General features: G+C 51.3%; 58 protein-coding genes, 1 tRNA gene and 6 pseudogenes (2 of these 65 cut by a window edge). 45 read left to right on the forward strand and 20 right to left on the reverse strand.

Annotated features, from left to right (window positions below):
• From dagR to nlpA, 8 genes are all read left to right on the forward strand, one after another.
• On the forward strand, window positions 1–1,888 hold the 3' portion of the coding sequence (gene dagR, locus KI228_RS00275; RefSeq protein ID WP_042323426.1) for a transcriptional regulator DagR. Its footprint begins 911 nt before the window's first position; 1,888 of the gene's 2,799 nt are visible here — the last part of the coding sequence; its start codon lies off the left edge, out of view; its stop codon occupies window positions 1,886–1,888.
• Between the two features lie 218 nt (window positions 1,889–2,106).
• On the forward strand, window positions 2,107–2,532 hold the full coding sequence (locus KI228_RS00280) for a PTS sugar transporter subunit IIA (protein ID WP_042323424.1): 426 nt from the start codon (window positions 2,107–2,109) through the stop codon (window positions 2,530–2,532).
• An 11-nt stretch (window positions 2,533–2,543) separates the two neighbouring features.
• Window positions 2,544–3,029 carry a PTS sugar transporter subunit IIB gene (locus KI228_RS00285; RefSeq protein ID WP_042323421.1) on the forward strand — a complete coding sequence of 162 codons (486 nt, stop codon included), beginning with the start codon at window positions 2,544–2,546 and terminating at the stop codon, window positions 3,027–3,029.
• A gap of 23 nt (window positions 3,030–3,052) precedes the next feature.
• Window positions 3,053–3,802 (forward strand): PTS mannose/fructose/sorbose/N-acetylgalactosamine transporter subunit IIC, encoded by a 750-nt coding sequence (locus KI228_RS00290; protein WP_042323417.1) that lies wholly within the window; start codon window positions 3,053–3,055, stop codon window positions 3,800–3,802.
• Complete coding sequence (locus KI228_RS00295; protein WP_212807529.1) at window positions 3,799–4,659, forward strand: PTS system mannose/fructose/sorbose family transporter subunit IID; 861 nt, start codon at window positions 3,799–3,801, stop codon at window positions 4,657–4,659. The genes KI228_RS00290 and KI228_RS00295 overlap by 4 nt, the downstream gene beginning before the upstream one ends.
• Window positions 4,660–4,662: 3 nt before the next feature.
• Window positions 4,663–5,772, forward strand: a complete 1,110-nt coding sequence (gene dgaE / locus KI228_RS00300; protein WP_042323413.1) for a D-glucosaminate-6-phosphate ammonia lyase — start codon at window positions 4,663–4,665, stop codon at window positions 5,770–5,772.
• Window positions 5,759–6,502 carry a 2-dehydro-3-deoxy-phosphogluconate aldolase gene (dagF, locus tag KI228_RS00305; RefSeq protein WP_042323411.1) on the forward strand — a complete coding sequence of 248 codons (744 nt, stop codon included), beginning with the start codon at window positions 5,759–5,761 and terminating at the stop codon, window positions 6,500–6,502. The genes dgaE and dagF overlap by 14 nt, the downstream gene beginning before the upstream one ends.
• Window positions 6,503–6,670: 168 nt before the next feature.
• Window positions 6,671–7,489, forward strand: coding sequence for a lipoprotein NlpA (nlpA, locus tag KI228_RS00310; RefSeq protein WP_042323409.1), 819 nt, complete (start codon window positions 6,671–6,673; stop codon window positions 7,487–7,489).
• 27 nt (window positions 7,490–7,516) lie between these two features.
• Here the strand turns inward: nlpA and KI228_RS00315 are convergent, their stop codons facing one another.
• On the reverse strand, window positions 7,517–8,419 hold the full coding sequence (locus KI228_RS00315; RefSeq protein ID WP_042323407.1) for a carboxylate/amino acid/amine transporter: 903 nt from the start codon (window positions 8,417–8,419) through the stop codon (window positions 7,517–7,519).
• Between the two features lie 192 nt (window positions 8,420–8,611).
• On the opposite strand from KI228_RS00315, the gene KI228_RS00320 reads away from it, so the two are divergent.
• Complete coding sequence (locus tag KI228_RS00320; RefSeq protein WP_042323404.1) at window positions 8,612–9,127, forward strand: anti-virulence regulator CigR family protein; 516 nt, start codon at window positions 8,612–8,614, stop codon at window positions 9,125–9,127.
• 95 nt (window positions 9,128–9,222) lie between these two features.
• Here KI228_RS00320 and KI228_RS00325 read toward each other — a convergent pair whose 3' ends face one another.
• Complete coding sequence (locus KI228_RS00325; RefSeq protein WP_042323402.1) at window positions 9,223–10,110, reverse strand: LysR substrate-binding domain-containing protein; 888 nt, start codon at window positions 10,108–10,110, stop codon at window positions 9,223–9,225.
• Window positions 10,111–10,242: 132 nt separating this feature from the next.
• Between KI228_RS00325 and KI228_RS00330 the strand changes: the two genes are divergently transcribed.
• The 10 genes from KI228_RS00330 (at window position 10,243) to KI228_RS00375 (ending at window position 19,185) form a co-directional block, all read left to right on the forward strand.
• Window positions 10,243–11,253: an aldo/keto reductase gene (locus tag KI228_RS00330; protein ID WP_042323400.1), complete on the forward strand. Its 1,011-nt coding sequence runs from the start codon at window positions 10,243–10,245 to the stop codon at window positions 11,251–11,253.
• A 19-nt stretch (window positions 11,254–11,272) separates the two neighbouring features.
• Window positions 11,273–12,070: an SDR family NAD(P)-dependent oxidoreductase gene (locus tag KI228_RS00335; RefSeq protein ID WP_042323398.1), complete on the forward strand. Its 798-nt coding sequence runs from the start codon at window positions 11,273–11,275 to the stop codon at window positions 12,068–12,070.
• A gap of 26 nt (window positions 12,071–12,096) precedes the next feature.
• Entirely contained in the window at window positions 12,097–12,513 is a 417-nt protein-coding gene (locus KI228_RS00340) for an SRPBCC family protein (RefSeq protein ID WP_042323396.1), read from the forward strand.
• A 157-nt stretch (window positions 12,514–12,670) separates the two neighbouring features.
• A complete protein-coding gene (locus KI228_RS00345; protein ID WP_042323394.1) occupies window positions 12,671–12,883 on the forward strand; it encodes a YdgH/BhsA/McbA family protein in 213 nt (70 codons plus the stop codon).
• A gap of 18 nt (window positions 12,884–12,901) precedes the next feature.
• Window positions 12,902–13,999: an alkene reductase gene (locus KI228_RS00350; RefSeq protein WP_212807531.1), complete on the forward strand. Its 1,098-nt coding sequence runs from the start codon at window positions 12,902–12,904 to the stop codon at window positions 13,997–13,999.
• Between the two features lie 183 nt (window positions 14,000–14,182).
• Window positions 14,183–14,674: a GNAT family N-acetyltransferase gene (locus tag KI228_RS00355; RefSeq protein ID WP_042323390.1), complete on the forward strand. Its 492-nt coding sequence runs from the start codon at window positions 14,183–14,185 to the stop codon at window positions 14,672–14,674.
• 331 nt (window positions 14,675–15,005) lie between these two features.
• Window positions 15,006–15,722, forward strand: coding sequence for a GntR family transcriptional regulator (locus KI228_RS00360; protein WP_042323388.1), 717 nt, complete (start codon window positions 15,006–15,008; stop codon window positions 15,720–15,722).
• A gap of 198 nt (window positions 15,723–15,920) precedes the next feature.
• A complete protein-coding gene (gene fraB, locus KI228_RS00365) occupies window positions 15,921–16,895 on the forward strand; it encodes a 6-phosphofructose-aspartate deglycase (protein WP_042323387.1) in 975 nt (324 codons plus the stop codon).
• A gap of 63 nt (window positions 16,896–16,958) precedes the next feature.
• Complete coding sequence (locus tag KI228_RS00370) at window positions 16,959–17,804, forward strand: fructoselysine 6-kinase (protein WP_042323385.1); 846 nt, start codon at window positions 16,959–16,961, stop codon at window positions 17,802–17,804.
• A 61-nt stretch (window positions 17,805–17,865) separates the two neighbouring features.
• The gene (locus KI228_RS00375; RefSeq protein ID WP_042323383.1) at window positions 17,866–19,185 is read left to right on the forward strand and encodes an anaerobic C4-dicarboxylate transporter family protein; all 1,320 of its coding nucleotides are present in this window, start codon (window positions 17,866–17,868) and stop codon (window positions 19,183–19,185) included.
• A gap of 413 nt (window positions 19,186–19,598) precedes the next feature.
• Here KI228_RS00375 and KI228_RS00380 read toward each other — a convergent pair whose 3' ends face one another.
• The 15 genes and pseudogenes from KI228_RS00380 to KI228_RS00445 all read right to left on the reverse strand — a co-directional run bounded on the left by KI228_RS00380 (window position 19,599) and on the right by KI228_RS00445 (window position 28,284).
• The gene (locus tag KI228_RS00380; RefSeq protein ID WP_090050165.1) at window positions 19,599–20,450 is read right to left on the reverse strand and encodes a DUF4942 domain-containing protein; all 852 of its coding nucleotides are present in this window, start codon (window positions 20,448–20,450) and stop codon (window positions 19,599–19,601) included.
• Between the two features lie 82 nt (window positions 20,451–20,532).
• A complete protein-coding gene (locus tag KI228_RS24255; RefSeq protein ID WP_370552262.1) occupies window positions 20,533–20,685 on the reverse strand; it encodes a hypothetical protein in 153 nt (50 codons plus the stop codon).
• 73 nt (window positions 20,686–20,758) lie between these two features.
• Entirely contained in the window at window positions 20,759–21,250 is a 492-nt protein-coding gene (locus tag KI228_RS00385) for a DUF5983 family protein (protein WP_046401693.1), read from the reverse strand.
• On the reverse strand, window positions 21,247–21,627 hold the full coding sequence (locus tag KI228_RS00390) for a TA system toxin CbtA family protein (RefSeq protein ID WP_046401692.1): 381 nt from the start codon (window positions 21,625–21,627) through the stop codon (window positions 21,247–21,249). Before KI228_RS00390 ends, KI228_RS00385 begins: the two co-directional genes overlap by 4 nt.
• A gap of 57 nt (window positions 21,628–21,684) precedes the next feature.
• Window positions 21,685–22,050, reverse strand: coding sequence for a type IV toxin-antitoxin system YeeU family antitoxin (locus KI228_RS00395; protein ID WP_046401691.1), 366 nt, complete (start codon window positions 22,048–22,050; stop codon window positions 21,685–21,687).
• A 22-nt stretch (window positions 22,051–22,072) separates the two neighbouring features.
• On the reverse strand, window positions 22,073–22,294 hold the full coding sequence (locus KI228_RS00400; protein WP_038633763.1) for a DUF987 domain-containing protein: 222 nt from the start codon (window positions 22,292–22,294) through the stop codon (window positions 22,073–22,075).
• 11 nt (window positions 22,295–22,305) lie between these two features.
• Window positions 22,306–22,791, reverse strand: coding sequence for a RadC family protein (gene radC / locus KI228_RS00405; protein WP_038642868.1), 486 nt, complete (start codon window positions 22,789–22,791; stop codon window positions 22,306–22,308).
• A 52-nt stretch (window positions 22,792–22,843) separates the two neighbouring features.
• A complete protein-coding gene (locus tag KI228_RS00410) occupies window positions 22,844–23,239 on the reverse strand; it encodes an antirestriction protein (RefSeq protein ID WP_046401710.1) in 396 nt (131 codons plus the stop codon).
• Window positions 23,240–23,316: 77 nt separating this feature from the next.
• Window positions 23,317–23,580, reverse strand: a complete 264-nt coding sequence (locus tag KI228_RS00415; RefSeq protein ID WP_001149870.1) for a hypothetical protein — start codon at window positions 23,578–23,580, stop codon at window positions 23,317–23,319.
• Complete coding sequence (locus KI228_RS00420) at window positions 23,580–24,398, reverse strand: DUF932 domain-containing protein (protein ID WP_001234374.1); 819 nt, start codon at window positions 24,396–24,398, stop codon at window positions 23,580–23,582. The genes KI228_RS00415 and KI228_RS00420 overlap by 1 nt, the downstream gene beginning before the upstream one ends.
• A 115-nt stretch (window positions 24,399–24,513) precedes the next feature.
• A pseudogene (locus KI228_RS00425) lies at window positions 24,514–24,764 on the reverse strand (DUF905 family protein).
• A 190-nt stretch (window positions 24,765–24,954) separates the two neighbouring features.
• Window positions 24,955–25,422 carry a hypothetical protein gene (locus KI228_RS00430; RefSeq protein ID WP_000727137.1) on the reverse strand — a complete coding sequence of 156 codons (468 nt, stop codon included), beginning with the start codon at window positions 25,420–25,422 and terminating at the stop codon, window positions 24,955–24,957.
• Window positions 25,423–25,518: 96 nt separating this feature from the next.
• Window positions 25,519–25,920 (reverse strand): hypothetical protein, encoded by a 402-nt coding sequence (locus tag KI228_RS00435; RefSeq protein WP_000819262.1) that lies wholly within the window; start codon window positions 25,918–25,920, stop codon window positions 25,519–25,521.
• 205 nt (window positions 25,921–26,125) lie between these two features.
• Window positions 26,126–27,013, reverse strand: a complete 888-nt coding sequence (locus KI228_RS00440; protein WP_040229917.1) for a GTPase family protein — start codon at window positions 27,011–27,013, stop codon at window positions 26,126–26,128.
• Window positions 27,014–27,180: 167 nt separating this feature from the next.
• Window positions 27,181–28,284 (reverse strand): hypothetical protein, encoded by a 1,104-nt coding sequence (locus tag KI228_RS00445; RefSeq protein WP_040229915.1) that lies wholly within the window; start codon window positions 28,282–28,284, stop codon window positions 27,181–27,183.
• A 1,194-nt stretch (window positions 28,285–29,478) separates the two neighbouring features.
• On the opposite strand from KI228_RS00445, the gene KI228_RS00450 reads away from it, so the two are divergent.
• From KI228_RS00450 to KI228_RS00495, 11 genes and pseudogenes are all read left to right on the forward strand, one after another.
• Window positions 29,479–30,054 carry an inovirus-type Gp2 protein gene (locus tag KI228_RS00450; RefSeq protein ID WP_040229913.1) on the forward strand — a complete coding sequence of 192 codons (576 nt, stop codon included), beginning with the start codon at window positions 29,479–29,481 and terminating at the stop codon, window positions 30,052–30,054.
• A 102-nt stretch (window positions 30,055–30,156) separates the two neighbouring features.
• Window positions 30,157–30,363, forward strand: a complete 207-nt coding sequence (locus tag KI228_RS00455; RefSeq protein ID WP_046401690.1) for a helix-turn-helix transcriptional regulator — start codon at window positions 30,157–30,159, stop codon at window positions 30,361–30,363.
• A 289-nt stretch (window positions 30,364–30,652) separates the two neighbouring features.
• A pseudogene (locus KI228_RS00460) lies at window positions 30,653–30,976 on the forward strand (DUF7828 domain-containing protein); the annotation flags it as partial.
• Complete coding sequence (locus KI228_RS24665; protein WP_436967370.1) at window positions 30,976–31,083, forward strand: DUF7828 domain-containing protein; 108 nt, start codon at window positions 30,976–30,978, stop codon at window positions 31,081–31,083. The pseudogene KI228_RS00460 and the gene KI228_RS24665, both read left to right, overlap by 1 nt.
• Before the next feature lie 108 nt (window positions 31,084–31,191).
• Window positions 31,192–31,344 (forward strand): putative zinc ribbon protein, encoded by a 153-nt coding sequence (locus KI228_RS24560; protein ID WP_436967371.1) that lies wholly within the window; start codon window positions 31,192–31,194, stop codon window positions 31,342–31,344.
• A gap of 375 nt (window positions 31,345–31,719) precedes the next feature.
• A pseudogene (locus KI228_RS00470) lies at window positions 31,720–31,917 on the forward strand (ShlB/FhaC/HecB family hemolysin secretion/activation protein); the annotation flags it as partial.
• A 26-nt stretch (window positions 31,918–31,943) separates the two neighbouring features.
• Window positions 31,944–32,525 (forward strand): hypothetical protein, encoded by a 582-nt coding sequence (locus KI228_RS00475; protein WP_141227365.1) that lies wholly within the window; start codon window positions 31,944–31,946, stop codon window positions 32,523–32,525.
• Window positions 32,522–33,016, forward strand: a complete 495-nt coding sequence (locus KI228_RS00480) for a hypothetical protein (protein ID WP_046401688.1) — start codon at window positions 32,522–32,524, stop codon at window positions 33,014–33,016. The genes KI228_RS00475 and KI228_RS00480 overlap by 4 nt, the downstream gene beginning before the upstream one ends.
• A gap of 287 nt (window positions 33,017–33,303) precedes the next feature.
• On the forward strand, window positions 33,304–34,020 hold the full coding sequence (locus KI228_RS24455; protein ID WP_077899760.1) for an EndoU domain-containing protein: 717 nt from the start codon (window positions 33,304–33,306) through the stop codon (window positions 34,018–34,020).
• Entirely contained in the window at window positions 34,021–34,275 is a 255-nt protein-coding gene (locus KI228_RS00490) for a MafI family immunity protein (RefSeq protein ID WP_046401687.1), read from the forward strand. It begins immediately after the preceding gene.
• A 666-nt stretch (window positions 34,276–34,941) separates the two neighbouring features.
• Window positions 34,942–35,297 (forward strand): annotated as a pseudogene (locus tag KI228_RS00495) (IS110 family transposase); the annotation flags it as partial.
• A 350-nt stretch (window positions 35,298–35,647) separates the two neighbouring features.
• Here the strand turns inward: KI228_RS00495 and KI228_RS00500 are convergent.
• Window positions 35,648–35,737 (reverse strand): annotated as a pseudogene (locus tag KI228_RS00500) (transposase domain-containing protein); the annotation flags it as partial.
• A gap of 403 nt (window positions 35,738–36,140) precedes the next feature.
• Here KI228_RS00500 and KI228_RS00505 point away from each other — a divergent pair.
• The 13 genes and pseudogenes from KI228_RS00505 to KI228_RS00565 all read left to right on the forward strand — a co-directional run.
• Complete coding sequence (locus KI228_RS00505; protein ID WP_044254439.1) at window positions 36,141–36,878, forward strand: hypothetical protein; 738 nt, start codon at window positions 36,141–36,143, stop codon at window positions 36,876–36,878.
• 89 nt (window positions 36,879–36,967) lie between these two features.
• Entirely contained in the window at window positions 36,968–37,450 is a 483-nt protein-coding gene (locus KI228_RS00510) for a hypothetical protein (RefSeq protein WP_044254435.1), read from the forward strand.
• A 127-nt stretch (window positions 37,451–37,577) separates the two neighbouring features.
• Window positions 37,578–38,711 carry a tellurite resistance domain protein gene (locus KI228_RS00515; protein ID WP_072158011.1) on the forward strand — a complete coding sequence of 378 codons (1,134 nt, stop codon included), beginning with the start codon at window positions 37,578–37,580 and terminating at the stop codon, window positions 38,709–38,711.
• A gap of 50 nt (window positions 38,712–38,761) precedes the next feature.
• Window positions 38,762–40,231 (forward strand): SrfA family protein, encoded by a 1,470-nt coding sequence (locus KI228_RS00520; protein ID WP_052729097.1) that lies wholly within the window; start codon window positions 38,762–38,764, stop codon window positions 40,229–40,231.
• A 17-nt stretch (window positions 40,232–40,248) separates the two neighbouring features.
• Window positions 40,249–43,317: a virulence factor SrfB gene (locus KI228_RS00525; protein WP_046401685.1), complete on the forward strand. Its 3,069-nt coding sequence runs from the start codon at window positions 40,249–40,251 to the stop codon at window positions 43,315–43,317.
• Entirely contained in the window at window positions 43,317–46,031 is a 2,715-nt protein-coding gene (locus KI228_RS00530; protein WP_044254427.1) for a virulence factor SrfC family protein, read from the forward strand. Before KI228_RS00525 ends, KI228_RS00530 begins: the two co-directional genes overlap by 1 nt.
• Complete coding sequence (locus KI228_RS00535; RefSeq protein WP_177205275.1) at window positions 46,025–47,038, forward strand: flagellar basal body-associated FliL family protein; 1,014 nt, start codon at window positions 46,025–46,027, stop codon at window positions 47,036–47,038. Before KI228_RS00530 ends, KI228_RS00535 begins: the two co-directional genes overlap by 7 nt.
• Window positions 47,035–48,996 (forward strand): vWA domain-containing protein, encoded by a 1,962-nt coding sequence (locus tag KI228_RS00540; protein WP_046401683.1) that lies wholly within the window; start codon window positions 47,035–47,037, stop codon window positions 48,994–48,996. Before KI228_RS00535 ends, KI228_RS00540 begins: the two co-directional genes overlap by 4 nt.
• A complete protein-coding gene (locus KI228_RS00545; protein WP_044254422.1) occupies window positions 48,996–49,721 on the forward strand; it encodes an ABC transporter ATP-binding protein in 726 nt (241 codons plus the stop codon). Before KI228_RS00540 ends, KI228_RS00545 begins: the two co-directional genes overlap by 1 nt.
• On the forward strand, window positions 49,711–50,925 hold the full coding sequence (locus KI228_RS00550; protein WP_077899761.1) for an ABC transporter permease: 1,215 nt from the start codon (window positions 49,711–49,713) through the stop codon (window positions 50,923–50,925). Before KI228_RS00545 ends, KI228_RS00550 begins: the two co-directional genes overlap by 11 nt.
• Window positions 50,926–50,973: 48 nt before the next feature.
• The gene (locus tag KI228_RS00555) at window positions 50,974–52,542 is read left to right on the forward strand and encodes a formylglycine-generating enzyme family protein (protein WP_044254413.1); all 1,569 of its coding nucleotides are present in this window, start codon (window positions 50,974–50,976) and stop codon (window positions 52,540–52,542) included.
• Between the two features lie 46 nt (window positions 52,543–52,588).
• Window positions 52,589–53,089, forward strand: coding sequence for a hypothetical protein (locus KI228_RS00560; protein ID WP_044254410.1), 501 nt, complete (start codon window positions 52,589–52,591; stop codon window positions 53,087–53,089).
• Window positions 53,090–53,304: 215 nt separating this feature from the next.
• Window positions 53,305–53,583, forward strand: a pseudogene (locus KI228_RS00565) (transposase); the annotation flags it as partial.
• 139 nt (window positions 53,584–53,722) lie between these two features.
• Here the strand turns inward: KI228_RS00565 and KI228_RS00570 are convergent.
• Both KI228_RS00570 and KI228_RS00575 read right to left on the reverse strand, forming a co-directional pair.
• Complete coding sequence (locus KI228_RS00570) at window positions 53,723–54,937, reverse strand: tyrosine-type recombinase/integrase (RefSeq protein ID WP_046401682.1); 1,215 nt, start codon at window positions 54,935–54,937, stop codon at window positions 53,723–53,725.
• Window positions 54,938–55,236: 299 nt separating this feature from the next.
• A tRNA-Sec gene (locus tag KI228_RS00575) sits at window positions 55,237–55,331 on the reverse strand.
• Between the two features lie 289 nt (window positions 55,332–55,620).
• Here KI228_RS00575 and KI228_RS00580 point away from each other — a divergent pair.
• On the forward strand, window positions 55,621–57,003 hold the full coding sequence (locus KI228_RS00580) for a glycoside-pentoside-hexuronide family transporter (RefSeq protein ID WP_042323381.1): 1,383 nt from the start codon (window positions 55,621–55,623) through the stop codon (window positions 57,001–57,003).
• An 11-nt stretch (window positions 57,004–57,014) separates the two neighbouring features.
• Window positions 57,015–57,366, forward strand: partial view of an alpha-xylosidase gene (gene yicI, locus KI228_RS00585; protein ID WP_042323380.1) — the start only. The gene runs 1,967 nt beyond the window's last position; only the first 352 of its 2,319 coding nucleotides appear in the window; its start codon is at window positions 57,015–57,017; its stop codon lies beyond the right edge, outside the window.

Raw genomic sequence — 57,366 nt, forward strand, 5'->3', positions numbered from 1 at the left:
AAGTCGCAAAATCGAGCGCACGGTCAGCATCGACAAGACGCTGTTGCTCTGGCTGTTGAACAAACCGCTGGAGGGTAACATTGGTCAGTTGAAGAGCGATATCCAGTTCCTGTGCGCCCAGGCGTGGGCGTCGGGGATGACGGAACATAACGACACCCTACAACTGGATAAACGACTGGCGGAGATACCGTTCCATGCCACGCCGGAACAACGTTTGTTGGTCGACGCGCTGTTTGAAGGAAAAGAGCGGCTGAACATTGATGCGCGTACGTTGCCAGCGCTGAAAACCTCACTGGCGACCGGGGCGGAAATCGAAGAGAGCGATCTCTTTTACAGCTTCCTGACCCGTGAATATGTCAATCTGCGCAACAGTAATGTCCCGCCGGCGGAAACGCTGGCCATCCTGAAAAACAAGCTCAGTTCAATCTTCGAATATGGCCTCTACAGCCGTGATAGCGTGGCGCATCCGCCGCGCTATGGCGATCAAATTGAAGAACGCGTGACGCTGCTGATCGGCTGCGTGGAGCAGGTGCTGGGCTTTACGCTGCCGGAAAATCTGGTGAATCCGCTGCGCAAACATTTCCTGGCGCTGATTGGCTATGTCCAGCGCGGGCTGATTCCGCAACTCTATTCTTCCAGCCTGATCCTCGACCGCTGTAAAGACGAATACGATAATGCCACGCTGCTGTGTCGGAAAATCAATGAGCTGCTGCATATTCAGTGCCCGGCGACGGAAGTGGTCTGGCTGTGTCTGTTCCTGAAAGAGTGTCGTCACTACCGCCAGCGCATTGATGCCAGCCCGGACTGCGGGGTGATCCTCGTCGCGCACGGCGCAACCACCGCGACCAGTATGGCGCAGTACGTTAACCGTGTACTGGAACGCGATCTGTTCAGCGCGGTCGACATGCCGTTTGAGCAGTCGGTGCATGACACGCTGGAGACGCTGACCCAGATTATTCAGACCCAACGCTATCAGCGGCTGATCCTGATGGTCGACATTGGTTCTCTGGTGCATTTCGGCAGTACGATCAGCAAGTTATTTCAGATAGACGTGCTGTTAATGCCCAACATTACGCTGACCAGTCTGCTGGAGGTCGGTCTGGATTTAAGCTACGAAACCAGCGATTTACCCCAGCTTGCGGCGCTCATGCAGAGCAAAAACATCCCCTGTCAGCTGTGTACCCCGCAGCAGGAAAACGGCGGCAAAGTGCTGGTCGTCTCCTGTATTACCGGCATGGGGACGGCGGAAAAGATTAAAAAAGTGCTTGAGGAGAGCTTTGGCGAACTGATGTCGCAGGACACGCGAATGGTGATCCTCGATTACAACGACGTGCGCAGCCTCGAACGTGTCCAGCAGGCGTTGAATGCCAATGAGCGGCTGGCGGGAATTGTCGGTACTTTCCAGCCAGGGCTGCCGGATATTCCGTTTATCTCGCTGGAAGAACTGTTCTCTGAGCAGGGGCCAGAACTGGTGTTAAGCCTGCTGACGCCAGATCTCTCCAGCGCCGAACGTCGTCTGGAGATGGAGCGCAGCGCCATGCGCTTTATCAGCGCGCTGACCATGGAGAGCATCATTAACCATATTTCGGTGCTCAATCCGCAGCGCATTCTGAAGGAGATGGAGGGTGTACTTAACCATCTGACGACCACGCTTTCTCTGAAACCGAGTCGCCAGGTGACACTACGCTTCCTGATCCACTGCTGTTGCATGGTTGAGCGTATCGTGATCAACCGTAAACCGTTACAGATGGCGCTGGAAAACAAACCGAATCTCGATCCCCGCGCGTTTAGTGTCATTAAATCTGCGTTTCTGCCCATTGAAGAGGCCTATGCCATCCGTTTATCGGATGCGGAATATTTTTATATCTACGAACTTCTTTATAGCTGATCCCTTAACGGGCGAGGCGTTGCGCCTTGCCCGCTCACCTTTCCCTCTCGCGTGACACAAATACTGGCACAGCCCTTGCTCTTACTTTGATGAGTTTTGCCGGATGGCGGCATAAATGCCTTATCCGGCCTACAAAAGCACTATCCGTAGGCCTGATAAGCGAAGCACCATCAGGCGTTGTAAGTCTCATATAAACGTAGCTGCGCCAGGAGGCCATTTTGACTACCACTCAACCGTTGCCCGAAATTCTGCTGCTCACTCATGGTGGCTGGGGACAACAGCTCTGTAACAGCCTGCGCATGGTGATGGGCGAAATTAAAGGCGTGACGGAAATTGCGCTGATGCCCGTCGATACGCTGGGCGAGTTTTATCAGCGTGTCGAGGACGTGGTGAAAACCATGCCGGACGGCTCGCTTATTCTGACCGATTTTGTTGGCGGCACGACGTCCAATGTGGCAGCGCGGCTAAGCGTGGATTATCCGATTGCGGTCGTATCCGGGTTGAACGCGTCGCTACTGCTGGAAGCGCTGGACAGACGTGAACACGGCTCCCTGACCACCTGCGTCAGTGAACTGGTGGAAGCCGGGCGCAGCAGTTGCCTCGACGTTGTCGCTCATGTCCGTCAATTACAACAATCACAATAAGGAAAATCATCATGGCAAACATCGTGTTATGTCGTATCGACAGCCGACTGATCCACGGACAGGTGGTGACGAAGTGGGTCGGGCAGTCCCAGGCCAACCGCATTGCGGTGGTCAGTGACGAACTGGACGCCGATCCATTTATGAAAAACATCTACCTGATGGCCGCGCCGCCGAACATCAAAGTGGATTGCTATAGCAACCAGAGTTTTGCGGCCTCCTGGAAAGAGAACCAACTGGGCGACGGCAATGTGCTGGTGCTGTTCCCTTCCCTGGCGGCGATTCAACAGGCCGTACAACAGGGATTTGATGTCACGACCATTCAGGTTGGCGGTCTGGGTGGCGGACCAAACCGCAAAGCAGTATTCCAGAACATTACGCTCGATGAAAAAGACGTTGGCATTCTTAACGACCTGAAAAGTCGTGGGATTCAGGTGTTCTTCCAGACTATCCCGGAAGATAAACCGCAGTCGCTGGACGATATCCTGAAAAAATTCTAATTCTCTGATAATGGGATAACACTATGGATACCTTAGTTTTTGCAAGCCTCATGGGGTTGTATTACTGGTTTGCCCGCTTACGCCTTGGCTACACCTTCTCTGCCATGCTGCTACAGCCGGTGGTGGTGGCCGTCTTTGTCGGGCTACTGCTTGGCAACATGCAGACGGCGATGATCATCGGCGCGGGGATGCAGCTCGTTTATCTCGGCGTGACCTCAACGCCTGGCGGTAACGTGCCGTCAGATCCGGCACTGGCAGCCTGTATCTCAATTCCAATCGCAGTGAAAGCCGGGATGGATCCGAACCTGGCGATTGCCCTGGCGATCCCCTTCGGCGTGATCGGCGTTTTCCTCGACCAGCTGCGTCGTACCCTTAACGCGGCCTGGGTACATATGGCCGATAAGCACGCGGAAACGGCGAATATGTCGGGCATCATGCGCTGTGCATTCCTCTACCCGGCGTTGCTTGGACTGGCGCTGCGTTTCCCGGTGGTGTTTGCCGCGAACTACTTCGGTCAGGACGTGGTGGAAAGTTTCCTCAAACTGATGCCGCACTGGCTGACCCACTCCTTTGAAATCATGGGCGGGATCCTGCCGGCGCTGGGCTTCGCCATCACCATTATGGTGATCGGTAAAAAGAGCCTGCTGCCGTGGTTTATCGGCGGATTCTTCGCGGTGCTGTACCTCAAGGTGGACATCATGGCGATGGCGATCTTCGGTACCTGTGTGGCCTTCCTGATTAAAGGTCTGGCGAAAAATGAAGGAGCAGCATGATGAGTAGCGACGTAATGCAGCATGAACTGGTTGAACGCGCACGGACAACCGGGGCGTTAACCAAAGCAGATATCACCAAAGCATGGTTTATCTACTGGCTGGGCGCGGAGGTATCTAACTCTTATGAACGTCTGCAAAGCCTGATTTTCTGCGCCTCGATGACGCCGATCATCAAAAAGCTCTACCCACAAAAAGAGGAGCAGGTGGAGGCGCTAAAACGTCACCTTAACTTCTTCAACTCCGAACAAACTTTTGGCGCGGTGATCCAGGGGATTTCCATTGCCATGGAAGAGCAGAAAACGCGCGGCGAGCCGATCAGCGATGCCTCGATTACCGGGATTAAAACCGGTCTGATGGGCCCGCTGGCTGGGATGGGCGACTCCATCGTATGGGCGGCCGTTATGCCGCTACTCATCGCGATTTTCATTCCTTTCGCCGCTAATGGCAGCGCGTTTGGTGGTATTGCACCGCTGATCCTCTATCCGGCGATCACGCTGGCGATCAGTTACGGCCTGATCCACAAAGGCTACACCCTGGGGCGTGATTCTATCGTCGGGCTACTGCAAGGGGGGCGAATCAAAGAACTGATCTACGGCGCGAACGTGCTGGGGTTGATCATGATGGGCGCGCTGTCGGCAAGCTACGTCAAGATCACTACGCCGTTGAAAATCAGTGCCCTGAAAGGTTCTGAAGTGGTGGTGCAGCAGATTTTTGACTCCATCGCGCCGGGCCTGCTGCCGCTGGCGGCGGTGTTTGCCATCTATATCTTTCTGGTGAAGAAAGGGCCGCGATACACCACCATTCTGCTGTCGATTGTGGCGCTTAGCGTGGTTTGTTCGCTGCTGGGAGTGTTGTAAGTCATGACACAGAATATCTATCAACAGCTGGGGCTAAAACAGGTGATTAACGCCTGCGGCAAGATGACGATTCTTGGCGTCTCCAGCGTCGCGCCCCAGGTGATGCAGGCCACTGCGCGGGCGGCCTCCACCTTTGTCGAAATCGACAAGCTGGTGGATCGTACCGGTGAGCTGGTTTCCCGCTATACCGGCGCGCAGGACAGCTATGTCACCTCCTGCGCGTCGGCGGGGATCGCCATTGCCGTTGCCGCCGCCATTACCCGCGGCGACCCGCTCAGAGTAGCGCTCATGCCGGACAGTAGAGGAATGGCTAACGAGGTGGTGATGCTGCGCGGTCATAACGTGGACTATGGCGCCCCCATCACCAGCGCTATTCGTCTGGGCGGCGGGCGCGTCGTGGAGGTCGGGGCGAGCAATCTCGCGGCGCGTTGGCAACTGGAAAGCGCAATTACGGACGAGACCGCCGCGCTGTTGTATGTGAAATCGCACCACTGCGTGCAGAAAGGCATGCTCAGCATTGACGACTTTGTGCAGGTTGCGCAGATCCACAATCTGCCGTTGATTGTCGATGCCGCTGCCGAGGAGGATTTACACGCCTGGGTGGCGAGCGGGGCGGATATGGTTGTCTACAGCGGAGCGAAAGCCTTCAATGCGCCAACCTCGGGGTTTATCACCGGCAAGAAACCGTGGATTGCCGCCTGTAAAGCGCAGCATCACGGTATCGCCAGAGCGATGAAGATAGGCAAAGAGAACATGGTCGGGCTGGTATATGCGCTGGAAAATTATCACCAGGGGCAGACCGTGGTGACCGCCGAACAGTTACAACCGACCGCGGAGGCAATTTCGGCCATCCGCGGGCTGACCGCCGATATTGAGCAGGACGAAGCCGGGCGCGCCATCTGGCGCATTCGCGTTCGGGTTGATGCGCAGACGCTCGGTCTGGACGCGCGTGAAGTCGAAGCCCAACTGCGGGGTGGCGATATCGCCATTTACGCACGGCGCTATAACCTCCATCAGGGCGTTTTTAGCCTCGACCCACGCACGGTCGCTGAGGGGGAAATGGCGTTGATTGTGGCGCGACTCAAGGAGATAGCAGAACATGCAGCAGATTAATTTTTATCGTCAACGTGTGGCGATTAACGTGCTGGCGAAAGATATCGCTAACGCCAGGGAAATCTATGACGCCGCTGAGGGACATGCGGTGATTGGCATCCTGTCCGCGCAGTTTTCGTCGATCGACGAAGGCGTTCAGGAAGTAAAACGCTGGATGGCGGACGTTCCCTCGATTTCCGTGGGCCTGGGGGCGGGCGATCCGGCGCAGTATTACAAGGCGGCGATGATTGCATCACAGGTCCATCCGGCGCACGTCAACCAGACCTTTACCGGGAGTGGTTTTGCCGCCGGCGCGCTGGCGGCGACGGGAGGTGAACAGACCCACATCAATGCGCTGGTTAGCCCGACGGGTACGCCGGGCGAGGTGCTTATCTCTACTGGGGTCAGCAGCAGCCAGGGTACGCCGGCGCGCGTCTCCTGTGATGCCGCCGTGCGGATGATGCAGGATATGGGGGCGCACGCGGCGAAGTTCTTCCCAATGGGCGGTGAAAAGTCGCTTTCTGAGCTGTACGTGCTGGCAACTACCGCAGCTCGTAACGGCATGACGCTGATCGAGCCAACGGGGGGCATTGATGTGGAAAACTTTGGCGTCATACTGCAAACCTGCCTGGAGGCAGGCGTACCACGCGTAATGCCGCATTTATACACCTCAATTATCGACCCACAAACCGGCAATACCCGACCTGAGGATATCGTCCGATTAATGGAGATCGTGAAAGCATTGGTCTGAACCGAATGGCGCTGCGCAGGGTTAGCGCAGCGCCATCGGCATTTTTTAATATTCCCGCTTTATGCTTTTTTCTTCTTATTGATACCTTTTCGTTTTTTAAACCGCAGCGCCCTTCCCGCTATAGTCATTTCATTACTCATCAGGCGGTTATTTCAAAAGGATAAAAACGTGAAATTGACGATACCTCATTTACGGACAGGGGCAGCGGTACTGTTGGCAGGATTGTTGTTGGCCGGTTGCGACCAGCAGAGCAGCGATGCAAAGCACATTAAAGTCGGCGTGATTAACGGCGCTGAGCAGGATGTGGCGGAAGTCGCCAAAAAAGTGGCGAAAGAGAAGTATGGGCTTGATGTTGAACTGGTCGGTTTCAGCGGCTCGCTGTTGCCGAACGATGCCACCAATCACGGTGAACTGGATGCCAACGTTTTCCAGCATCGTCCGTTCCTTGAGCAGGATAATCAGGCACACAACTATAAGCTGGTCGCGGTGGGGAATACCTTTGTCTTCCCGATGGCCGGTTATTCGAAAAAAATCAAAACGGTGGATCAACTGAAAGACGGCGCGACGGTGGCGATCCCGAACGATCCTACCAACCTCGGGCGTGCGCTGTTGCTGTTGCAAAAAGAGCAGTTGATTACCCTGAAAGAAGGAAAAGGTTTACTGCCGACGGCGCTGGATATTACCGCCAACCCGCGTCATTTACAGATTATGGAGCTGGAAGGGGCACAACTGCCGCGTGTACTGGACGACCCGAAAGTTGACGTGGCGATTATCAGCACCACTTACATTCAGCAAACCGGGCTTTCTCCGGTTCACGACAGCGTGTTTATCGAAGATAAAAATTCGCCGTATGTGAACATCCTCGTGGCGCGGGAAGACAATAAAGATGCGGAAAATGTGAAGGAATTTCTGGCCTCTTATCAGTCACCTGAGGTCGCCAAAGCGGCAGAAACGATCTTTAACGGCGGCGCGGTGCCGGGTTGGTAAGAGTGACCGTTGCCGCACCGGAGTCTGTCAGGCAGCTCTGGCGCGGCGGCGGGAATCCATTGAGATCAACACCACGGAAGACAGAATCAGCAGCGTGCCCAGCCAGTCCGGCAGGGTGAAGGTAATCCCCAACAAGAGCAACGACAGCAACGCGCTGCTCAGCGGTTCGGCGCAGCTTAAAATGCTCGCTTTCGGCCCACCAATCATCTGCGCCCCTTTCAGATACAGGCTGAACGTCAACGACGTGCCGATCACCACCAGATAAAAAAACGCCAGAATCAGGCTGCCATTGACCACAAAATCTGTGCCCTCACCGGCGTAAAACGGCAACAGGATCATCCCGCCGATTAACATACTCCAGCCGACAATCGGCAAGGTGCCGTAGCGCGCAATCAGCGTTGACGGGTAGGTGGTGTAAAACGCGGCGGCAAACGCTGAGGCAATCCCCCAGAACAGCGCGGCGGGTGAAATAGACAGTGAGGTCGGGTTGCCGTGCGTGACCAGCAAAAAGGTGCCGATGAGCGAGGTGAGGATTGCGGTCAGCACCAGCACGCCGGGACGGGCCTTACGCACCAGCGCGAACCACGCCACGATGATCGTTGGCGACAGAAATTGCAGCACCGTGGCAGTCGCGGCGTTAGATTTTTCGATGGTCAGCAGGAAGGTGAGTTGTACCGTCAGCGCGCCGACGACAGAAAAAATCAGCAGGCTCAGGGCGTCTTTGCGGTTTTTGAAAAGGGAAAAGATTTTGTCGCCGTGAACCACGGAGAGCATCAGCAGAATTAAGCCAGCAAATATCAGACGCGTCATGGTCAGAAATTGCGACGACATCTGGCTTTGCTCCATGATGTACTGCGCGCAGACCCCTGAACTTCCCCATAAAACGGCGGCAATCAGGACATTCAGCATCCCTCTTCTGGTGGACCCCATGTTTTCCTCGGCTTTGTTTTTTGGACGTTATTTGCAGGCATGATAACAGATAAGACAGAAGCGTTTCCCTCGCCATAACAGGTTGTTTATTCACGGTCTGCATGCAAATTCGAATCCAGGAGTTTTTGACATTGCGCGGGGGATGGCGGCGTTCTATTGTCAAAATGAAACTTCAGCAGGAAGGAACACATCATGGGTAAGCGTCGTGGTTTAACGGCTGTGCTGGCCACTCTGGTTTCTCTCTCTCTGTTTGCCGCGCCGGTTATGGCAAATCCGGGAAATGGCAACGGAAATGGTCATGGCGGCGGTCAGGGCAACAGCAGTGGCAACCAGGGGAATAAAGGTAACCAGGGGAACCATGGACAAAAAGGAAATCCGGCCCAGAAAAACAACGGTTCTTCCGATCATCGTAAAAATTACGGCAAACCCGATCACGTCGAGTCTGACATCAGTTTCGCGACAGCGCGTCATCTGGCGGTGAACTACGGCCTGACGGGATATGATTCTCTGCCTCCGGGAATCGCGAAAAACCTGGCACGAGGAAAACCGCTTCCTCCGGGGATCGCGAAAAAGGCGGTTCCGGCATCGATGCTGGGAGAACTCCCTTACTATCCGGGCTATGAGTGGAGAATCGTTGGGGATGATTTAGTGCTGATAGCGCTGAGTACCGCAGTGGTAACCGCAATTATCAACGGTGTGTTTGATTAATATCTTTTAAAGCCGGGGAAATCTCACCGGCTTTTGCATCAGAACGCAACGTTAACACCAATCATCGTGAAAGAATCGCACGTGCGTTGGCTTTTTTATTCACCGCGTAGGATCTGGCGGAAATGGGATACCAACGGGCGTTGATTGGCTTTATGCCAGGCAGCCCATAGTTGCGTGGAATAATTCATCCACGGCAATTCGCGTAATACCACGCCCTCCGGCGCATTGTGACGCAGGCTATGTTGAATTAATGCCAGACCTAATCCTGCAGCGACCAGACCTAATGCTGTCAGCGGTTCACCAGCTTCTAAACGAATATCGGGATTAAACCCGGCTTTGACACAGGCCGCGACAAAATCATCACGGGAATGGGCATCGTCATTATGAATAACGGCAATCCACTGCTGGTTGGCAAGCTGTGTTGCGACAAGGTTTTCTTCCTCCGCCAGCGGATGATTTTGCGGTAAGGCCAACAGCATGCGATCGTCCAGAACCTGAATGTATTCCAGATCCTGTTCACTGTCTGTGGGCGGTGTATCGACCAGTGAAAAATCGAGGCTGCGCTGGCGCAAACCTTCAATCTGGGTAGCCGGTGGCTGGCTGTAAAGCGCGATATGCACATCCGGGCGCGATAAGCGTAACGTACGCAACGCCGTAGAAAGCACGCCGGAATGCATGGCGTTTTCAATATAGCCAATACACAAGCCTCCATCTTCACCGCGTCCCAGACGTTTACCCAGTGATTCCAGACGATTGGCATGCGTCAGCAATGAGCGCGTTTCGGCGAGGAATGTCTGCCCATCAGCAGTCAGTCGGATACGTTGTTGATTGCGCTCAAACAGCATCAGTCCCAGGCGCTCTTCCAGTTGCGCAATCTGGCGGCTGAGCGGCGATTGCGAGATATGCAGTCGCTCAGCAGCACGTCCTACGTGCTCTTCTTCTGCGACCACCACGAAGTATTTCAGTTGGCGTAAATCAATCATGTCAGACCTCAAAGGACTTAAGTTAGACGAATTATGTCCTATCAAGTCACAACCTTGCAAGGTATTGTGAGCTCCGTCACAGGGCGATAGCAAAAAACGCCCGAACTAAACCCGAATACTTGAGGACATCTTATGAGCATTAAAAATTTACTTCCCGGCAAAATCGGCTTAGGCGGCGCGCCGCTCGGCAACATGTTCCGTGCCATTCCGGAAGAAGAGGCCCACGCCACCGTGAGCGAAGCCTGGAACCTGGGCGTGCGCTACTTTGACACCGCGCCGCTGTACGGCTCTGGCCTTTCTGAAATTCGTATGGGCGAAGCGCTGTCTCAGTATCCACGCGATGAATATGTTTTGAGCAGTAAAGTCGGCCGCATCATGCTGGACGAAATGGAAGATCCCGCCAAACGTGATTTTGGTGAGAAAGGCGGTCTTTTCGAACACGGCCTGAAGAACAAAATTCTGAATGACTACTCTGCCGATGCCACCCTGCGCTCGATTGAAGACAGCCTGAAACGCCTGAAAACGGACCATCTGGATATCGTCTGGATCCACGATCCGGCGCAGGACTTCTACGGTGACAGCTGGCTGGAGCAGTTCAATATTGCCCGTACGGGGGCATTTCGTGCGCTGACACGTTTGCGTGACGAGGGCGTGATCAAAGCGTGGGGACTGGGCGTGAACCGCGTTGAACCTTGTGAACTGACGCTGGCGCTTGATGAGCCGAAGCCGGATGCGTTCCTGCTGGCGGGTCGTTATTCCCTGTTGGATCACGAACGTGCACTGCAACGCCTGATGCCAGAAGCGCTGGAACATAACGTCGATATCGTCGTCGGCGGCCCTTACAGCTCCGGCGTACTGGCAGGTGGTGAGCACTTTGAATATCAGAAAGCCTCCCCGGCCATTAAGCAGAAAGTGGCGCAAATTCACGCCATTGCCGCGCATTTTAACGTCGATGTTAAAGCAGCGGCGCTGCAGTTCGCGCTGGCAAACCCTGCCGTCGCGGCGGTTATTCCTGGCTCCAGCCGTCCTGGCCGTATGGCGGAAGATCTGGCTGCGCTGAATGCAACCGTTCCGGCTGAATTCTGGACGGAAATGCGCCGTCAGGCTCTGGTTGCGGAAAACGCGCCGCTGCCGACCCGTTAATCAACCGAGTGAGAAAAAGATGAAACTGGATCTGACAGGTAAAGTCGCTGTGGTCAGCGGCTCAACCTCCGGTATTGGGCAGGGTATTGCCGCCGGACTGGCAAAAGCAGGCGCAACGGTGGTTGTCGTCGGGCGTAAACAGCGCGGCGTCGATGACGCGATGGCCGCGATTACGGCACAAAATCCTGCGGCGTCGCTGCGTGGCGTGGTGGCCGATCTCAGCACCGAACATGGCGTAAATGCGCTGATCGCCGCCGTTCCGACGACGGATGTGCTGGTCAATAATCTGGGGATTTTCAACGATAAAGATTTCTTCAGCGTTCCGGATGACGAGTGGCTGCACTTCTATAACGTCAACGTCCTCTCCGGCGTTCGTCTGGCGCGTCATTATGCGCCAGCCATGACGGAACAGGGCTGGGGGCGAATTATCTTTGTTTCGTCCGAATCGGGCGTGGCTATCCCCGGCGACATGATCAACTACGGCGTCACAAAAGCCGCGAATCTGGCGGTGTCCCACGGTCTGGCGAAGCGACTCGCCGGAACCGGTGTGACCGTTAACGCCATTCTGCCGGGGCCGACTTTTACCGATGGCCTGCAGGAGATGCTGGCGGACGCCGCCGCACAGTCCGGACGTAGCCCGCGTGAACAAGCCGACGAGTTTGTCAGAACGGCGCGCCCGAGCTCCATCATCCAGCGTGCGGCGGATGTGGAAGAAGTGGCGAATCTGGCGGTTTATCTCGCGTCTCCGCTCTCTTCGGCAACGACAGGGGCAGCCCTGCGCGTCGATGGCGGCGTCGTCGACACCCTGACAATGTAACCCTATAAATTTAAGAGAAAAATATCATGGCTAAGACAAGTGTATCGATTGAAATTCCGGCTTCTGCCGACGCAGTATGGCAACTGATGGGCGGCTTTGACGCGTTGCCGGACTGGCTGCCGTTCATCCCGAAAAGCGTGGTGACAGAAGGGGGGCGCGTGCGTTCGCTGACAACTTCCGACGGCGGTACCGTGATTGAGCGTCTGGAAGCGTTTGATAATCGTCAGCGCAGCTACACCTACTCCATTATTCAGGCGCCGTTTCCGGTGGTGAATTACCTCTCAACCATCACGGTTCATGAGACCGCCGACAGCCAGATTTCCCGCGTGGAATGGTCCGGCGAATTCACGCCGGTGAACGTATCTGACGAAGAGGCTCAGGCGCTGTTTACGGGCATCTACAGTGATGGTCTCAAGGCGCTGAAGGACAACTTTGTTTCCTGATTCGACCTGCAGGCGTCGGAGGATCCGACGCCTTATTATTAACTAAAACGCAATAGTCTATTGTCATTTGTATCATTTATGTCATCTGTAGACAGGCGTATTCTTCTTCCATCGCGTTAATCAACGCCAAATTATCACTTTATTCTGGGATATAAACATGAAAACTATTTTCGCTATTTTTACTGCCTCTCTGTTCTCTGCTGTGGCGTTTAACGCCTCTGCGCAAAGCGTTACGGCAACCGGCACCACGCTGGATTCCGCTGAAGCGGTCATCGCGCAAAAAGCCAAAGAGATGAATGCCTCTGAATACAAAATTACCAGTGCGCGCATGGGCAACACCGTCACCATGAGTGCAGAACTGTATAAATAATCGCGAGAGGAACCCATTATGTTATTCGATCACTATGCGCTGAATGCCTTGCCGTTAAAAAACCGGATTGTTATGCCGCCGATGACGCGTTCTCGCGCCGGGGCAGGCGACGTCGCGACTGACATGATGGCGGACTATTACGCACAGCGTGCCAGCGCAGGGCTCATCATTAGCGAAGGCACGCAAATCAGCCAACAGGGCCAGGGCTATGCCTGGACGCCTGGCATCTATTCCGAAGCGCAGATTGCTGGCTGGAAAAAAGTCACTGACGCCGTACACAAGGCGGGCGGTAAAATCTTTGCTCAGCTGTGGCACGTCGGTCGTGTTTCGCACACCGTTTTGCAGCCTGGCGGCGCGGCACCGGTCTCTTCTTCCGCCATTCAGGCGCCAGGGGTGAAAGTGTTTGTCGATGTTGAAGGGCGCGGTCCGGAAAATGGCGTCGGCGAGATGGTGCAGCATGACATGCCGCGAGCCCTGACGCGGGAAGAGATCCCGGCTATCGTCAATGACTATGCCCAGGCGGCGCGCAATGCTATCGCCGCAGGGTTCGACGGTATTGAACTGCACGGGGCGAACGGCTATCTGATCAACCAGTTCATTGACTCACAGGCCAACCTGCGTGATGACGACTACGGCGGCTCGCTGCAAAATCGTCTGCGCTTTATGCGAGAGGTGGTGACGGCGGTCTCTGCGGCAATTGGTAAAGAGCGAGTGGGCATTCGTCTCGCCCCGTTAACCACGCTGATGGGGTCAAAAGATGATACACCGGAAGCGACCTACCTGGCGGCGGCCAGCGTGCTGAACGATCTGGGTATTGCCTATATTCATATCGCCGAAGCGGACTGGGAAGATGCGCCGGTCATGCCTGCTGCGTTTAAAGAAGCGCTGCGTATTATCTTCCACGGTACGCTGATTTACTCCGGTAAATACACCAAAGCGCGTGCTGAAGAGGCGCTGACGAACGGCTGGGCTGACCTGATTGGTTTTGGTCGCCCGTTTATTGCCAACCCGGATCTGCCGCATCGTCTGAAAAATGACTTACCTCTGAATGCGCCCATTAAAGAGAGGTTCTTCGGCGGCGGGAAGGAAGGGTATCTGGATTACTCGGCTAGCTGATTTCATGACGCAGCGCGTCCATCTGCTCGCGCATCTATAAATGGCCCGGCGAATCACACAGCGCCGGGCTTTGTGTAAGATGGAATGCACACCCTTCATTCTTCATGTGAATACAATCAGCGTAAACCCTGTTGTCAGCAGGTATGATGAGGCTGTCCAGTTGATTCAAGAAAAGGTAAACGCATGTCCACTCCGCTATTCCGTCAGGCCGTACCCGCCGATGTTGATCGCTGCTATGAGATTGAAACGCTTGCCTATGAAGGCGATGAAGCGGCAACCCGGGAAAAGATCGCCACTCGTATCCAGCGCTATCCGCAGGGATTCATGTGCATGGAACTCAACGGTGAAGTGGCTGGCTTTATCAATGCCGGATGCGCCTGGGAGGTGGTGATGTCTGATGAAGAATTTAAGGAACTGGTGGGGCACGATCCGCACGCGCCCAATGCGGTGATTATGTCGGTAGTGGTGCACCCGGATTTTCAAGGTAAAGGCTATTCGTCACTGATGATGCGTGAGTTTGTGACGCGGATGAAAGCAATGCACAAAAAGACGATTCACCTGATGTGCAAAGACCGCCATGTCGATCTCTACGCCCACTTTGGCTATCGCTACGTCAAACCGTCAGAATCCGAGCACGGCGGGATGGCGTGGCACGAGATGGTGATGGCGTTGTAATAGGTCGATCACGGGAGTCGTATTCAACATGTTACTAGATTGAATTTATTGATTATTTATCTTTATGGCAGGTAAAGTATTCATGGGTTGTTCTCGTAAAAATGAGTACTTAAGGTTAAGTCAGGATAACGCTGCGCAATAAGTATGTATTCATCGCGCGTGACTCCCTCCCGAATGCTGGCACTGGTGCAATCTGAACTGTGCAGCAATTCTATTGCAAACACTTTTTTCCTTGCTGAGTAATCACTGTTCAAGTGTAGCCATAAGCAAATTGTTGTATATTGTAAACCATGCGCTGCCTGCCTTATGATAATACAAAAGGATACATAACGTGAATCTGCCGGATACCTCAAGTGCCAAACCGCTGTATAAGCAGCTTGAAGAAGCCCTGAAAGAGGCGATTTTAAGCGGCGAATATCAGCCGGGGCAGCAGATCCCAACCGAAAACGATCTCAGTGCCAGCTGGCAGGTGAGCCGCGTAACGGTGCGAAAGGCGCTGGATGCGCTGACCCGGGAAAACTTTCTTACCCGGGTCTCGGGTAAAGGGACATTCGTATCCGGCGAGAAGTTTCAGCGCAGTATGACCGGCATCATGAGCTTCAGTGAGCTGTGCCGCTCCCAGGGCCGCCGCCCGGGTTCGCGCACCATCAAGTCGGTGTTTGAGGCCTGCGATGAGGACACCCGCGCCAAACTGAACATCCCCGATGGGGAAAAAGCGGTGGTGATTGAGCGTATTCGCTATGCCGACGACGTGCCGGTATCGCTGGAAACGGTCTGGTTCCCCCCGCAGTTCGCCGCACTGCTGAATGAAGATCTCAACAGCCATTCCCTGTACGATACTCTGCGCGACAAGCATGGCCTGTGGTTTACCCACTCCAGCAAAACCATTGAGCTGGTATACGCTAATTTTGAGGTGGCCCACTATCTCGGCGTCGCTAACCGTTATCCGTTGATCTCGATTAAAAGCGAGATGATTGATAACAAAGGTGAAATGTCCTGCATATCTCATCAACTGATTGTCGGCGACAAACTGCGTTTTACCGTCTGACCCCCATTTTTTACCGTTGATCGTTACGTCGTTTCAGCGTAAATCGGGATCCGCATCGCGGATCCCGATTTTTTGTATGGGCACACGTTGATCGAAATGTATTCCAATGTTATACATTTATAACAATACATTTAGATACATTGATTGGCGCGCGGCTGTCACGCGGTTAACGTCAGAAACGACCCAAGGGGAAAAGTGATGAGTATTAAAGAAATCATTAACGGCATTGTGGACAATAAAGCAGAGAAAGGCGGGATCACGCACGTATATTACGTCGCCTGCGGCGGCTCGTATGCGGCGTTTTACCCGGCGAAAGCCTTCCTGGAAAAAGAAGCCACTAAGGTCACCGTCGGGTTGTACAACAGTGGTGAGTTTATCAATAACCCGCCGGTGGCACTGGGCGACAACGCGGTGGTAGTGGTCGCATCCCACAGAGGCAACACCCCGGAAACCATCAAAGCGGCAGAGCTGGCCCAGAGCCGCGGCGTACCGGTTATTGGCCTGACCTGGGTGACCGACTCCCCGCTGGTGGCTCACTGCGACTTTGTAGAAACCTACAGCTTCGGCGACGGCAAAGACATCGCCGAAGAGAAAACCCTTAAGGGCCTGATCACCGCGGTAGAAATTCTCAACCAGACCGAAGGTTATGCCCATTATGAGGATTTCCAGGACGGACTGAGCAAAATCAACCGTATCGTGTACCGCGCGTGTGATCATTTGCAGAACCGCGCCCAGGCGTTCGCCCAGGAATACAAAGACGACAAAGTCATCTACACCATGGCGAGCGGTGCGGGTTACGGCGCGGCCTATTTGCAGAGCATCTGCATCTTTATGGAAATGCAGTGGATCCACTCCGCCTGCATCCACAGCGGCGAGTTCTTCCACGGCCCGTTTGAAATCACCGATGCCAACACGCCGTTCTTCTTCCAGTTCTCTGAAGGCAGCACCCGTGCGGTAGATGAGCGCGCCCTGAACTTCCTGAAAAAATATGGCCGCCGCATCGAAGTGGTGGATGCTAAAGAGCTGGGTCTCTCCACCATCAAGCCGACGGTGATCGATTACTTCAACCATTCGTTGTTCAATAACGTTTATCCGGTTTATAACCGTGCTCTGGCTGAGATCCGCCAGCATCCGTTAACGACCCGCCGCTACATGTGGAAGGTCGAATATTAATCACGCCAGGATTTGACGCAGGGGCAGGGACGCTCGATTTATCGTTATCAACAAGGAATAATGATGGACATTAAGGTGATTGGCATTGGTGATAATGTCGTTGATAAATATCTCCATTCCGGCGTGATGTATCCCGGCGGTAATGCACTGAACTTCGCGGTGTATGCCCGGCTGGCGGGCTGTGAAAGCGCGTTTCTTGGCGCGTTCGGCAACGATGCCGCCGCACGGCACGTGCAGGAAACATTGCAGGAACTGAACATCGACAGTCAGCGCTGTCGCCACTATGTCGGGGAAAACGGCTATGCCTGTATCCGGCTGGTGGATGGCGACAGGGAATTTGTCACCAGTAATAAAAACGGCGTATTACGGGAACACCCGCTGCAATTATCCGACGACGATCTCGATTATATTGCGCAATTCGATGCGGTGCACTCCAGCATTAATGGATTTCTCGAACCGGAATTAGAAAAAATTAAACAACGCAATGTCACCCTGTCGTTTGATTTTTCCGGGCGAGGGACTGACGACTATTTTCAACAGGTATGTCCGTGGGTCGATTATGGTTTTATTTCCTGCGGCGCATTATCGGTCGAAGAGACGATTAATAAAATTTATAATTTATACGATTACGGTTGTAAACATGTTATCGCTACCCGCGGGCATGAAAAGGTTTATTACTATGCCGGCGGTGAACTTATTGAGTGGCAGCCTGTTTATATTCAACCGGTCGATACTCTCGGCGCGGGGGATGCTTTTTTAACTGGCTTTATGCTATCCATTCTGGCATGCGATAAACCCCAACCGGACCATGACGATATTATTCGCGCCATGACGGCAGGCGGGAAATCCGCGGGCCAGGTCTTACATCATTATGGCGCGTTTGGCTTTGGTAAACCGTATTCCGGCTAATTGCCTTTCACCGATTACATAAAAACATAACTGGAATTCACTCCATTATCCGGGGGTAAGTATGTTCTGGACAGAATTGTGTTTTATCCTGGTTGCCCTGATGTTTGGTGCGCGTATTGGCGGCGTATTTTTAGGTATGGTTGGCGGCCTTGGCGTTGGCGTTCTGGTATTTGGTTTTGGCCTGACGCCCTCGTCGCCGCCCATTGATGTTATTTTAATTATTCTCTCGGTAGTATTAGCGGCATCGTCATTACAGGCGTCCGGCGGACTGGATTTATTAGTCCGGCTGGCGGAAAAAATGCTGCGCCGCCATCCGCGCTATATCACGCTGCTGGCACCGTTTATCTGTTATATCTTCACCTTTATGTCCGGCACCGGGCATGTGGTGTACAGCCTGCTGCCGGTGATCTCCGAAGTGGCGCGGGATTCCGGCATTCGCCCGGAGCGTCCGCTGTCGATTTCGGTCATCGCGTCTCAGCAGGCGATAACCGCCAGCCCGATTTCGGCGGCCATGGCGGCGATGATTGGCCTGATGGCCCCGTTCGGCATCTCTATTTCCACTATCATGATGATTTGCGTCCCGGCGACGCTGATTGGCGTGGCGGCGGGAGCGATCGCCACCTTTAATAAAGGCAAGGAACTGAAGGACGATCCGGAATACCAGCGTCGCCTGGCGGAAGGGTTGCTCAAGCCGATCGGCAAAGCGGAGCGCAGCACTGAAATTGCGCCACACGCGAAACTCTCGGTGCTGTTGTTCCTGACCGGCGCGGTGGTGATTGTGCTGCTGGGGCTAGTGCCGGGCCTGCGTCCGCTGGTTGAAACCACCAAAGGGCTGCAACCGCTCTCGATGTCGGCGGCGATCCAGATTGTGATGCTCTCTTTTGCCTGCCTGATTGTGCTGCTGTGCCGCCCGCAGGTGGATCACATCCTCAGTGGCAGCGTGTTCCGCGCCGGTGCGCTGGCGATCGTTTGTGCCTTTGGCCTGGCGTGGATGAGTGAAACCTTCGTCAGTAGCCATATCGACCTGATCAAATCCGAAGTGCAGGTGCTGTTGCAGGAGCATACCTGGCTCATCGCCATCATGATGTTCTTTGTCTCGGCGATGGTCAGCAGTCAGGCGGCGACTACCCTGATTCTGCTGCCGCTGGGGCTGGCGTTGGGGTTACCGGCGTATGCGCTGATTGGCTCCTGGCCTGCGGTTAACGGCTACTTCTTTATTCCGGTAGCCGGGCAGTGCCTCGCGGCGTTGGCCTTCGACGATACCGGCACCACCCGTATCGGCAAATACGTGCTTAACCACAGCTTTATGCGTCCCGGCCTGGTGAATGTGATTGTCTCTGTGGCGATGGGGCTGATGATCGGCAAAATGGTGTTAGGTTAATTTTGTTCGCCGGCCCGCTCGTTTAAGGGGCCGTTTATTTATCGTTTTACGCGCCAAAGCCGTGCTAAAAGTTCATGATATCTAATAGATATGAGTTGACCTCAGGAGAGCATCGCTGCATTCAGAAGGGGTTAGTTGACTTAGGGAGAACTCAGGAGAGGCAAACTGGCGGAGATCACAGGAGTCTAATTTGATGGTTAACTTATTGATTTAATGTTGATGTTTTGTATTGGATAAATAAATAACCCCCATAAGCACCCCCAAATGATTTTGCTTGTGGGGACTGGAGTACTCACAGCTACTTCTTGGTCTCTTTTTACACTGTAGTAAAGCGACAATATCCTTTTTGCCTTCGGCTTCTTTTTAGTGTCTCAGTTATAACGAATATGTCAGAGATTCGTATACTACAGTGTTTATCTTGCAGACAACACTCCCGCATAGTACTTCGCTATGATATAGTTCATCCTCTCGACCAGTTTCGGTCGCTTAAAAGTGATATGGGCAGTTCCCTTCTGAAAGTATTTGATCGAAAACATCTCATCCTCGTAACGATTGCTGTGCCTGTTTTCATGGATATGATCGGCGAGACGACGGGTGACGTCGGCACGGTTGTCGGGAACCGGTTTTCCGTCCAGAAGCATCAGCATCAGCATCCGCTCAAGGTCAGCTAATCGATCGCGTTGCCAGCCCCAGAGAAGCCCAAATCCCCAACGATCATATTTCACCAGCCCTGTCACGATAATCTTTTTTCCAAACTTACACGGGCTGTTGCTCTTGTAGTCCCAGCTCAGACCCTTAAATACGTTAATCACACCACGCTCAAACACATCACCTTTATTCAGATGAAGTTGCTCAAAAGTGCTCAGAATGTTGGCTTCGCTGACTGCAGGAATGTCATCCCCCTCAAGGTTTCTGTACCACTGATCACGCGCCTGAGCGTCCATGATGGAAAGCATCCCTGACTTTTTCATTAAATCGCGCCATATACCACGATCGAAATTACGGGTAATGGCTTTCATCGCTGTTTCTGGTTTCTCCATCAACCAGCAACCACAGCGGAATTTCTGCTTCATGGCCCAGTCCAGAGCGGTTTTACCGCCAATACAACGGGTCAGTGTTGAAATATCGTTGAGTTGCTGAATGAGCACTTCATTCTGTGCCAGCGCGGCATTACGTCCGGTGAAGATGCGCTCAATGCTGGTGGAGCAAATCATGTCGGTGTGGCTGGTTAATACTTCGGATTCGGTGAAGTTAAGGTCTGACATCTTTTCTTTCCTTTATCTAAAAGTAAAGCGCCAGCCGGTAAGGGCTGGCGCTTATACGTGTGTAATGAGTATTGCCTGGTGGTTAATCAGTTCTGGTCTGTTGCAGAAGCTGGATTGAGCGGGTGCGAACATCATTTCGTACCCGCTCAATCCAGGACAACAACTTTGCTGAGTTGGTGTTGTCTTCGTCGTTGTCGAAGATGATCCTCGTACCGTTATCGATATTGTCCTGCAGCCAGTCAGACTATTGAGAGCGACTTCAGTGGTTAACTCTGGCATTAGAGTTTTTTGTGGTGATTGATGTTGTGTTACCAGTCAAATGTGGGAAAACCTGGCAGCACTTCGCCACAGGCATCAAGATGAATAATGCTCACGGAGTAACGACGCATAAGTGCTACCACCAGACGACGACAGGCTTTCGACAAACCGAGTCGTTTTAGCCGCAACACCGGAAATGACCACGCGCTCAGACGGAGCAGATAGCCGGTGCCCGAAAAATGGATCCATTCTGACTCACTAAAGTCTTCATGCTGATGCGACTGTTTGTACAGCAGGGTGTTGTCGGCTTCGGTGATATGCGCGGTACTGCAATGGATACCGGTAAGGTGGGCGGCGGGTAGTAATGGATCTTCAACAACCCGCTTTCCGGGGGTATCAGCAATACGAAGTGAATATCCGTTGTCGCAGATCGCGTTAATAATGTCTTCCAGTTCAATGCCATCGATATCCACGATGATACGACCCATGTTGAGGGCCAGTACATTGATAGCATCGGCTTCTGCCGTCAGGGATAGTTTCATGAATGTTGCTTCTGAGCTGCATTTCCAGCGATGAGAAGAGTGATCCTTTTATACCCGTTACGTTGCATCAAACCCGTTGCCCGTCTGGCCCGGAGAATATCAATCACCCCGATAAAAGGGGACTGATGCTTAATGGAGAAACCGGGACGATCAATCCGCACCAGTTCAGATTTTTCAACGAGAAAATTGAGTGCATCTGACAGTGAGATACCGGCGTCAATATATTGCGTAATAATCTTCTCATCGGAAAATTGCGTGTCGCTAAGCGAAAGGCCGTAATGTCTTTTTAACAGATACGTAAGAAGTTGCTGCCAGATTTCAACGGGCGTCGGGCGTGACGGTGCCTTCCGCGTCGGGATGGCGGATAAGGTTTGCATAATGAAATGCTCCTGAATGAAGTCGGGTTAAAAAGAATGAAGGATTATGGGGTAGGGTTACCGGGTTATGCTGTCGTCTGGTGTCGGATAAATTGCTGTATAAATGTAGCCATGTGATCCGAGGGAATCTGCTTCACAGGTCAGTCCTTTTGCATATAACGTGACACAGTGCTGATGGCGGGGATTGAGCTCACCGGAAACCAGCATTAATTCCAGCTGTTTGAGCAGTGCCGGAAACGCTTGGTCGAGATGGCGCAAATCCGCGTCGGTGAATGTCCCGGTGATGCTGGCGCGGTCGGCCAGATAATGCAGCCGGTTGCCTTCCTGTACCAGCCGTGCACCGAAGCACGGGGTGATATTACGTTTCAGTCCCCACCACGGTTCAGAAATATGATGATTTGCCGGCAGTGTTTTATTCAACAAGGTCGTGCTCCTTGAATATGAGTTAACTGAGGGTGACGCTGCGCAGAACGACATACGGGCCGTTGCGGTCCTGGCGACGTTCAGCGAACACGGCCAGGACGCCGCTGATATCCTGGACCTCCTTCCCTGCATAGTGGCAGACGCTGCCGGACCAGGCGTATTTTCCGGAACAGAAGCGAAACAGCCTGGACTCAGGATGCTGGCGATATAGCGCCATCGCCTGACGTTTGCTGATAATCTTCATCGCTGCTCTCCTTACAGCCAGCCGCGTTCAGCGAATGACACTACTTCCATGCCGCCAACCACCAGATGGTCCGGCAGGCGGATATCCACCAGGTCCAGTGCCTGCTTAAGACGTTCCGTGAGGCGGCGGTCAGCCTGGCTGGGCTCCGCCAGGCCTGACGGATGGTTATGGGCAACGATGACGGCGGCTGCGTTATGTTTCAGGGCGGCTTTCACCACTTCCCGGGGATGGACTTCGGTATGACTGATAGTGCCGGTGAACAGTATCTCGTGGGCAATGAGGCGGTTCTGGTTGTCGAGGAACAGCACCATAAACACTTCGCGCTCTTCCCCTGCCAGGCGCAGACGCAGCCAGTCCCGGGTGGCACCGGCGGAGGTGAAGGCCACACCGGGTTCACGCAACTGGCGCTCCAGCAGGTTCATTGCCCGCCGTAACGTTCGCCGGGCATACGGGGACAGGGGGACTTCCTGGTGTGGTGAGGTCAGTGACGGGAACATATCAGGCTGCGATGACGTGGGTAAGGGGGCCGGATTCGTCATGGTTATTCCCCTAATCAATGATACGCATAATTGCGTGGCAGTCCGGGTGCAGCAGGGCATAGTCCCGCAGGCGATAATAGTGCTCCGTCATGGCATTGCATTCGGTGCGGCAGGCGTGATGACTGTAAGCGATAAGGCAGACGGCTATCCCGGCAGCCTCAGCGCTCATCTCTGCGCCGTTACCGTTCATGCTGTTAAACAGTGTCCATTTCTCATCGTTTTCGTTCTCCGGGGCCATAAATGCACCGCCATTGCTGAGGGTAAAGAAATTCCATATCCCGCCGCTGTAGTCCCTGCAAAACCGGTCCATCCAGCCAAAAATGTGGTGTTCAAGGGTTATCCACTGCGGTATGCTGCCAAACTGCTGCGGCCAGAAGGCGGCACGCTGTTCATCGGGTACGGGCATGCATTCGATGCGGTCTGTATCAGTACGTGGTGAGGTGAGAGATTCAGTCACCGGACTGGTCAGGGTGAGTATGTTGTTCATTTGATTTCCTTTGTATTTTCATGTGGGTTGTTGTGACAAAGTGACGGACAGAACTGCACATAGCCATCATCATCACAGCGTGAAGGCCAGTGCCCCTCAGGGATACTTATGCCGCACTGGCTGAGTTCACCGGGACGATAAAGAAGGTGAGAGCACCAGGCGCACAGGTCGTCATCAGAGATGTAGCGGCAGCTTTGCTCACTGATCAGGGAGAACGGATGTGGCGAAACCTGAATCACGCCGCCAGGAATACACTGCATTACTTCAGGCTCCCGAGCAGGCTTTCCGCCATTACCCACAGGGCGCGGTTGAGCTTCACGTCGCCGTCAATGCCGTTAACCGCACGGGTGTGGGCCCGTTTACCTTTCGTTGTTCTGCCCGGCAGACCGCCTTTAATCAGGTTTTCCTGGATACGCTGGTAGGTGGTCCACAGGTCGGAACTTTCATCCTGCCAGCGTCGCGCAGACAGAATCTGTGCTTCCGTCACCGGCTGGTGCTCTTCCCCAAAGCGGTACGTCAGGGCGGCTCTGGCAAACGCCTGTTGTGCCGGCGGAGGAAGTAGCAGTGACTGCATGGCATCCCGCTTCTCCTCCACCCGGTCAAATATCCCCAGCACCTCATAAGCCCCTTCAATGACTTTATCCACCACATTCCCCTTGTGCGGTACGCGAACCTCACCAAAGGTTTCGCCACAGACAAGTCCGTTCTGGCAGACAAAGCGAAACAGGCCCGGCAGCATCTGGTATGAGCTGGAGCCGTCGTGGCTGTTAAGCAGGATGATTTCGGGGACCTGTTTGCCGGTGATTTGCCCCTCACGCCGCAGACGCAGCATGTGCTTTGTGTGGTCGCGTTTATTCAGGTCGCGAACGCGGGTCTGGCAGGCAAAGAACGGCTGGAAGCCTTCCCGCTGCAGATTATCAAGCAGTGTGATGGTCGGGATATACGTATAACGTTCTGAGCGTGATTCGTGCTTTTCTTCACTGAATACGCTGGGCACATAGTGTGCCAGTTCATCACGGGTCAGTGGGCGGTCGCGGCGTACGAGACTGGCCGCACCAAAACGGCTGGCTAAGCGCATGGTTAATACCTCTGATATCGGGTTAAAGGGCATAAAAGCAGAAAGGCCATGCTCCGGAAGGTGCATGGCCTGTGGGGGACTGTGTTCTGTTGAAAAATGAGCAGGACTTCGCCGCTCAGTGGCTCAGTGGCTGTGGTGACACAGGAATACCGTCGCTGATGAGATAGCGGTTCAGCATCTCTCCGGCCTGCGGGGCAAAATTCCAGTCCCGCCATATCAGCATGCCACGGCAGTCGCGGATGACCAGACGAAAATGGGGCCCTGGTCGTCTTCGACGGTGACGTTGAGATAGCGTGCGGCCATGGCTTCCGCCTGTCGGCGGGTGAAGGGGCCGGGTGGCAGCGACGCATTATCAGTGGTCTGCATATCTGATCCCTGATGAGAAACAAAAGAAAACGCCCCGCTCAAATGAGCAGGGCGTCGGCGGTGTGAAATACTGATGCAGTGGTCAGGGCTGGCGGGTGTGTGCTGCCTGAACCGGGATATGCGTCATGGACTGAGGTTCCTGTTGTCGTGAGCGTGAATGAATTCAGAAAAAAGGCGTTACCTGTCTTTATTACGGCAGGGCATATTTCGGCAGACAGCCGCTGTCCCCGAACGCGGGAAGGACCTTCCCCGCACCGTTAAGCGTAAACACGGCTGCCTTTACGCCCTCCCCGGACACAATGACCCGCTTACCGGTGCGCAGTTTATCCCATGCCCATGCCACGTTGTCTGAGCCCACATGTGACTCGCTGTCACTGACGCTGACAGGCTCCTCATCGTCAATTTTCATGTCCAGCGACTGGCCGTTATCCATCCTGACCTGATGACCGTTTGCGTCGGTGAAGGTCAGGGTGGCCGCTTGTGAGCCGGTGTCTTCGCAGGTCAGGTAAAGCTGTGACTGTCCTTTCCCCAGAATTACAAACTCAGACACGCCCTGACCCCAGCCGCTGGCCCAGGTATCACGGTTACCGAAGGCCTGTGACACTGCCGGAGTCAGAGCAGATATCAGAAGAGTGAAAAGCAGTATTTTCTTTTTCATAGTATTCCCTGAGGGTGATGGTTAAGACGATACGGGTCTCTCCTGAAGACATTGAGACGCGTTAAGAAAGAGGGCTGATAAGTGATACTGGCGATATCACTGGCTGACGGTGAATGTGCCCTGATCGGTGAACACCCGGGCCTCAACAAAATTGCAGGCTTTACCAAAATCCAAAGTGTGACCAAATTTCCAGAAGACACTCTCAGCGAAGGTCATTTTACGGGGTGTGAACGGTTTATCTGTGGGCCACCAGCCATCCACATTCCGGCCCCTGTAGGCTATTTTTCGGTGTGTCAGCATCGGGCATTTTCCCCTGTTAACATCGATTTTCTTTATCAGAACGGTGTCGGTTTTTGCTGTCACGGTGACATAGATGCAGCCATAGCACTCATGGCCGGCATGGCTGACCTCCACTTTAACGGGCATATCGCTACCGGCCAGGGAGGGAAGTGAGGTGAACAACAGACTGGCGGTCAGCGCCATAAAAAACCTTTTCATTACTTTTCTCCGGATGAAGGCATTCCTGCAATTCATCGCATTGATTTTTAATCAGTAAATGGCTGAATACAGTATCCCTGAGGGATTCTATAACCGGAAATTCATCATGAAAAATGAATAAAACCGATCGGGTCGATCGACAAAATCGATCGTGACAGAGCCAGATTATTTATCGAAACGGAAGACAGGCTTATCGATGCGGAAGTCAGCCAAAGAAGAAGGACCAGACGGTCCGGGCAGCACGGGCCACGGTGTGTGTGACTGTCCGGAGCGCGCAACGTGCAACCTGCGGCAACGGGGCCAGGTCGATGACCGCGTCAATCACTTCTACCACGGCATCGCCAAAGCTGTTGCGGGCGGTAGTGATAATGCCGGGGGTGTGGTACCCGCTTTGCAGGTGAGGCACCAGCGGGCTGCGGGCCTGCTTTGGGAGACGGGTAATCATCGCCTCCACCAGACGGGGAAGGTGGTACCGCCCCCTGACTGACACCGGAAGAATATTCGTCTCTGCGGTTCCCATCTGACGGGCCACGGTCTGTTGTTTCTGTATAATACGTTCAGCCTGCAATGCTGATGGCTGCGCCGATAACCAGTTCCAGTGCGCTGCAGGTTCGGTTTTATCCACCTGGTTGAGGACCCATAACACCGGTGGCAGCGGTCCGCTGTATTGTGCGAATACCTCCTGATAAAAAAGCTCTTCCACCGAGAATGCGCGGTCATCGGCCTTGAGCACCCACAGCACCATATCGAGTTGTGGCATGAGTTCGCGGTACAGCTCACGGTATTCGTTGTCACGGCTGATGCTCTCTCCCGCACCGGGTAAATCCACCAGCGTCAGGTAATGGTTACCGAAGCGCAGACGTACACGCTGAGGCTGACGGGTACAGGCCTCCACGGCATTCACCGCACAGACTTCACTCCGGAACAACGCATTACACAGCGAGGATTTGCCGACGCCGGTCTTGCCCATGATGCCAATCACGGGTTCATACGCGACGAGGCGGCTGAGCTCCCGGAGAAGATGCTGCCGCAGAATACGGGGATAGCGCCGCAGATGGCGACGGATAAGGGCATAGCCCGAAGGATGTTTCATATAAGCCTCGGCATAATAAAATGGCCATCACGGATGGATGGCCTGACTGACGTAAACGGGAGGGAATTCACTGAGGTGATATATAACTGAGAAAAATTTAAAAATGCGGATATAGCATTTAATCCAGATATCAGCAGGGGCGAGCGCCCCCCCACAGATATGTTGATTCAGTTTATGGTACGCATAAAAGGAATTTTGTTGATTTTTTTTGCAATTCTTAAAAAATATTCCCTGTGAATTGCTGGTGTGTTTTTCAGTTTGTCATAACCACTCTTTTTTTTAGTCGCACTGATTTCTGCCTCCCTGTCAGCAAGACGTCGTCGGTGGGGTCTGTTGATGTTATCTTCCCTTTCTGTTCTTCTGAGCAGACGGGAGAATAATGTGCAGGGTTCATGACGCCGATAGCCAGGTGCAGTGACATCAGGGAACGGATTCAGTATGTCGGATATGAAAAAGTCTATTCCTCCTGGCGTGGGAGAACTTTTTTGTTTGTTGATGACTTCACGCTGGAAGTTGAGTAAGAAATTAAAGTCAAAACCAGAAACACCCACCAGGCATTCAATGTCTTCAGGGATGAAAGAGTACCAGACCTCAATAATTTCCCTGATAAAGTCATGACTGACAGCCCCGTCCTGAATAAAAAATAACACATGGGCGAAAGGCTCAAAATTCTCGTCCAGCATGCCCAGTCTTACATGTCCGGCTATCCGGCTGTACATTGTGCGATGTTTTATTTTACTCATCATCGAGGAAAAGGCTATGTTAATTATGGTTAAGTCATCGATGATGTGTTCAAGTATTCCATTTGTCTTGCAGTTGAGGTGAAAGCTGATTGGGATTATTGTGATTTTTCCGGATGCTTTATTTTTTATTTTGTTATATTCAGTCTGGATTTTAAGTAGCACATCTTCTTTGTGAATAAGATTTTTCTTCAGTTCTTCTTTATATTCTGGGGTTGCTTCGCAATGAAGCTTCAAATATTTATGCGTTCCCGCGAGAGAACGGGATGAGCCAGGGCGTAATGAATTCTCATATTTAAGAATGTCCGACAAAAGATTGCATGCGTAGCCGTCTGTTACCTGCGTTTTTCTTTTTTTAGTGGAAAGTTTATCAGGCGGTATTTTTTCACATTCTGCATCTTTAAAGCTGATGAAGCTGTATATGTCAGCCAGGTCCACGTAACGTATGGGTTCCGATGGATACGTGGCATCTATCTCCCTTAACCTCAGAAAGTTCACTTCATAAAAATCATTCAGTCCGTCCCTTCTCATTCTGCTCTCCCGAATACTGGTTCTGTTTTTATACCTCCGAATTATATCGTATAAAGCTCTGAATTAAGAGTGATTGGATCACAGTACCGGCATGGTAAAACATAGCCTTTTAAGCATTATTCAGAGCTTATGATTTCCTATTAATTCATTGAATTAAATGAATTATATATACTTTGCTTGTCATTTTTTTGTGTTTGTTTTTTTCTGTTGTTTCAGATTGTTATGACATGATTTTAAGGTGAAAACGATTCTGACTGTCTTTTCAGGCGACTGAGGGTGTTCCGTTACTTCCGATCAGCGTCTTACAGCGAGACTGTTTTTCCGACTGTGTTTACCTGGTCAGGGAGTATCTTATCCTGTCATCCAGTTGCAGAGCATTCTGTGGTCTGATTGTTATCGCCGGGGAGAATGCAGTTTCCCCTCGAAAATAAATACGTTAGCCCGTCATGAATTTACCTTTTTTCATGTTTTCCGGGCCGCGCATGGAATGTTTTTCCTGAGTAACCAATAATTACTCTCTTACTTCCACGTTTTTTGTGCCTGAAAATACCGGGGGAGTAATCAGAAAATAAACCCCGTATCGGTATAAATAACGGCAAGATACTATTGCAGTAAATATTACAGTGGCAGGGTGACCAGTTCCGGGAGTCAAAAAGTGTGCGTATACAAATCTTTCATGAACACATGCCTGTACAGGTATCAAGTCCGGAAGACAGAAATGGTGGCTAATATCATTTTAACACCAGGGTGTGAATAACTTAAACCTGCGTAGTGTGTGTATTCTCTGGAGGTTACTGACGGTGTGAAAAGAAACATTAAGGTTATTAGTGTTATTTTATAAAAGATGTGTTATTTATCCAACTGCTTACACCTTTGTATCCATGAATACTGACTCTTCAGTAAGTACAGTATTCCTTCGTCTACCGGGTGATGATTTCTTTTCAGACATCCCGGTACGTTCAATGATTACTAACATCATTGTTTATTCTTTGCCGTAAATCATAATGATTGTCAGACTTTTCTGTGTGATGAACATCCATTCCATTGCACGATAAGAAATTACTGTTACAGCACGTGTGAAAAATGATACTCAAGAAACATACTTTAATGGCTGAAAGCCTGAATCGGTATTCTGCATAAAAAATTAATCTCTCCCGTAATCTCATGACCAATAACTGTTATGGGATATTTATCATGGAATACGTAATCAACTCAAACCACAAACCAGACTGTTCTCTTCAGTCAGTATTATTTAACCATCAGGACCGGTTATTTGACTGTCATTCGAAATTACTCCTGCTTCGGGTGGATTTTGCATACAGGAAAAACTCTGATTCATACGCGTATGGTGATATTCATCAACTGGTGGCTGAGATGACATGGCTGACTGAGCAATGCGCAGAGATATCTGGTCTGGAGGGATATGCCTGGGTAATGGAATATGGGGGAGATCACCGTTACCACATTCATGCGGCGTTTTATATCAATGGTCAGAGCCACCGGAAGGCCTGGTGCTTCTGGAAAGCCATCCAGTCGCTGTGGGAAGACATCACGGACGGAGAAGGCTACGCGCACCGGTGTGAGCCTAAGGGACATTACCGGGTGCGAGGTGAACGAGTAATCAACTTTTCAGATCGCAGAGGAAGGGAAGGTATGCAGTACATCCTGAGCTATCTGGGTAAACAGTCGCAGCGTACAGAGCGCCGGATTTACAGAGTCAGCGCAGTCCCTGCTCCGGCAGTCAGTGGCAGGCGGCGTAAGCGGAGCTGAATCTATCCGGTAAAAAATCACGCCAGTGCGTCATCGTTTGAAGAAGTCTGCACCATTCGAATACCTGGCTTCTTCTCCCCTATCACCAACGGAGAACAAACGATGACCACACCAAACCGCCTGCTTAACGATAAGTTTGTCGATATGGCCTTCATTACGCAGCTCACCGGCTTAACCGACAAATGGTTCTACAAATTGATTTCATTGGGTGAATTCCCAAAACCCATTAAGCTTGGGCGTAGCTCCCGCTGGTTGCAGAGCGAAGTGGAAGCCTGGCTACAGCAACGCATTGCTGAGTCACGGGGTTGAACACTCATGCCGAAGAAACATAACCGTAAGACATGGCAGGCACCGGTACGCTGGATTTGCCCGCAGTACCATCGACAATACAGTGGTGAGCGCATGTGTCCGTTCTGTTACAGCACGGTCAATGTTATAGCCGCCACAGCTAGCTGAGTCGTCCCCCCCTTTGTGACACCCCGGTTCACCAATTAAATCTATTACCCGCCAGATACTGCGCATGAAGCTGCCCATACAGGGACGGCCTATGCCTGCGTGTCATGTGGCGGAGAGGACTATTACTATGTACACAAAATAATTTCTTGCCCTCAATAACGCTGGTCGCCTGACCGGTGCCAGAACTGCACTACGCTTTCCTGACGAACGTTACACCTGCCATCACTGCGGCAGTATCCAGGTGCTGAATTCTGAGTCTGAACGCCCGTGGTTTTCTCATACCGATGTTGTACTCACTGTTCAGGGCCAGCAGTTCTGCCCCTACATACACCCTGCGGCTGCTGAGGTCGGGTTTATACGCAAGCTACATCGTGACGTACCCAATGCGAAGCCGGTGGTCAGTCATGCAGGTCAATGCACCAGTGAATATCACTCTTACGGAGATGAGGAGGTCATGTGCTCCTGATGCCATGCTATTGGGCTCTGAATACCAGAGGTGAGCAAACAGGCAGCAGAAGCGCGGCCAGCCAGCCTGAAGAAAGCTGGACATGCCCGTCCTGCGGATGTCGTTAGGTACTGCATTCTGATAATCCTGGCATTCGCGCCTAGTTTGAACACGACCAACGGTCAGTCGGGAATGATGTACTGAGGTACTGCAAGTATCGGGACGATTTTGCCACATTGCCGGGAGACTGGCACACAAGGTTTATATTTGCATTCTTTCCTCTGGATGCGTCTGCTCCAGCCGGGGCCTGGTACTGCGTCTGGTGCGGGCAACATTACTACGGGGAAATGCTGTGTATTCCTTGTGGCACTTGGTATGCGCGATATTGAAGGAACATGTGACAGGGAAATAACAGCAGAACTGTGAGACCTCCGGTATGCATTATGTTCTGAAGGACAGTTGAATTACGCTGATTTTTTACCCGGTTTAACGCATCACCACCACTTCGCTGTTGTCAGTTTTATGCAACCGAAAATACCGGATCACGGATCAAGGTAATATCCAGCAATCCTGACTGACAATTGCCTTCAGCACATCTGACTCCTGTCTGTTGAAGCATTACTTTCTCGCCACTTCAGCGGGACGAAAAAACATATTAGCCTTAGTTATCATATGCACAAAATCAATAATGTTATTTACAAAATCTTACTACTGCCTTATTTTCTGGAACAATTTTAATACATTTCTTTACTTAAGGGCAAGCAATGGGCAGGAAGCCAGCACGCGGATTTTCCGTCGTCACGCGCCTCTTCTGTATCACCATTCTGGCGGTAGCGTGCGTGCGCGTCACAGCGGCTCCGCTCTCTCCGGCTGACCGTGATACCATTCAACAGCAGCAGCAACAGTTGCTTGAGCAGAACCAGCGTCAGCGTGATGAACTGGAGCGCAGCACACCGCTACCCCTGAACTGGCCTCAGCAGCACAGGCGGTGCTGGCAGGGTGTCAATCGGCAGCGATACTTTGCCTGAATCAGGCGGGGATCCTGACTGCTGAAGTTGCAACTCCAGGCGGCGTGGGTGCAGCGGGGATCCTTACTGTCGGTAAGAATGCAGCAGAGATTGCAGCAGCAAAAGCTGAGGTTGCAGCGGTAAATTCTGCTAAACCTGGATGGTTGCAGAATGTTCAAGCCGGTAATAAGTTCAACGCAGAACAGTCTAAACATTATCCGTATAATGAACTTTATGTAAACAAACCTAACGGAAACGGCTATTATCGTGTGGATTCGTATAACCCGGCAACAGGTGAGATAGTGTCTCGTAAGTTCACACAATTCTCTGATATCACTGAATCAACTGCAAATAACTACATCCGCGAGGCAGTGAATAAATATCCGGTAGGGGCATCTATAGCGCAAGTGCCATCCAGTGGAACGTTAGGTGGTAAAAAATTACAGGGTTCAAATATTCTGGAAATACCTCCTCAAATTAAACCAATTCCACAATCTGTTCTTGACTCAGCTAAGCAAGCTAACGTGATAATCCGTGATACTAACGGAACGGTATACAAATGAGACATAAGATTTTTTATTGCAAAAAATGGTCTATTGGTTACAAAGAACCAATAACCCCATTGACTGAACATGAGGCCCAGAAGCTACATTCTCGCGGCCTTCCATATACAGTACTTATTGATTCAGATAAAGAGCCAACGTGTTTTTTAGAAGTGATAAAAAACAAAAAAATGGTAGGGGTTGGCTTCTTGGATGAGCAACAAAAAGAGTATCTAATGTATCAGTTTCAGTTGGTAGAAAGTGGAAACCTCTTTCTATCAATGGCTGTTTATCGAGAGTTTGCTGAACACGACGGCGAAGGTGCAGGTATATTAAATGTATCGCATGGCACTACATATATCTTTAACGAAGATGGTAGTGCCGTGGTAAGGGAAGAACATTTTAATCCCTATAAACTGGAAGAGAGTCAAACGACGGTCGATGTGACGGGTAATTATGATCAGTTTCCTGAGTTTGGAAAATATGACTCTTTGATTAGAAAAGAACGATAAGACTATTCAGCTAATTACAGACGCTTCTGAGGCGTGTGTCGTGGCATCACGTTTTCATACTGATATGATAGTGGAGTAGCAGATTAGGTGTCGCGACCGAGTGGAAGCGTCTGCGGAGCCAAAAACGCTTAACAGAGCAAAAAGTTGCCGTTCCGGAGGTACAGCAGGGGAAAGTGGTTTTAATTCACGGAAAGGAAAGGAAAAAACCGGGTTAACGACAGGAAGCCGCACAGGAAAGAATTGTTGTTGAGAATAATGCGCTGGGTCCGAACAGCTTCGGAAAAGGCATGGCAGATATGGGGTTATTCCAGCAGTCGTTTGCAGCCAGTATGATCCAGAATGGCGCTACAGCAGATGAGTTAACAGAAGCACTGATTAAAAACTCACAGGGTCAGATACCTGTAGGGCAGGATGCCGTTAAAGGTCTGTTGACTGCCAGGGGCGAATTCTTTGGGGTTCCGGTCAGTGCGTTGACCGCAAATGGAGAAATGACACCGCAACAAGCTGCGGAAATCCTGGCGAGTGGTGTGCCGACCAGTGAAGCAAAACTGATTCAGTATGTAGCAGCTAATGCGTTTTTATCTGTTGCGAAAAGCTCCGATCTTGGATTATCACCTGTAAACCAGAAATATGTGGATATTCTTTCGCCGGAAGCGAAACAGCATATTATATATGGGGATAGCCCTACACAAGGTGGACATCTGTATCCCGGAAATCCAGGAAAAACAGTTTTCCCTCAAAGTTGGTCAGCAGACAAGGTTGTTCATACTGTGGGTTATATAGCAACGTCGCCTGATACTAAATGGTTTGCTCAGACAGGAACCAGTGGTATGTATACCGCTAAGGGCGATCCTGCCAAATGGGTCGCATATGAAGTCAGAGATGGTGTCCGTATTCGTGTTGTTTATCAACCGGCTACAGGGAAAATTGTTACAGCCTTTCCCGATAATAAACCTGTACCTCCGGCATCGAAACCTATAAAAAAATATGAAGGGATTTATTAAATGTTTGGTGTAAAAATCAGTCAATTAGGAAAGTTGCTTGAAGATCGATTAGATCCGGATTTAATTGATGGCGCTTTAGATTATATTCAATATGACGAGGAGCCTCTTGCTTTTGAGATTCTTTGCGACCATATAAGCGAGTATGACATCACCATAACTGAAAATGAGTATGAGTTAATAACTCAACTTATCGAAGAGATGAAGTTTGATATAAGTGAACCACCGTTTAAATATTTAAAAAAATTAGTTGATTAAGCAAATCCCCGCCCTCAAAAGCCGGGGTTTTTAGACCTTCTGCTGCGACTCAATAGCCAGCTATCCCTTCTCGGCAGTGACCACTACTGTCAGTCCGGTATAGAAGGCTAGCGCCTTCAGCCAGCGGCCCTTGAGGGTAAACTGCGGCAGCGGGGTCGATAACCAACCCTGTAATAATGCGCCTGCGGCTCGAAGACGGCGGTTGTGGTGGCGTGCTGTTGTGTGCTGGAATTGCGTTCAGCCATGCTCGTTCAACTCTGTTGCAGAGGGGCGGTAGCGTCTGTGCCCCCAAAAACGCTTAACAGCGCAAAAAAATCCTAGGGAGAAAGTACAATAGACAAAATTGTTATTAACCAATCGAAATAACAGGGAAAAACCGAGCTCATCGCAGCAACCTGCATCGGGAAGAGTTGTTGTTGAGAATAACTCGCTCAGCGCAACCCAGCAGAAAAGCCGTAGCGAAGAACTGGTTGCCTGTGGCAACAACAGTAGCTGTAAAGCCAGTGTTCGTGAGCAATATGCCAAAGAGTTTGACAAAGTTCAGGAACAGCTAAATTCCTGTTTAACTGCCAAGAAATGCGTGGCTGTTGCGAAGGAAATGAAGCAATGGCAGGCAAACATAAGCGCTTGTTCGATAAAGCATTACCCAAACGAAAACAAACTCAGAGTGCTGATATCCGCGGTCTGTTGACCCAGATACATCCGGCTCTGGAGCGTGTTCTCGGCCCGAGACTGGATCACCCGGCCGTGCTCGATCTGCTCCAGTGATATCCTTCGCCCGAAAAACTCGCTTTGCTGGGAGAGACAAAACTGGCGACCCAGCTCAGCTAACTCGCGCCCCGTCTGGGAAAGCGCCTTGCTGCTGACATCACCCAGACTATGACAGAGCAAACCGTCGTCGTTCCCGGCACGAATGCTGCTGTCGTCGTCCTACCGCGCTTGGCACTCCAGCTCATCAACTGCGTAAGCAAAGAGACGAGGTGGCCCTTGAGGTAGAACAGCGGGTTCTTGCTCACCCCCTACTGTTCTCTTAAGGATAAAAACAGTGCTCTTAATCTTGCATTCAGTAGAGGGCCAAGAATTTGTGGAGGAAAAGGTTTCGCGTTGATAGAGATGGCAAGTTTAGTTTACATTTTTCTGAAATATGCATGTTTTTCACTCACGTCGGATTCCCCCTGTTTTTCACTGGCGTTCATAATTGCTTTGCAAGGATGGACAACCAGTAAAAGTAATACTTCGTTCTGGTATCAGCCGCAGATAATATTTATTGTCAGATCTCGTGTAAGTCCCCATCAAGGACGTGGGGTAAAAATTAGTTTACAGAGAAGAAGATGACGTTCCAGGGCAACAGCTCTTTCACGCGGTTGGCTGGTCATGTATTGATGACGCCGATCACGTAGTGCAACCAGGCTTCTGGCTCAATGCCTTTGAGTTTGCAGCTACCGATCAGGCTATACATCATGAATACCTGTTAGAACAGGAAGGAGAATGCTAGAAGTGAAAGGCAGCAATGGCAGGACCAGTGCGATCAATATAGTTGATACCTAATAGAAATCATTGGCTGATATATGGCTGATGGCATTTGCACTAACTCCTGCACATAGCTTGGTACCATAATTTGATAAATTAAAAAATTGCATTTTCAGTATAAGATAATGTACAAAATAGATTGCATAAGATAAGGCGAGGCATTGTGTCGATTTAGAATAATAACAATTGAAATAAATATGCTGCTATGCTTTGTTTGGGGTTACTTATAAATAAAGTCAAATCCTGCCTGATCTCGCTTGAAAATTTTACATAACCTAAATATTTAGGTCTTGATATCTGTTTATTGCCATTGAATTTTTTTTAAGGAAAAAATTGTGAATTCACTTAACAAAAAAACGGCTTGTTTCTTGATTTCTACCTCTTTGCTGCTGAGTGGCTGCGCTAATACCGGAAGTACTCTACTGTCAGGGACAAAAGCGGATCCACGTCTGACAACCACCGAGCAAGCCCAGTTTTTTAGCGCTTCTGGCGCGCAAGGTTGTGGCATTGGTGCGGTATCAGGTGCTGCGCTTGGCGCTGTAGTTGGTGCTCTGGCTGGAGACACCAAGAAAGCAATTACAGGTGCTGCCATTGGTGGTGCTGCTGGGTGCGCAGCGGGTATGACGGCTAACTACTATCTTGATGGCCTGAAAAAAGATTATGCTTCCACAGCCGATCGCCTGCAGGCAATGGATACGGATATCAGCAAAGATACCGCTGCAGTAGAAAAATCTACCCTTGCCATGAAACAGGTTATCAGTGAAAACCAGGCAACCTTAACCAAAATTAGCATCCAAAAAGATAAGGCTGGCTTTGATAAAGCAGGTGCCAAAATGCAATTAGCACAAATCGATGCCAACATAAGTAAGATGAAAGAGACAGTGAAAGGCATGAAAGACAAAGAGTCTGCCTATAAGGTCGCCTTGCAAGGACAAACCACTACCACATCTGCAGAGAAAACCAAGCTTGCTAATTTGAATAAAGAGTACAGCAGTCTGAATAGCAAGATTAGTGACCTGGAAAAAGAAACGAACGAGTTATACGAACAACGCCAGGCCATCTCTCTGGGTTAACAACATTTGGCCGGTCGGAGTATCGGCCTATTTTAAGGCGACTTTAATGTATAAAGCGCCATGATCTGACTCTATTCATGGACAATTTGATGAGAAAATATCTGCTTCTCGCCACTATTGTGCTTACCGGCTGTACTACATCGTCACAGGACTGTGATTTACACGCACAAGATCCGAGTTTTATTACCAAACTAAGCTGCGCCACATCCGGCGGTTATCGTCAGCAAGTTGATAAAAAAGAGCAGCAGGTTCGACTCAGCCAGTATGAAAATGAGTCGGCGAAGCAACAGCAGGCTTATACCCAAAACCGACAGCAGAACGTCAATCAGAAGCTGGCCGATGAACAAGCAAGGTTAAATGCCGTGCGTTCAGACCTGTCACAGACCCTTGCACAGCTGAAGTCCAGCAAAATAAAAAGCAGTGAACGCCAGAAGGAAATTCAACAATTACAGGACTTGCAGCGGCAGTCTCAGCATGCCAGTGGCGCAAGTGAAATTGCTGCAATTGAAAAGAAAGTCGCAGAAGCCAAGCAGAAAATCAAAGTTCTGGAAGAAGCAAATACCCTTCGCTAAGGATGCACTAAAAGTGGCGCTGGTCACCTGGCCACTTTTTCTGCTGCTGAAGAAAACGGCTCTGGCTTGCTGATATGCAGCTGCATGCATACCACGCATACAACTCACAACAATAATGATTTCGGTTATGCAACGATTAACAACTGCTGCGCCTATTGATGAAGCGACTCTGACAATCTACGAGGAGACGGTTGCGATCATACACCGTCATCTTCCACCGTCTCTGGCACTACTCTACGCCACTGCTCGTCGTGGTTCACAAGGACATCTGGAATGGTGGACTGAACGCCAGGGGCTGGCAAAGCCCTTTTCTGCGCTAAGCGATGCGGAACAATCCGCCGTCCAGAGTAAACGCCAGCAGTACCAGGATATTCTGGCCGGTTTGATTGAGCAGCTACTCGCACGCGGCGAAGAACATTCGGCGCATGCCTTGCAAAGACTGCTAACACATTCGCGCGATCTTAATTGCTATAGCGTAGGTGGCGAACCTGTGCTAATCAACTGGGCCATTGTCAGTGAAGCGCCCCTACCTCCCGTGATCGTTATCCCATGGTGGCGACGCTTCCTGCCATGGCTATTGTTGCTGCTAATCGCTTGCGCCTGGTGGTGGTGGCATAAAAATTCCTTAACCCCGCCCCCTCCTCCGGTACATCACGATGTGCCTGCTGCTGCACCTGCTGTCGCCCCCGCCAGCACGAACTTAACCCAGGCAAACCCCAGTATAAATCTGGAGAAACGCAAAGATTTTGGGCGGATTAAAATCAACCTGACCTGGCAACAGGGAAGCCATAAAGAGCCTATCGACCTCGATATCGCCGCTTTTATTCGTTTTAAAAACGGCAAGATCAGTGGTGCCGAAGCGTTGAGTAAGTTCTTGGGTAACTATGACAAACCGCCATATCTGTTGCTGCAACAAGATCTTCGTGAGGGTAACGATCAAGATGGTGAGTGGCTCTTCATTAATGGTAGCCACTGGCAGGATATTGATGAGGTTCTGATTTATAGCTTCATTTACGGCGGTGCCGACAACTGGCAAGGGACCAATGCCACCATCACGATTTATGTGCCCGATCAATCCCCCATTATATCCACGCTGACTGACAGCAATCAGCGCAATAACGTTGCGGCGATAGCCAGACTCAAAAACGTCGATGGCAATATCAACGTTGAACGTCTGGACCGTTTCTTCCCTGACCGGAAGTCGCTGGATAAGCACTATGGCTGGGGTTTTGAATGGACGCCTGGTGCGAATAAAAAATAGCCTGCATCACTGTGGCTTTTGTTAAATCACAGCCTTACAAGGTTTAGACAATGCGAAATTCGATTCAGGGACCACTGCTGCGTACCGGGCATAATTCCTCATTTAAGGCTCTGGGTGAAACGGGCTATCCCGTTTTTAAGATGGCGTTCCAGTTACGTGAAGCAATCTACCGTCTTGATGCAGGGCGCGATTTGGCTCGTCATTTAGCTATCCCACAAAACGATCAGGGTGGTGACAGAACCGATTGGTACAGCAGCTTCCCTGGCGATGTCATCCCCTGGAGCGGTGCGAGTGAAGCGGAGCGGGAATCAGCGCGCCAGCAATTTAATGCGTTTCAAATGTCAGTGCAGGCGTTAAGTGAACAGTTACTCAATGCTGAGCAAAACGGGACCGGGGGCGATCGCCGCGTCTTCGCACAGTTGCTGAAGTCAGTCACACATTTCCCGGATTACGAATTTGTGTATCTCGTAAACGGAATCCTGGTGATTACCTTTTGGGGATTTGTCCATCCGGAAGGCGAACAACGTAATCCTATGCATTGGCTGAGTCCGGCATCACTACCAGCAACCCCTCTCGCGGCCTCAACCCCTCTGTCTCCTGTAGACGCCGCCGTAACCCCGGCGGTTACACCTGTTGTAGATACCGTAGTGCGCAGACGCTGGAGCTGGCGTTGGTTACTCTGGTTGCTACTTGCGTTGCTGCTGCTGGCATTATTATTAGGTCTACTACGAGGATGCGTGCCATCACTCTCCATTCCGGGACTCCCTGCCATCACCACGGATAAAACGGCGATCGATACAGCTCCAGCCATCGAACGTCCAGCCGTAGGCGTTTCCGATGTAACAACGCAGGTTTCCCGCACAGGTTCAGAAACCGTCGTGGGTTCAGCTGTCGTCCCTGGCATATCTGAGGGTACTCCAGTCGATGCACAGCAAGCACTCGAACCAACATCGCCAGCCGTTCCGGCAGAGACAACAACCGCACAGGTCGGTGACGACGCAATTCCGCCAGCCGTTCCTGTAAGTGATGCCAACGCCGATGCGTCGACTACTCCGGCACCTCCTGCTGTACCTGGCACCGCAGACGCTCAAACGCCACCCGCAGTTCAACCAGCCACCACTCCGCCAGTCATCCCGGCACAGGGCACTCCGTTGACGCTTCCTCCGGCCCTTCCCGATGGCCCAGCGCAGTTTCTTAACGGCGAATGGCGCGTGAATGGTGGTATTCAGGACAAGCTCACCGGGCGACCGTTGCAACTGCAATATAACTTTGCCCAGGGTAATGGCACCGTCAGCATACGTCAGTCCAGCGGTGTTACCTGCCGTGGCCCTGCCAGCGGCAATGTGCAGCAAGGGGCGCTGAGTATCACCAATCCTGAGCAGATGAAATGTAGCGACGGTTCAAACTTTATTGTGCCGACAATCGAGTGCAAATCACCCGCTGCTGGCCACGCCGATTGTATTGGCAGCAATGATGGGGAAAAAACATTCCCTATTCGCATGCTTCAACCTAATTCCTGAACAGGGACGAGATAACTATGTTGCCTGAGATTGTATCTTTCGATCGTCAAATTACCCTCGTGGGTGACTCTGGGATCCAGTTTATGGATTTCGGATTGTCCCTTGGCCGCCTGCCTGCTGGCGAGTTTGTCAAATTAGCAAACGGTGTACTCACCCGTTTAATTTACAACGAGCAGCGCGATTACTATTTCTATCAGCCGACCCCCGATAACATCGAGAAGGCCAAAAGCCAGTACGATATCCCTGTTGAACAGAGCCTGAAGTTGTTCGACGGCATCTGGTTACCGCTTCCTTTGTTTCGCTTTAGCCCACCGAATGTGTACCAGGAGGGACCGCTAAACTGGGCTCGTTTTCGTTTAGTCAAACTACCAGAACCCGATTTAGATGGTCATAGCCATCGCATGACGCTGGCGATCGACACCCGTATTATGGCTAAACAGCAGGCTGCCGCTGACCTCAGCCCGAACCAGGAAGATGTGAATGCTGGGGCAACCTTCGCCGTCGCAACTGCAACCTATGCCCTAAATTGGTACCTGACGCAGGACTGGATAACCGACTGGCTCAAAGAAGTATTCAAAGAAGCGAGCAAAGGCCGGGATATCGACGAGCGTGAACAGGAACTTGCACAGCAATACCCGCTGGCACATTACCTGAACCTTCTGTCATTGATGGCGATTCCAGTCGAAGGTCTGCAAACCCAGACTGAACCCGTCATTGAACTGCCGCAGTTCAGGGTGATCGCCAATCGGGAAACCAATGCGATCAAACCCATCGCCGTCGACCTGATACTCGACGTGGGCAACTCGCGCACCTGTGGCATTCTTATTGAAGATCACGGGCAATCAGGTTCAGGCATGAGGCATAACTATGTGCTGAAACTACGTGATCTCAGTGCCCCCGAACATATCTATACCGATCCTTTTGAAAGCCGGGTCGAATTTTCGCAAGCCTTCTTCGGCAAAGATCACTGCTCTGTACGCAGCGGTCGCCACGATGCGTTCCAGTGGCCGACTATCGCACGTATTGGTGGTGAAGCCAGCCGTCTGGCGGCTCGTCGTAAAGGTAGTGAAGGTTCAACAGGCCTATCCAGCCCTAAACGCTATCTGTGGGATGAGAAGTTTTATGGTCAGGGTTGGCGTTTTAATGGCAGCTATGTGCAGGACAGCAATCCATTGGCAACGGCAGCACCGTTTGCCAATCTGATCGATGAAAGAGGCGAAGCCCTGCACACCATTGAAGATGAGATGGATCGCATCCCCGTCTTTACGCCACGCTACTCACGCAGTTCGCTGATGACCTTTATGCTGGCAGAAGTTCTGACCCAGGCCATTAGTCAGATTAACAGCCCGGAGCAGCGTATTCGCCAGGGGCACGCTGGGATCCCGCGTCAGCTACGCCATATTATTCTGACGGTTCCGCCAGGTATGCCCATGGCTGAACGCTGTGTGCTGGATGAACGCATGCGTCAGGCTGTCGGCCTGGTGTGGAAATCGTTACGCTGGCACAACGGCGAGAACGATCCGTATGAGGACGTACAAGAAGAGCATACGGAAGCAAACATCAAGATCCCATTACCTGAAATCAGGGTGGAGTGGGACGAAGCCTCCTGTGCACAGTTGGTTTACCTGTATACCGAGATTAATCAGAACTTTGCCGGTCATCCGGAAGAGTTTTTCGACGCAATTGGCCGACCAGACCGTAGCGATCGTGAAAGTATCACTATCGCGTCAATTGATATTGGCGGCGGGACCACCGATCTGGTGATCACCGATTACCGCCTCGATCATAATGGGCACACTGGTGGTGGTACTAACGTACATATCATCCCTCACCAGCGCTTTCGCGACAGTTTTAAGATCGCAGGTGATGACATTTTGCTGGATGTTATTCAGTCATACGTTCTCCCCGCTTTTGAGCAAGCCCTGCGTGAAGCCGGTGTGATGTCCACTGAAACATTGATGTCCCAGTTGTGCGGATCGCAGAATATTAGCGCAGCCGAAGCCGTGCTTCGCCAACAACTGAGCCTGCAACTGTTCGTCCCGCTCGCATTACATATCCTGGGAACATACGAACATTACGATCCGCTTGATGAACAAACGCATACCCTGATTAACCAACGTGTCGGCGATTTGCTACCGGTGGGTTGTATTCGTGATGAAGTCGAAGGATTCGTGCGCCGGGAAGTTCAGAAAGCGGGAGGTCCGACCGACTTTAAGCTCGCGGATATCATGCTTAATCTGCCACTCGCCAAACTCCATGGCGATCTCTGTGCAGGTAAGTTCAGCATCGATAAAGTCCTGACTGCACTCTGTGAAGTGCTGTCTTATTATCATTGCGATCTGCTGCTACTCACCGGCCGGCCGTCTCAGTTACCTGGGATTCAGGCGATTATTCGTCGCAACCTTCCGTTACCGCCAGGGCGTATTCTGCCGTTACATGGTTATCAGACGGGTACCTGGTACCCGTTCCATAAAAACGGTCATATCGACGATCCAAAAAGTACGGCTTCAGTGGGTGCCATGCTCACGCAGTTGTGTGCAAACCACAGCATCCCTAACTTCCATTTCCGCACCTCAGAGCTGAAACCGTATTCAACGATTCGCCATATCGGCACCATTGATATGGATAACCTGATTCGCGATGCCGACATCGTTTATCAACATATCGAGTCTGAAAACGGGCAGATCAAGCTTCCGGCCATCACCGATGAAAATGGCGAGAAAACCACACAAAGCATCGTTATGCGTGGCGACCTGCGCTTAGGCTATCGCCAGTTGGATGCAGAACGCTGGACTGCAGCACCGCTGTATACCCTCCGTTTTAGCGAAGAAGGACGTAAAAAATTCTCTTCGGCTCAGTCCACGGATAATGGCTCCCCGTATCTCAAAGTCAGACTGACGATCGATAAGGGTAAACGAGCTCGTCAGCTTGGACTGATTAGCGATCGCCTGACGATCGCCGATGTCAGCAGCAACACCGATAAGTCATTTAGCAAACGTGATTTGGATCTGGAACTCAATACGATGCCCGACAGAGGGCTCATTGATAGCCGTCACTGGCTCGATAGCGGGAGTGTTAAAAAATAATGAATAGCGAACAAAAATCTCTCACTCAGGGTTGGGCTGCTATCGCTCAGGGATGCCTGGACGCACTCGGATGGGTCGACAACGTACGCCCCGGTTCACGTCGTTTAGACAACGAAGCAGACAAACTCAACTTGAGTTTGCTGCGTACGAGGAATCTGGCCAATAGCCTGACTCAGGTTGCCAAAACACCGATGACCGTCGGTTTTTTCGGTATTTCTCAGGCAGGGAAATCGTACCTCATTTCAGCGCTCGCTGCTGGTAGCAATGGGTCGCTGGAAGCACTCTACGGCGAAAGGCGTGTTGACTTTATCAAAGAGGTAAACCCTGTCGGCGGAGGTAAAGAAGCGACGGGGCTGGTCACTCGCTTTACCCGTCAGGCGCCTGCCGCGCCGGCTGGATACCCAGTGCCGTTGCGACTGTTCAGTGAAATCGATTTGGCTAAGATTCTGGCCAACGCCTGGTTTAACGACTTCAACCATGAGCAATTGAGCTATCAGCTTGACCAAAGCCGGGTTGAAGAGCACCTGCGCCCATTCTTGCAGCGTGCTGTGCAGGTTCAGGAATATAACGGCGTCAGCCAGGAAGATGTCGTCGCCTTGTGGGATTACCTTAACGCCTCCTTTAAAAAGTCAGTTGAGAAACTTGAACACGCCTGGTGGCCGCAGGTGTTGAAAATTGCCCCGACGTTGAGCCCAAATGATCGTGCAGAGCTCTTTTCCCTGTTGTGGGGAGAACAGCCAGCTCTCACCGAAACCTACCGTTCATTAGCCAATGTACTGGCGAAACTGAACCATACCCGGATGGTATTTGCCCCGCTGGAAACGCTGACTGACCATAGCAGCGGCAGCATCATGAACGTAGATAGCCTGAACAGGTTGGGCTCCAACCAGGATCGCAACGTTGAGATCCGTTATTGGAAAGAAGAACAACAAATTGGTAGCGCCAACTTAACGCAGGCGGAACTGGCGGCCTTAACCACAGAGCTGATTTTCCCTCTGGCAGAAGTTGAAACCAACAGCGTTGTAGAACAGGTTGATCTGCTCGACTTCCCTGGCTATCGCGGTCGTCTCAAGATCACCGCACTTGAACAGGCTGGCCGGGATGGACTTAACGCGATTTCGCAGCTCCTGCTTCGCGGAAAAGTTGCTTACCTGTTCGAACGCTATACCGATAACCAGGAAATGAATGCGCTTGTCGTATGCGCCAGCTCAGCCAAACAGAGCGACGTTGCTGATGTGGGCCCGGTATTAAACCGCTGGGTAGAGAAAACCCAGGGTAAGAGTGCCGAAGAGCGCGGGGGCCGCAACCCGGGTTTGTTCTGGGCAATCACCATGTGTGATATGCGTATCGTCAACAGCCTGCAACATACCGAAAGCCAGTTAAAAGAAGGCTGGGAAGGTATGATGCACATGACTTTATTGGAGCGTTTCTCGCACTATGAATGGCTTTCACAATGGGCACCCAACCAGCCTTTCAACAACTGTTTCCTGGTACGCAAACCCGGGCTTGATAACCCTTTCCTGAGGCTTGAAGGTGATGCCGGGCAGGAGAGACTCCAGGAAGTGGGTATCAGCGATCGTTACCGCGATGTACTCGATACCATGGGCAGCACCTTCGTCTGCGGAAAAAATGTGAATATGCACGTTGCAGAACCGAAAGCAGCCTGGCAGGCAATGCTCGAACTCAACGACGGTGGAATGTCGCGCCTGACGAAAGCACTGCGCGGCGTCGCCCATCTCGACTTCAAGCTAAAACGTTTACAGCAACAACTGCTGCAATGTCGCATGGAAACCGGCGATCAACGTCTTGGCCGGTGGTACGAAAAAGACGGTGATGGGCAGATTGTGAAAAAACAAGCAATTGCCAAAGAGTTATGGCAGGGCTTGTCTGCATGTTCCCACAGTATGGGGGAACTTATCGAACGCCTGGTTCTGCCGACTCAGGAGCTCAACAACATTTATTTGAGTATTCGCGACCTCGAGCAGGCGCCGCAAACCGAAGGCGAAAGCCCGACCATCAATGCTTTCGCAACCAGTCCGTTTGGTGGTAATCCGTTCGCTGATAACCCCTTTGCCAGCGATCCCTTTGCGACTACACCTGTTGAAACCGCCGTTGTTGATGCGCCAGCAACTGCCGCAGCGGAACGCGTAGGCCAGGATGACGATTTCGCGCATCAGGCCTTTAAAGCCTGGGTAGCCCATCTACGGGAGTTGCCGCAGCAACCGTTGCAGTGGCGTCAACTGGGCATGAGCAGTGAGCTGATTAATCAACTCAGCGAAGAGCTAATCACCGCCGCCACACGTTTGGATTTGGAAGGGACATTGAAACATGCCCTGGCGGGTCAAGAGCAGGCTGAAACAACTCGCGTACACATGCGAGCACGTCAGGTTTTACGCGCTCAACTGACCATACGTGATTTTATTGCCTGGTTTGGTTATCTCACCCTGCCAGCAGACAAGGTACCCAACAGCTATGTTGGCGAGAAAAACAAAGTGTTTCTGCGTCAGAAGCAGCTCGCTAACGATGAGTTGCCACAACTCGCCACCGTCGCACCACAGCCCGGCGTTTCCTATCTGGGTGACTGGCTTTCTGCTTTGATGAGCGTCGTCCTGGACAATGCGGGTCATAGCGCCACACGGGATATTTCCTTCGAACAGAATCGTCAACTTGGTCAGATTATCAGCCAATTGAAACAAGAGAACATGCCATGCTAGCTAAAATCATCGCCTGCCAGCCGGCAGAGCCAGGTACTGCACAATTGATGGTCCGCCTGCGTGGTGAAACCGCAATATTGACTAATCTGACCTTTACACTGTGCAATAACGAGCAGAACTACCTGCAACCCGATGGCAGTTGGAGCCCGGCGCAACACTGGTTTACCATGAACGGTGGTTATGCGTTAAATAATGGTAGCGGTTTTCGTATTGGCCCAACATTGCTTGACCCATTGCTGGCGACGGCAAGCCAGGTACAAATTCAGATCAAGCTGGATTCTGGAGAAACACGCAATACCACGTTACAGCTGGTGCGCGACGAACTGCTCTCTTCTGAAGCAAGAGGTGAAACAGGTAACTATAGCGGCAGCAGCATGCTGGCTACTCCAGAAGTTCCTTCTGAGCCCGTCATTGCAACAGAAACCGTTGTTGCCCCTGAACCTGTAGAGCCGGTAATTCATACTGAAGCGAGAACTCCGGCGAAATCGGGGTCCTCCCGCCTTCCTGTTATAGGCGCGGCAATACTGGCATTAGTCGTGATTGCTGGTGCGCTGTGGTGGTTTTTAGGCCGGGATAAATCACCGGAAGTCCCTCCCGTTGAACAAGCACAGCAAGAAACACCGGCGTCTGCATCCGCCGCCGCACCAGAGCCTGTCGCTCATAACACCTGTTCTGCACAGGGTTTGAACAGCCAGAACGAGCTTGATTTCGTCCAGAGCTGCGTTCAGGAAAAACTCGACAGTGACAAACTACTGACCATTATCCAGGCCGCAAAAGAGGCTAAAAAATGTGGTGTTGCACAGCGTCTGTATGCTAACCGTGCCCAGGGTGGTGATACCAAAATCGCGCTCGTGTACGCAGGTGAATACGACCCGAAATACCACCAGCCAAGTGAATGTTTCAAAGCACCGGATAAAGATACTGCAGCATATTGGTACGAAACCGTTCTGCAAACGGAGCCTGACAACCAAACAGCCAAACAGCGCCTTGAGGAGCTAGGAAAATGACCTGGAATCCAATGAGTCGTCTGGCTCTGCCATTATGTGGTCTGTTGCTCAGCGGGCATGTATTTGCCGCTGATGGCGACAAACCTCTGCTCCAGGAAGGTAAGAAAACGTTATATCAACGTGTTCTCACTACCCCGGGCTGCAAACTTGGGACTGCCGCAGGTGATGATAAAGGTCAGCTACAGCCGGCCTTCAGTAGCCTGTATGTTTATCAAAAAGAAGATGCAAACGGCCAGAGCTGGCTTAAGGTCGGGCCGGATAGCTTTGGTAAAACTATAGGCTGGTTACCAAAGTCATGTACCGTCGACTGGAAAATGCAGCTCACATTGGCATTTACCAACCCGGCAAACCGTGACCGTTTGCTGTTCTTTAAAGAGAGAAAAAGCCTTGATGATATTCTCTCTGCCCCCGATCCCGTATCGCTGGTTGCCCCACTTCGCGCCAAGTTAAAACGGGATGGCCACGCCGAAGGTATTCAGGCTGAAGAGCCCGAATATTTTGTCGATCTGCAAAAGCAGTTTTATCTGCTGCCAATCCTGAGCGGTGAAGAGGTCATGACCGAAGATGGCTTCTATACACGCCTGCTTAACGTAGCCTCCGTCAGTAAAGCTGAAACGGATAAAAAACAAGAAGATAACGTAAATCAATTGAAAGGGTTTAACGCCTCAGTGGTCTTCGTTATTGACTCAACCATTTCAATGGGGCCTTACATTGAGCGCACCAAAGAAGCGGTTAATAAGATCTATGGCAAGATCAAACAAGAGCATCTGGATGGGCAGGTTAAGTTTGGGTTGATCTCATTTCGCTCGAATACCAAAGCCGTTCCGGGCCTTGAGTACCGCACAAAGATTTACGCAGATCCTAACCATGTGAAAGATGGTACGGATTTCCTGAAGAAAGTCGCTGATTTAAAAGAAGCGAAAGTCTCCAGTTCTCTGTATGACGAGGATGCGTATTCCGGCGTGCTATCAGCTATTGATGACATTGACTGGAGCCCGTTTGGCGCTCGTTACATGGTCCTGATTACCGATGCAGGTGCTATTGACGGTAGCAACAAGCTGTCAGGTACCGGTCTGGATGCCAGCCAGCTTCGCCTTGAGGCGGGTAACCGCGGTATTGCTATCTATACGCTGCACCTAAAAACATCAGGCGGCAAAGATAACCATGCCAAAGCCGAAAGCCAGTACCGCGATCTCTCCAATTTTGACAGCACCCAGTCCAACCTTTACCAGGCCGTAAATGCCGGTGATATCAAGATGTTTGGCCAGCAGGTAGATGCGCTAGCCTCCGCCATTACTGAGCAGGTTAAATCCGCTTACATGGGTGATGCTGCGATTGGTAGTGCGCTTTACGCGAAAGACGATGGACAGAAACTGACACCGGAACAAAAGCTGCTTCAGGATACGGCATTAATTGGACATGCCATGCAGTTGGCCTATCTGGGTAAGCGTAACAGCACACAAGCCCCGTTAGTCTTTCAGGCATGGATTAGCGACCGCGACCTGATTAAGCAAAACATTCCTACCACCGACGTTCGTGTTCTCTTGACCAAAGGTCAGCTAAGCGACTTAAGCGATGCTGTCAGCCAGATCCTTAAAGCAGCAAATGAGGGGATGATCTCACCGACCAAAATGTTTGAGCAACTGCGTACTGTTGCGGCAACCATGGGTGCTGATCCTAACCAGCTGAAACAACAGGACAATGCCCGCATTGGCGATCTGGGGGTGCTGGGAGAATATCTGGCCGATCTTCCCTATAAGAGCGATGTCCTGAACCTCGACGAAGAGACCTGGAAAAGCTGGGATGGATTGTCACAGGAGAAATTTATCCGCACGCTGTCATCTAAACTGCGTCATTACCAAAAATATAACGCCGATGTTGATCGCTGGGTTGAGCTGGCAAAAGGAAGCGATCCGCGCGATCGCGTTTATCCCATCCCGCTGGAAATGATGCCCTGATGCTGCGCATAGAAGAGTTGTGCGTTGTTCGTGGTCAGGGCAGTCATGCTCACCGGGTTTACCTGCCGCAGCTCACGCTGCGGTCAGGCCAGGTGGTCGCGGTCACAGGTGAAAGTGGATGTGGTAAAAGCACGCTACTGGAAGCCATCGGCTTATTACTGCAACCCAGTAAAATCGGGTGCTTCGAGCTGGACGAAGGTGCACAGCAATTTGATATCGCAACGCTGATACAGGATGAACAACATAATGAACTGGCGGGTATTCGCGCCCGCCAGCTTGGCTTTGTGTTGCAAAATGGGGGGTTGCTTCCCTATCTGAGCGTCAAAGATAACATCCTTCTGCCGTGCCAGTTGCTGGGATTACGCCCCGACAACGCGCTGCTGGACAGAGTAATCGATGCTCTCAAACTTGCGCCATTATTGGCTAAATATCCAACGCAGTTGTCGTTTGGTGAACGACAGAGAACCGCTTTCGCACGTGCGATATTGCACCGTCCAAAACTGGTACTGGCTGATGAACCAACAGCCGCACTTGATCCCTACAACGCAAAGAAATTATTTAGCCTGTTTATTGAGTTGGTCCGCCAGGAAGGCATGATGGCGCTGATTGTTTGCCACGACTGGCCACTGGTACAACATTTCAATTTACCCTGTTTAACTGCCCAGCCTGAACCGTTAGTGGCATCGTCGAAGCACGAACAGGGAGGAACCTATTTTGTCCTTTAACCGAGCCAGACTGCTGGGCCGCCTGGCTATGCAAGACCTGTGGCACGATCGCATCATTTCTTTTTGCATCGTCTCTTCTCTCGTCGCTGTCATCGCACCTTTATTACTTCTTTTCGGTTTGCGTTTTGGGATTGTGAACCAGCTGCAAGAAGATCTGGCCAGTGACCCTCGCAACCTGGAAATCCGTATGCTGAGTAGCGGCAGCTACAACCAAAACTGGATCGAAGAGTTACGGCAGCGACCCGATGTGGGTTTCGCCATCGGGCAAACGCGTTCGCTAAATACGCTTGCTGACCTGCAAACAGACAGCACACATTTCATTGAGAACGCTGAAGTTATTCCAACAGACTCAGGGGACCCTTTACTCAAGTCCCTTGAACTCCATCAGGAAAACGAGGTTGTCATTACTCAGGAAGCCGCACGTAAATTAGCGGTCAGTGTCGGTGATTCGCTCTCTTTGCGAGTAAGCAGAATGCTTGATGAACGCCGGGAATGGGGACGAAAAAGCGTTACCGTCGTGGGGATTTTGCCTGCGACCTATTTTAATCGTGCCGCGATCTTTACCCAGCCTTCGTTATTGCTGGCGCTTGAACATTTCCGCGATGGCTTTGCGGTAACCGGGTTGGGGATGGCCAGCGGTGCGCAGCTTGACGGTAAACCACCGCTCTACGCACGCGCCAGATTATACGCCCGCGATATTGATCAGGTTGCCAGCCTTGAGCGCGATCTCCGGGAACAGCGCATCGAAACCGCCAGCCGTCTGGCTGATATAGAAAATGTGAAAAGCATCAATCGGGTTTTGGGCATTATTTTTAATACCATTGCCGCCACTGCACTGGTTGGCTGTATTGCCTCACTTATTGGCTCATTTATCGCGAATGTTGACCGCAAACGTAAACATATTGCTGTCCTCCGCCTGCTCGGTTTTACCCGTCCCGCAGTGGGTGCCTATGTGATTTTTCAAGGCTGTCTTCTTAGTCTGGTGGCTTATATCGGCGGCTTTGCGATCTACCTTTTAGCCAGTCAGGTCTTTAACCAGGCGTTAGCGGGCAGTCAGGCAACAGATCAAATGATTTGTAAGATCACCCCGTTGCACGGCCTCGTCGCTCTGATACTCACCATTGTCGTGGCGACACTGGTCGCCGGCATTGGTGCCTGGCGCGCCATTAATATTGAACCTGCGCAGAGCCTGCGCGAGGCATAACCCATATTCCTACTTGCCCAAGGCATTTATCATTTGCGGAGAACGTTCATGACCCTTACCCCTTCCACATTATCACGCTGGCTGGCGCTGGCTCTGCTGGTGAAGATGTCGCCCGTGCTGGCCGAACCGTGGGCAGAGAAAATCTATAACCCCAAGCCGGATAGCGAAGATATTATTTTGCCCATGCCCTGTGAAGGTGCCATGGTATTCCGTCAGGTAGAGATCCCGGTCTCGGGCCCTCTGGATGATATGCCGATCACCTTAGGAGAAGATGGCGGAGAATGGGGGTTTGTTGAACACAGTTATCCAACCTTTATCGCCGGTAGCTTTACCGAAAGCAAAAAAAGCAAAGGTCGTTACTATTTGATGGCCAAATATGAACTGACAGCATTGCAATACCAGGCATTAACCAGCGGTACCTGCCCCACGCCATCACGTAAGTTAAGCATCGCAGAAACCAATATCAGTTGGTTCGATGCGGTAAATTTTGCCGATAAATATAACCAGTGGTTACGCACGAATGCTCTCGACAAATTACCGAAAGAGGATGGCAACCCTGGATTTTTACGCCTGCCCACTGAAGTAGAATGGGAATTTGCAGCACGCGGCGGCCTCAAGGTAAACAGTGCGGAATTCCGTGATTCCCACTACCCGATGGATGACATGAAAAATTATGAGTGGTATTCCGGTTCGCAGTCCTCTAACGGCAAAGTACAGCTTATTGGGCTGTTGAACCCTAACCCCCTCGGCCTACACGATATGCTGGGCAACGTCTCTGAGATGATGTTCACCCCGTTCTATCTCAATAAAATCAACAGACTTCACGGCCAGGCTGGTGGTTTTGTGGTTCGCGGAGGCAGCGTCATCTCGAATGAATCAGAGATCCGTAGCGCGACCCGTAAAGAAATTAACTACTACGATGAAGCCCATCCTTTCACCAGCAAAACCACCGGATTGCGTCTGGTTCTGGTCTCTCCGACCATTACATCAACAGACCGAGTGAAACAGCTGGAGAAAAATTGGGCTACTCTCGGTGCAGATAAACCGGGCATAGATAAGAGCAAAGACGCCCCCACAGACACCGCAAAAGCGCTGGGAAGCTTGGCATCAGGCGTTGAAGACACAGAGCTGAAAAAGAAACTGAAGGATCTGGAAAATCAGCTCCGCGCCAGTAATCAGCAACAGCAGGAAGAACGGGCACAATCGATCCGCGCCAGCCTTAACCTCGGCTCCTTCCTTTGCACAAAATTGCAGGATGATGGCCGCTTTCTTGACTTCCTCAATCACAACTATGAATTGCTGTGTAAGGATAAAGATGACAGTGATAAAAATTGCGCGATCCGAAAAACAAAACTTGGCGAGCAAACAGATCGCCTGCAACAACTGACGAGTTACTACGCCAGTAGTCTGGTTGATTCAGCCACGCTTTATGGTCAGGAAGGTCTGAAACACGAAGTGACGGTTTTCGATCAAATGCTCACCCTGAACAAACGTCTTGCAGGTCTTAAGCCATTTCTCGCCGCGCACTGGCAGAATCAGCAAAAATATCTGGCAAACGGGAAAATTGATACCGCCGGGTGGCTGGATACTTGTAAGCAAATTAAAAGCGGAAATTAATCTCACACAACGATTAAACACACATGTTTATTAAGGAGTGAAGAACGTGAAGTTTAGCTTAAAAATTGCGGTACTAGTTTTAGGCTGTATTGCCGCCGCCCAGACATCTTTTGCCGAGACCTATAGTTCAGAGGATCAGGAACAATTAACTCTTGAGTGTCTGCTAACCAATAATAAATTTGCCAGCGCTTTTATTGCCCAGGATGCTGCCGGATATGCTCTGGGAACAGCATCTTCTCCTATTGCGGAGCTGAATCTTGTCACTAATCAGCCGGGAGTCACAGCGTATTACAGCGCAGAAACGATCGCCGGAGGATCTTTATATTGGATTCGCATCGTAAAAGGGGTCTATGAATATATTGTTTACGACAAAGAGCAACACGGTGATATGTCTGGCGTCGTCGTCACAAAAAATGGGAAAAAAGTATTCCACAAAGATTGTAAAGAACCAATCAAGGTAGGTACACAAAGCGACAGTAGTATCTTTAGCCGGGTGGCACAGGAAGATGCTGAAGGCGATCGTATTATCGACTTAATCAATAAGTAATATACGTGCGCCAGATCAGACAGGGGATATCGTAGGATATCCCTTGCAGAAATAGGTGTGATGTGAGCCTGTAATTTAAATTGTGTATCTGCCTATTTTTGATATGTTCACTCAATTAATGGAGATAGATAAATTATGGACGATAAGAAACTCAAAGCCCTTTCGGCTGAACTGGCTAAAGGTCTTAAAACCAAAGATGTCTGGGGAGATAAATTCCGCAAATTAGTAAAAGCTGGTGTGCGCACGGGGAATATCTCAATACGTTCTTCGGCTACCCAGCGGATATCCGCAAGGCCATTTACATGACCAACGCTATAGTATTGCTGAACAGCGTAATCCGACAGGCGATAAAGAAGCGTAAGGTGTTCCCAACAGATAACTCAGTACGAAAAGTGATTTATCTGGCGATCCTGGCTGCATCGAAAAAACGGAGTATGCCGATCCAGAACTGGCGGCTGGCGATGAACCGTTTTATTATTGAGTCGACTGAGCGATCACCTTTAATACGATGGCAGTTACACAGAATTACTGGCAGGCTCAAAATACCTTATGCCAGTAATTCGGAGCTTTTTAAAAAAATTTCATAAAGTTTTCAGCGGCCATCTAGCAGTAAAGATGGCTATCTTGCTTGTTTTATGCTGTCTTCTCAAATTTCCCTTCGACTATAATTCCACCTTTCCCCAACTCACTAATATAATTCGCATACCACTGCATCATCTCCCTACGCCCATCAAGATACTGCGCATGGTTATACGTCCCGCGAATCGCGTTCTTATCAACATGCGCAAGCTGCGTTTCAATCCATGCTGAGTTAAAACCCTGCTCATGTAGAATGGTGCTCATCGTGTGGCGGAAGCCATGCCCCGTCAGTCTGCCTTTATATCCCAACAACTCAATAACCTGATTGATGCTTTCCTTGCTGATAGGCTTGCGAGGATCGTTCCTGCCGATAAAGACCAGCGGGTGATGTTTTGATATCGGCTCAAGTTGCTTAAACAGTGCAATAACCTGCTCTGATAGCGGCACAATATGAGGCCGCTTCATCTTCATCACTTCTGCTGGGATCTCCCACAATTTTGTCTCAAAATCGATATCCTCCCAGCGTGCGAAACGTAATTCTTGCGTGCGTACACCGGTTAACATAATGATTTGAGTAGCTGTCTTCGTTATAATGCTACCGGTATAACCCGCCAGGTCGTTAAGGAAGTGAGGAAGTTCATTGGCCGTAAGGAAGGGGAAATGTACTTTTTTCGGCGTAGCTAACGCGCTGGCAAGGTCGGGGGCGGGGTTGTAGTCAGCTCTGCCAGTGACAATTGCATAGCGGAACACCTCGCCACAGCGCTGGCGGACCTTGCGCATTTTCTCCAGTGCTCCGCGTTTTTCCATTTTACGCAGGGCCTCCAGCAACTCCATTGGTTTGATTTCAGCAATAGAGCGCTTGCCGATGTAGGGAAAGATATCTTTTTCAAAGGTATCGATGATTTCATCACGATAACGTAATGACCAGCGATCGGATTTCGTTTGATGCCATTCGCGGGCAACGGCCTCGAAAGTGTTTTTCAAGCTCATTTGCTGAGCCACTTTCTCTTCTTTCTTTACTTCGCCCGGGTCGCTTCCAGCAGCGAGGATTTTTCTGGCTTCGCTGCGTTTTTCGCGTGCGTCGGCCAGCGAAACATCGGGGTATACGCCAATAGAAAGCATCTTTTCTTTACCAGCGAAGCGGTACTTTATACGCCAGTATTTAGAACCATTAGCGTTAATCAGCAGATACATACCGCCGCCATCAGCCAGCTTATAAGGCTTTTCTTTTGGCTTTGCGGTTTTCACTTTAACATCGGTTAGCGCCATGACATTCTCCGGCTTTTGATGAATCCATTCTCCTGTGGGGATTTCCGCCAGTAACTAATATGATACCCCCAATTAATCCCTTTTATAACAAATATGTCGTCAAAACCCATTGTTATAACTCACATTTTTGCCATTATGGGGGTGCTGTCATTTTAATGGTGAATAGTACCCCCTAATACACCCCCAAAAACCGCTTGATGCAGGTTGAAGTCGATTGACCTATGGATACAAGGAATACTTGATATATAAGGGATTACAAAGGGGGTTGTTGACTTCGGGATAGTTCAGTAGAAGCTAATTGGCGGAAGATCACAGGAGTCGAACCTGCCCGGGACCGCTGGCGGCCCCAACTGGATTTGAAGTCCAGCCGCCTCACCGGAGACGACGATCTTCCGCGCCTGCATTGCTACATGGAGGCGGGGCGCATTATAGCTACTTCCTGACGTTTCCACACCCCCTCACTCACTTTTTTAACTTCCCTTTCTCTTTACTATGATCGGTTTCATATAAATCCTCATAAATTCCTCTAGTTACATTTCCTCACATCTTCTGGCGCAACCGCGATCACAGAAAACAAGAATCGTAATTTGATAACGAGATATCGGAATATTCGCAGCCAACGGGATGGTTTACAAAAACGGTAACCGGTACCAGTGCGCATGGGAGCGCGAAAAGGATGTGTTATGACTATTCATGTTTTGTCTGTTAAGGAGAAGATTGGCTACGGGATGGGTGACGCTGCCAGTCATATTATTTTCGATAACGTCATGCTGTATATGATGTTTTTTTATACTGACATTTTCGGTATTCCTGCCGGTTTTGTCGGCACCATGTTTTTACTGGCGCGTGTGCTGGACGCCATTTCAGACCCGTGCATGGGACTGCTGGCAGACCGCACGCGCTCTCGTTGGGGAAAATTCCGTCCGTGGGTGCTGTTTGGCGCACTGCCGTTTGGTATTGTTTGCGTTCTGGCGTACAGCACGCCGGACCTCAGCCTGAACGGTAAGATGATTTACGCCGCTGTCACCTATACGCTGCTGACGCTGCTTTATACCGTGGTGAATATCCCGTATTGCGCGCTGGGTGGGGTGATTACCAGCGATCCAACGCAGCGCATTTCCCTCCAGTCATGGCGCTTTGTGCTGGCGACGGCGGGCGGGATGCTCTCGACCGTGCTGATGATGCCGCTGGTGAATTTCATTGACGCCGATAACAAAGCGCTGGGTTTCCAGGGCGGGATTGCGGTGCTGTCCGTGGTGGCGTTCCTGATGCTGGCGTTCTGCTTCTTCACCACTAAAGAGCGTGTGGAAGCACCGCCGAGCACCACCTCGATGCGCGAAGATCTGCGCGATATCTGGCAAAACGACCAGTGGCGGATCGTGGGGCTCCTGACCATCCTCAATATCCTCGCCGTCTGCGTGCGCGGTGGTGCGATGATGTATTACGTCACCTGGATCCTGGGAACGCCCGAGGTGTTCGTTGCCTTCCTGACCACCTACTGCGTCGGCAACCTGATTGGCTCCGCGCTGGCAAAACCGCTCACCGACTGGAAATGCAAAGTCAGCATTTTCTGGTGGACCAATGCGGCGCTGGCGGTGGTTAGTCTCGCGATGTTCTTCGTCCCGATGCAAGCCGACATCACCATGTTCGTCTTTATCTTCGCGATCGGTGTGTTGCACCAACTGGTGACGCCGATCCAATGGGTAATGATGTCCGATACCGTCGACTATGGCGAATGGTGTAACGGTAAGCGTCTGACCGGCATCAGCTTTGCGGGCACCCTGTTCGTGCTCAAGCTGGGCCTGGCGCTCGGCGGCGCGCTTATTGGCTGGATGCTGGCGGGCGGCGGTTACGACGCGACGGCGAAAACCCAGAACAGTGCCACTATCAGCATCATTATTGCTCTGTTCACGATCGTTCCGGCCATCTGTTACCTGCTGAGCGCCGTGATTGCCAAACGCTATTACACCCTCAAAACGCCTTACCTGAGAAATATCCTTGACCAACTGGCACAGGGCGCGCGCCGCAATCAGCACGAATTTACGCATAACGAATTTCAGAACTAAAGGAACAGAGTATGAAGATTAGCGACGGAAACTGGCTGATTCAGCCTGGCCTTAATTTGACGCATCCTGTCCAGGTGTTTGATGTAGAACAGCACGGTAATGAACTGGTGGTTTATGCCGCACCGCGTGACGTCCGTGAACGTACCTGGCAACTGGATACCCCGTTGTTTACGTTGCGTTTCTTTTCGCCGCAGGAAGGGGTTGTAGGCGTGCGCATGGAACACTTTCAGGGGGCGCTGGATAACGGTCCGCATTACCCGCTCAACGTTGTGCAGGACGTGAAGGTCGACATCCAAAACACCGCCGACGTTGCTGAACTGAAAAGCGGTCACTTAAGCGTGCGCGTTACCAAAGGTGAGTTCT

This window comes from Citrobacter amalonaticus (assembly GCF_018323885.1).
Classification (GTDB): Bacteria; Pseudomonadota; Gammaproteobacteria; order Enterobacterales; family Enterobacteriaceae; genus Citrobacter_A; species Citrobacter_A amalonaticus.

Bases quoted from the DNA above. Each gene is read 5' to 3' on its own strand.
- KI228_RS00490 (WP_046401687.1), top strand. From the start codon at position 34,021: ATGTTTGGTGTAAAAATCAGTCAATTAGGAAAGTTGCTTGAAGATCGA.
- KI228_RS00510 (WP_044254435.1), top strand. From the start codon at position 36,968: ATGAGAAAATATCTGCTTCTCGCCACTATTGTGCTTACCGGCTGTACT.
- KI228_RS00385 (WP_046401693.1), bottom strand. From the start codon at position 21,250: ATGAAACTATCCCTGACGGCAGAAGCCGATGCTATCAATGTACTGGCC.
- KI228_RS00315 (WP_042323407.1), bottom strand. From the start codon at position 8,419: ATGGGGTCCACCAGAAGAGGGATGCTGAATGTCCTGATTGCCGCCGTT.
- KI228_RS00355 (WP_042323390.1), top strand. From the start codon at position 14,183: ATGTCCACTCCGCTATTCCGTCAGGCCGTACCCGCCGATGTTGATCGC.
- KI228_RS00340 (WP_042323396.1), top strand. From the start codon at position 12,097: ATGGCTAAGACAAGTGTATCGATTGAAATTCCGGCTTCTGCCGACGCA.
- KI228_RS00580 (WP_042323381.1), top strand. From the start codon at position 55,621: ATGACTATTCATGTTTTGTCTGTTAAGGAGAAGATTGGCTACGGGATG.
- KI228_RS00375 (WP_042323383.1), top strand. From the start codon at position 17,866: ATGTTCTGGACAGAATTGTGTTTTATCCTGGTTGCCCTGATGTTTGGT.
- KI228_RS00420 (WP_001234374.1), bottom strand. From the start codon at position 24,398: ATGCGCTTAGCCAGCCGTTTTGGTGCGGCCAGTCTCGTACGCCGCGAC.
- KI228_RS00330 (WP_042323400.1), top strand. From the start codon at position 10,243: ATGAGCATTAAAAATTTACTTCCCGGCAAAATCGGCTTAGGCGGCGCG.
- KI228_RS00390 (WP_046401692.1), bottom strand. From the start codon at position 21,627: ATGCAAACCTTATCCGCCATCCCGACGCGGAAGGCACCGTCACGCCCG.
- KI228_RS00380 (WP_090050165.1), bottom strand. From the start codon at position 20,450: ATGTCAGACCTTAACTTCACCGAATCCGAAGTATTAACCAGCCACACC.
- KI228_RS24455 (WP_077899760.1), top strand. From the start codon at position 33,304: ATGGCAGATATGGGGTTATTCCAGCAGTCGTTTGCAGCCAGTATGATC.
- radC (WP_038642868.1), bottom strand. From the start codon at position 22,791: ATGTTCCCGTCACTGACCTCACCACACCAGGAAGTCCCCCTGTCCCCG.
- KI228_RS00445 (WP_040229915.1), bottom strand. From the start codon at position 28,284: ATGAGAAGGGACGGACTGAATGATTTTTATGAAGTGAACTTTCTGAGG.
- fraB (WP_042323387.1), top strand. From the start codon at position 15,921: ATGAGTATTAAAGAAATCATTAACGGCATTGTGGACAATAAAGCAGAG.
- KI228_RS00480 (WP_046401688.1), top strand. From the start codon at position 32,522: ATGAGACATAAGATTTTTTATTGCAAAAAATGGTCTATTGGTTACAAA.
- KI228_RS00325 (WP_042323402.1), bottom strand. From the start codon at position 10,110: ATGATTGATTTACGCCAACTGAAATACTTCGTGGTGGTCGCAGAAGAA.
- KI228_RS00370 (WP_042323385.1), top strand. From the start codon at position 16,959: ATGGACATTAAGGTGATTGGCATTGGTGATAATGTCGTTGATAAATAT.
- KI228_RS00570 (WP_046401682.1), bottom strand. From the start codon at position 54,937: ATGGCGCTAACCGATGTTAAAGTGAAAACCGCAAAGCCAAAAGAAAAG.
- KI228_RS00555 (WP_044254413.1), top strand. From the start codon at position 50,974: ATGACCCTTACCCCTTCCACATTATCACGCTGGCTGGCGCTGGCTCTG.
- KI228_RS00525 (WP_046401685.1), top strand. From the start codon at position 40,249: ATGTTGCCTGAGATTGTATCTTTCGATCGTCAAATTACCCTCGTGGGT.
- dgaE (WP_042323413.1), top strand. From the start codon at position 4,663: ATGACACAGAATATCTATCAACAGCTGGGGCTAAAACAGGTGATTAAC.
- KI228_RS00545 (WP_044254422.1), top strand. From the start codon at position 48,996: ATGCTGCGCATAGAAGAGTTGTGCGTTGTTCGTGGTCAGGGCAGTCAT.
- KI228_RS00335 (WP_042323398.1), top strand. From the start codon at position 11,273: ATGAAACTGGATCTGACAGGTAAAGTCGCTGTGGTCAGCGGCTCAACC.
- KI228_RS00455 (WP_046401690.1), top strand. From the start codon at position 30,157: ATGACCACACCAAACCGCCTGCTTAACGATAAGTTTGTCGATATGGCC.
- KI228_RS24665 (WP_436967370.1), top strand. From the start codon at position 30,976: ATGCCATGCTATTGGGCTCTGAATACCAGAGGTGAGCAAACAGGCAGC.
- KI228_RS00415 (WP_001149870.1), bottom strand. From the start codon at position 23,580: ATGCAGTGTATTCCTGGCGGCGTGATTCAGGTTTCGCCACATCCGTTC.
- dagF (WP_042323411.1), top strand. From the start codon at position 5,759: ATGCAGCAGATTAATTTTTATCGTCAACGTGTGGCGATTAACGTGCTG.
- KI228_RS00345 (WP_042323394.1), top strand. From the start codon at position 12,671: ATGAAAACTATTTTCGCTATTTTTACTGCCTCTCTGTTCTCTGCTGTG.
- KI228_RS00285 (WP_042323421.1), top strand. From the start codon at position 2,544: ATGGCAAACATCGTGTTATGTCGTATCGACAGCCGACTGATCCACGGA.
- KI228_RS00290 (WP_042323417.1), top strand. From the start codon at position 3,053: ATGGATACCTTAGTTTTTGCAAGCCTCATGGGGTTGTATTACTGGTTT.
- KI228_RS00530 (WP_044254427.1), top strand. From the start codon at position 43,317: ATGAATAGCGAACAAAAATCTCTCACTCAGGGTTGGGCTGCTATCGCT.
- KI228_RS00535 (WP_177205275.1), top strand. From the start codon at position 46,025: ATGCTAGCTAAAATCATCGCCTGCCAGCCGGCAGAGCCAGGTACTGCA.
- KI228_RS00515 (WP_072158011.1), top strand. From the start codon at position 37,578: ATGCAACGATTAACAACTGCTGCGCCTATTGATGAAGCGACTCTGACA.
- KI228_RS00435 (WP_000819262.1), bottom strand. From the start codon at position 25,920: ATGAAAAGGTTTTTTATGGCGCTGACCGCCAGTCTGTTGTTCACCTCA.
- KI228_RS00430 (WP_000727137.1), bottom strand. From the start codon at position 25,422: ATGAAAAAGAAAATACTGCTTTTCACTCTTCTGATATCTGCTCTGACT.
- KI228_RS00350 (WP_212807531.1), top strand. From the start codon at position 12,902: ATGTTATTCGATCACTATGCGCTGAATGCCTTGCCGTTAAAAAACCGG.
- KI228_RS00520 (WP_052729097.1), top strand. From the start codon at position 38,762: ATGCGAAATTCGATTCAGGGACCACTGCTGCGTACCGGGCATAATTCC.
- KI228_RS00295 (WP_212807529.1), top strand. From the start codon at position 3,799: ATGATGAGTAGCGACGTAATGCAGCATGAACTGGTTGAACGCGCACGG.
- KI228_RS00440 (WP_040229917.1), bottom strand. From the start codon at position 27,013: ATGAAACATCCTTCGGGCTATGCCCTTATCCGTCGCCATCTGCGGCGC.
- KI228_RS00320 (WP_042323404.1), top strand. From the start codon at position 8,612: ATGGGTAAGCGTCGTGGTTTAACGGCTGTGCTGGCCACTCTGGTTTCT.
- KI228_RS00450 (WP_040229913.1), top strand. From the start codon at position 29,479: ATGGAATACGTAATCAACTCAAACCACAAACCAGACTGTTCTCTTCAG.
- KI228_RS00400 (WP_038633763.1), bottom strand. From the start codon at position 22,294: ATGAAGATTATCAGCAAACGTCAGGCGATGGCGCTATATCGCCAGCAT.
- KI228_RS00540 (WP_046401683.1), top strand. From the start codon at position 47,035: ATGACCTGGAATCCAATGAGTCGTCTGGCTCTGCCATTATGTGGTCTG.
- KI228_RS00410 (WP_046401710.1), bottom strand. From the start codon at position 23,239: ATGCCCGTACCCGATGAACAGCGTGCCGCCTTCTGGCCGCAGCAGTTT.